General features: G+C 68.4%; 44 protein-coding genes (1 of these 44 only partly in view). 34 read left to right on the top strand and 10 right to left on the bottom strand.

All coding sequences use genetic code 11. The features are described from left to right. A protein-coding gene (locus G154_RS03255; RefSeq protein ID WP_019510975.1) for a glycosyltransferase family 4 protein crosses the window boundary here: on the top strand, positions 1–1105 show its 3' portion. Its footprint begins 35 nt before the window's first position; the window shows 1105 of its 1140 coding nt (coding positions 36–1140); its start codon lies beyond the left edge, outside the window; it ends in the stop codon at positions 1103–1105. Position 1106: 1 nt separating this feature from the next. Here G154_RS03255 and G154_RS03260 read toward each other — a convergent pair whose 3' ends face one another. Further along, a complete protein-coding gene (locus tag G154_RS03260) occupies positions 1107–2909 on the bottom strand; it encodes a long-chain fatty acid--CoA ligase (protein ID WP_023985977.1) in 1803 nt (600 codons plus the stop codon). A 100-nt stretch (positions 2910–3009) separates the two neighbouring features. Here G154_RS03260 and G154_RS03265 point away from each other — a divergent pair, with 100 nt between their 5' ends. The 5 genes from G154_RS03265 (at position 3010) to G154_RS03285 (ending at position 6326) form a co-directional block, all read left to right on the top strand. Continuing rightward, positions 3010–3399 carry an SRPBCC family protein gene (locus G154_RS03265; protein ID WP_019510973.1) on the top strand — a complete coding sequence of 130 codons (390 nt, stop codon included), beginning with the start codon at positions 3010–3012 and terminating at the stop codon, positions 3397–3399. A gap of 42 nt (positions 3400–3441) precedes the next feature. Further along, positions 3442–3885, top strand: a complete 444-nt coding sequence (locus G154_RS03270; RefSeq protein ID WP_019510972.1) for an SRPBCC family protein — start codon at positions 3442–3444, stop codon at positions 3883–3885. Continuing rightward, positions 3882–5153, top strand: coding sequence for an ArsA family ATPase (locus tag G154_RS03275; RefSeq protein ID WP_023985976.1), 1272 nt, complete (start codon positions 3882–3884; stop codon positions 5151–5153). Before G154_RS03270 ends, G154_RS03275 begins: the two co-directional genes overlap by 4 nt. Beyond that, on the top strand, positions 5150–5503 hold the full coding sequence (locus G154_RS03280) for a hypothetical protein (RefSeq protein ID WP_023985975.1): 354 nt from the start codon (positions 5150–5152) through the stop codon (positions 5501–5503). Before G154_RS03275 ends, G154_RS03280 begins: the two co-directional genes overlap by 4 nt. A gap of 100 nt (positions 5504–5603) precedes the next feature. Further along, positions 5604–6326 (top strand): 1-acyl-sn-glycerol-3-phosphate acyltransferase, encoded by a 723-nt coding sequence (locus tag G154_RS03285; protein ID WP_019510969.1) that lies wholly within the window; start codon positions 5604–5606, stop codon positions 6324–6326. Positions 6327–6333: 7 nt separating this feature from the next. Here G154_RS03285 and G154_RS03290 read toward each other — a convergent pair whose 3' ends face one another. Further along, entirely contained in the window at positions 6334–7635 is a 1302-nt protein-coding gene (locus tag G154_RS03290; protein WP_019510968.1) for a glycosyltransferase 87 family protein, read from the bottom strand. 96 nt (positions 7636–7731) lie between these two features. Here G154_RS03290 and G154_RS03295 point away from each other — a divergent pair, with 96 nt between their 5' ends. From G154_RS03295 to G154_RS03305, 3 genes are all read left to right on the top strand, one after another. Further along, positions 7732–8589 carry a hypothetical protein gene (locus tag G154_RS03295; RefSeq protein WP_019510967.1) on the top strand — a complete coding sequence of 286 codons (858 nt, stop codon included), beginning with the start codon at positions 7732–7734 and terminating at the stop codon, positions 8587–8589. Between the two features lies 1 nt (position 8590). Continuing rightward, positions 8591–9097: a polyadenylate-specific 3'-exoribonuclease AS gene (locus tag G154_RS03300; protein WP_019510966.1), complete on the top strand. Its 507-nt coding sequence runs from the start codon at positions 8591–8593 to the stop codon at positions 9095–9097. Between the two features lie 79 nt (positions 9098–9176). Next, a complete protein-coding gene (locus G154_RS03305; RefSeq protein ID WP_019510965.1) occupies positions 9177–10586 on the top strand; it encodes a class II 3-deoxy-7-phosphoheptulonate synthase in 1410 nt (469 codons plus the stop codon). A 4-nt stretch (positions 10587–10590) separates the two neighbouring features. Here the strand turns inward: G154_RS03305 and G154_RS03310 are convergent, their stop codons facing one another. Further along, entirely contained in the window at positions 10591–11874 is a 1284-nt protein-coding gene (locus tag G154_RS03310) for a protein kinase (protein WP_031601582.1), read from the bottom strand. A gap of 66 nt (positions 11875–11940) precedes the next feature. Between G154_RS03310 and G154_RS03315 the strand changes: the two genes are divergently transcribed. Continuing rightward, on the top strand, positions 11941–12342 hold the full coding sequence (locus G154_RS03315; protein ID WP_019510963.1) for an Rv2175c family DNA-binding protein: 402 nt from the start codon (positions 11941–11943) through the stop codon (positions 12340–12342). A gap of 3 nt (positions 12343–12345) precedes the next feature. Here the strand turns inward: G154_RS03315 and G154_RS03320 are convergent, their stop codons facing one another. The 4 genes from G154_RS03320 to G154_RS03335 form a co-directional block, all read right to left on the bottom strand. Further along, complete coding sequence (locus G154_RS03320; RefSeq protein ID WP_019510962.1) at positions 12346–13860, bottom strand: alpha-(1->6)-mannopyranosyltransferase A; 1515 nt, start codon at positions 13858–13860, stop codon at positions 12346–12348. Positions 13861–13864: 4 nt separating this feature from the next. Then, complete coding sequence (idsA2, locus tag G154_RS03325) at positions 13865–14926, bottom strand: bifunctional (2E,6E)-farnesyl/geranyl diphosphate synthase (RefSeq protein WP_019510961.1); 1062 nt, start codon at positions 14924–14926, stop codon at positions 13865–13867. Positions 14927–15124: 198 nt separating this feature from the next. Continuing rightward, positions 15125–15817 carry a DUF3153 domain-containing protein gene (locus tag G154_RS03330; RefSeq protein WP_019510960.1) on the bottom strand — a complete coding sequence of 231 codons (693 nt, stop codon included), beginning with the start codon at positions 15815–15817 and terminating at the stop codon, positions 15125–15127. 26 nt (positions 15818–15843) lie between these two features. Continuing rightward, a complete protein-coding gene (locus G154_RS03335; protein ID WP_023985974.1) occupies positions 15844–16458 on the bottom strand; it encodes an N-acetyltransferase in 615 nt (204 codons plus the stop codon). A gap of 285 nt (positions 16459–16743) precedes the next feature. Here G154_RS03335 and G154_RS03340 point away from each other — a divergent pair, with 285 nt between their 5' ends. The 20 genes from G154_RS03340 to G154_RS03435 all read left to right on the top strand — a co-directional run bounded on the left by G154_RS03340 (position 16744) and on the right by G154_RS03435 (position 38552). Next, positions 16744–17154: a DUF3040 domain-containing protein gene (locus G154_RS03340; RefSeq protein ID WP_023985973.1), complete on the top strand. Its 411-nt coding sequence runs from the start codon at positions 16744–16746 to the stop codon at positions 17152–17154. 423 nt (positions 17155–17577) lie between these two features. Further along, on the top strand, positions 17578–18009 hold the full coding sequence (gene mraZ / locus G154_RS03345; protein ID WP_019512748.1) for a division/cell wall cluster transcriptional repressor MraZ: 432 nt from the start codon (positions 17578–17580) through the stop codon (positions 18007–18009). After that, complete coding sequence (gene rsmH, locus G154_RS03350) at positions 17984–19159, top strand: 16S rRNA (cytosine(1402)-N(4))-methyltransferase RsmH (RefSeq protein ID WP_031601580.1); 1176 nt, start codon at positions 17984–17986, stop codon at positions 19157–19159. Before mraZ ends, rsmH begins: the two co-directional genes overlap by 26 nt. Further along, on the top strand, positions 19156–20280 hold the full coding sequence (locus G154_RS03355; RefSeq protein ID WP_023985971.1) for a hypothetical protein: 1125 nt from the start codon (positions 19156–19158) through the stop codon (positions 20278–20280). The genes rsmH and G154_RS03355 overlap by 4 nt, the downstream gene beginning before the upstream one ends. After that, positions 20277–22166: a penicillin-binding protein 2 gene (locus tag G154_RS03360; RefSeq protein WP_019513268.1), complete on the top strand. Its 1890-nt coding sequence runs from the start codon at positions 20277–20279 to the stop codon at positions 22164–22166. Before G154_RS03355 ends, G154_RS03360 begins: the two co-directional genes overlap by 4 nt. A 31-nt stretch (positions 22167–22197) precedes the next feature. After that, positions 22198–23712 (top strand): UDP-N-acetylmuramoyl-L-alanyl-D-glutamate--2,6-diaminopimelate ligase, encoded by a 1515-nt coding sequence (locus tag G154_RS03365; RefSeq protein ID WP_019513267.1) that lies wholly within the window; start codon positions 22198–22200, stop codon positions 23710–23712. Further along, a complete protein-coding gene (gene murF, locus G154_RS03370; protein WP_019513266.1) occupies positions 23709–25208 on the top strand; it encodes a UDP-N-acetylmuramoyl-tripeptide--D-alanyl-D-alanine ligase in 1500 nt (499 codons plus the stop codon). The genes G154_RS03365 and murF overlap by 4 nt, the downstream gene beginning before the upstream one ends. Next, the gene (gene mraY / locus G154_RS03375; RefSeq protein ID WP_019513265.1) at positions 25205–26284 is read left to right on the top strand and encodes a phospho-N-acetylmuramoyl-pentapeptide-transferase; all 1080 of its coding nucleotides are present in this window, start codon (positions 25205–25207) and stop codon (positions 26282–26284) included. The genes murF and mraY overlap by 4 nt, the downstream gene beginning before the upstream one ends. Before the next feature lie 352 nt (positions 26285–26636). Continuing rightward, the gene (gene ftsW, locus G154_RS03380) at positions 26637–28187 is read left to right on the top strand and encodes a putative lipid II flippase FtsW (RefSeq protein ID WP_045546619.1); all 1551 of its coding nucleotides are present in this window, start codon (positions 26637–26639) and stop codon (positions 28185–28187) included. Beyond that, positions 28163–29308, top strand: coding sequence for an undecaprenyldiphospho-muramoylpentapeptide beta-N-acetylglucosaminyltransferase (gene murG, locus G154_RS03385; RefSeq protein ID WP_031601579.1), 1146 nt, complete (start codon positions 28163–28165; stop codon positions 29306–29308). The genes ftsW and murG overlap by 25 nt, the downstream gene beginning before the upstream one ends. Positions 29309–29340: 32 nt before the next feature. Beyond that, positions 29341–30735 carry a UDP-N-acetylmuramate--L-alanine ligase gene (murC, locus tag G154_RS03390; protein WP_045546618.1) on the top strand — a complete coding sequence of 465 codons (1395 nt, stop codon included), beginning with the start codon at positions 29341–29343 and terminating at the stop codon, positions 30733–30735. Continuing rightward, the gene (locus G154_RS03395) at positions 30732–31694 is read left to right on the top strand and encodes a cell division protein FtsQ/DivIB (RefSeq protein WP_019513260.1); all 963 of its coding nucleotides are present in this window, start codon (positions 30732–30734) and stop codon (positions 31692–31694) included. The genes murC and G154_RS03395 overlap by 4 nt, the downstream gene beginning before the upstream one ends. A gap of 196 nt (positions 31695–31890) precedes the next feature. Continuing rightward, positions 31891–33042, top strand: coding sequence for a cell division protein FtsZ (ftsZ, locus tag G154_RS03400; protein WP_023985968.1), 1152 nt, complete (start codon positions 31891–31893; stop codon positions 33040–33042). A gap of 7 nt (positions 33043–33049) precedes the next feature. Next, positions 33050–33757, top strand: coding sequence for a peptidoglycan editing factor PgeF (gene pgeF, locus G154_RS03405; protein ID WP_019513258.1), 708 nt, complete (start codon positions 33050–33052; stop codon positions 33755–33757). Then, on the top strand, positions 33754–34494 hold the full coding sequence (locus G154_RS03410; RefSeq protein ID WP_019513257.1) for a YggS family pyridoxal phosphate-dependent enzyme: 741 nt from the start codon (positions 33754–33756) through the stop codon (positions 34492–34494). The genes pgeF and G154_RS03410 overlap by 4 nt, the downstream gene beginning before the upstream one ends. Before the next feature lie 64 nt (positions 34495–34558). Continuing rightward, a complete protein-coding gene (locus G154_RS03415) occupies positions 34559–35230 on the top strand; it encodes a cell division protein SepF (protein WP_019513256.1) in 672 nt (223 codons plus the stop codon). 142 nt (positions 35231–35372) lie between these two features. After that, entirely contained in the window at positions 35373–35672 is a 300-nt protein-coding gene (locus tag G154_RS03420) for a YggT family protein (RefSeq protein ID WP_023985967.1), read from the top strand. Between the two features lie 167 nt (positions 35673–35839). Then, complete coding sequence (locus tag G154_RS03425; RefSeq protein WP_019513254.1) at positions 35840–36661, top strand: DivIVA domain-containing protein; 822 nt, start codon at positions 35840–35842, stop codon at positions 36659–36661. Positions 36662–36689: 28 nt separating this feature from the next. Then, the gene (locus G154_RS03430) at positions 36690–37121 is read left to right on the top strand and encodes a hypothetical protein (protein WP_019513253.1); all 432 of its coding nucleotides are present in this window, start codon (positions 36690–36692) and stop codon (positions 37119–37121) included. Between the two features lie 81 nt (positions 37122–37202). Continuing rightward, a complete protein-coding gene (locus G154_RS03435; RefSeq protein ID WP_023985966.1) occupies positions 37203–38552 on the top strand; it encodes a TIGR01777 family oxidoreductase in 1350 nt (449 codons plus the stop codon). On the opposite strand, the gene G154_RS03440 is transcribed toward G154_RS03435, so the two are convergent. From G154_RS03440 to G154_RS03450, 3 genes are read right to left on the bottom strand one after another with little or no spacing between them, the layout of a single operon-like run. After that, positions 38531–39259, bottom strand: coding sequence for a type 1 glutamine amidotransferase (locus G154_RS03440; RefSeq protein WP_019513251.1), 729 nt, complete (start codon positions 39257–39259; stop codon positions 38531–38533). The two genes, G154_RS03435 and G154_RS03440, sit on opposite strands and share 22 nt — an antisense overlap. Positions 39260–39275: 16 nt before the next feature. Beyond that, positions 39276–39944, bottom strand: coding sequence for a response regulator (locus G154_RS03445; protein ID WP_019513250.1), 669 nt, complete (start codon positions 39942–39944; stop codon positions 39276–39278). Beyond that, on the bottom strand, positions 39937–41616 hold the full coding sequence (locus tag G154_RS03450; protein ID WP_045546612.1) for an ATP-binding protein: 1680 nt from the start codon (positions 41614–41616) through the stop codon (positions 39937–39939). Before G154_RS03450 ends, G154_RS03445 begins: the two co-directional genes overlap by 8 nt. A gap of 64 nt (positions 41617–41680) precedes the next feature. On the opposite strand from G154_RS03450, the gene G154_RS03455 reads away from it, so the two are divergent. From G154_RS03455 to G154_RS03470, 4 genes are read left to right on the top strand one after another with little or no spacing between them, the layout of a single operon-like run. Beyond that, positions 41681–42676 (top strand): tripartite tricarboxylate transporter substrate binding protein, encoded by a 996-nt coding sequence (locus tag G154_RS03455; RefSeq protein ID WP_019513248.1) that lies wholly within the window; start codon positions 41681–41683, stop codon positions 42674–42676. Continuing rightward, positions 42673–43185 (top strand): tripartite tricarboxylate transporter TctB family protein, encoded by a 513-nt coding sequence (locus G154_RS03460; protein WP_019513247.1) that lies wholly within the window; start codon positions 42673–42675, stop codon positions 43183–43185. The genes G154_RS03455 and G154_RS03460 overlap by 4 nt, the downstream gene beginning before the upstream one ends. Continuing rightward, positions 43186–44727 carry a tripartite tricarboxylate transporter permease gene (locus G154_RS03465; protein ID WP_019513246.1) on the top strand — a complete coding sequence of 514 codons (1542 nt, stop codon included), beginning with the start codon at positions 43186–43188 and terminating at the stop codon, positions 44725–44727. A gap of 28 nt (positions 44728–44755) precedes the next feature. Then, entirely contained in the window at positions 44756–45145 is a 390-nt protein-coding gene (locus tag G154_RS03470) for a universal stress protein (protein ID WP_019513245.1), read from the top strand. Positions 45146–45314 lie beyond the last annotated feature (169 nt).

The following is a 45314-nucleotide window of genomic DNA, read 5'->3' on the forward strand; positions in this document are numbered from 1 at the left end:
GCCGCGCCGCGGCGGGATCCAGTCCTACCTGGAGGCGTTCGTTGGCGAACTGCTGCACGCGGGCACCCATGACCTCACGGTGTATGCGCCGACATGGAAGGACTGCGACGAGTACGACCGGCGGGCGGCAGACGCCGGGTATCGCGTGGTGCGTCACCGCAGCACCCTGATGCTGCCCGAGCCGACGGTCGCCAACCGGATGCGCGACCTGATCGACGAACACGCCATCGACACGGTGTGGTTCGGTGCGGCGGCCCCGCTGGCACTGCTGGGACCGCTGGCCCGCCGGGCCGGCGCCGGGCGCATCGTGGCCAGCACACATGGCCACGAGGTGGGGTGGTCGATGCTCCCGGTGGCGCGTTCGGCGCTGCGCCGCATCGGGGAAGACGCCGACGTGATCACCTACGTCAGCGACTACACCCGTGGCCGGTTCGCCGCCGCGTTCGGTCGCGGTGCGTGTCTGGAGCGGTTGTCCCCAGGGGTGGACATCGACCGGTTCACCCCCGACAGCGTCGCCCGCGCCGAGCTTCGGGTGCGCTACGGATTGGGCGATCGACCGGTGGTGCTGTGCCTGTCGCGGCTGGTACCGCGCAAGGGCCAGGACATGCTGATCCGCGCGTTCGACCGGATCCGCCGCCGGGTGCCGGGTGCGGCGCTGGTGATCGTCGGCGGCGGGCCGTACCGGGCGGACCTGGAGAAGCTGGCGCACCGCACCGGCGTCGCCGAGGACGTCGTGTTCACCGGCGGTGTGCCCGCCGGCGAGCTGGCGGCCCATCACGCGATGGCCGATGTGTTCGCCATGCCGTGCCGCACCCGCGGGGCCGGGCTGGATGTCGAGGGTCTCGGCATCGTCTTCCTGGAGGCGTCGGCCAGCGGGGTGCCGGTGGTGGCGGGGCGGTCCGGCGGCGCACCCGAGACGGTGCGCGACGGGGAGACCGGCTGGGTGGTCGACGGCACCGATGTGGACGCCATCGCCACCGCGGTCGGCGACCTGCTGGCCGACCCGCGGACCGCGGCCCGGATGGGCGCGGCCGGGCGCGACTGGGTGGTGGCCAACTGGCAGTGGCGCACCCAGGGCGCCCGGCTCACTCGCTTCCTGGGCTGAACTACTGGCTGTAGATCGCCGCGATCTGCGCGGCGAACTTCTCGACGACCACCTTGCGCTTGACCTTCAGCGTGGGCGTCAGCTCACCGGTGTCCTCGGTGAAATCGACCGGAAGGATGCGGAAGGTCCGGATCGCCTCCGCCTTGGAGACCACCTGGTTGGCATCCTTGACGGCCGACTCCACCTCGGCGACCAGGTCCGGGTCCTCGACAAGGTCGGCGACGGTGACCGACCCGCCCTTGCCGTTGCGCTCCTTCCACCCCTCGAAGGCCTCGGGATCGATGGTGATCAGCGCGGCGATGAACGGTTGGGCATCGCCGACCGCCATGGCCTGGCTGATCAGCGGATGGGCCCGCAGCCGGTCCTCCAACACCGCGGGTGCCACGTTCTTGCCACCCGCGGTGACGATGATCTCCTTCTTGCGGCCGATGATCGTCAGGAACCCGTTGGCGTCGATGGCGCCCAGGTCGCCGGTGTGGAACCAGCCATCGGTGAAGGCGTCCGCGGTGGCCTGTTCGTTGTTCCAGTAACCGCTGAAGACGACCCCGCCCTTCAGCAGCAGCTCGTCATCGTCGGCCAGGCGCATGCTGTTGCCGGGCAACAGCTTTCCGACCGACCCGACCAACATGTCGCCCACCTGGTTGGCGGTGACGGCGGCGCTGCTCTCGGTGAGGCCGTATCCCTCGTAGATGGTCAATCCGACGCCGCGGTAGAAATGCCCGAGCCGGGCGCCAAGCGGTGCCCCGCCGGAGATGGCGGCATGGCAGTCGCCGCCGAGCGCGGCGCGCAGCTTGCCGTAGACCAGCTTGTCGAACACCGCGTGCTTGAGTCGCAACAGCAACCCGGGACCGCCGCTGCTGTCCTGGGCCTTGCTGAATTCGATGGCGGTGTCGGCGGCGATCTCGAAGATGCGGCCCTTGCCGTCGTTGCGCGCGTTCTGCTCGGCGGTGTTGTAGACCTTCTCGAACACCCGCGGGACCGACACCACCAGCGTCGGTTTGAACACCCCGAACATCGGCACCAGATTCTTGATATCGCTGGTGAAGCCGAGGGTCACCTTGTTGGCGAACGCGGCGATGGTGATGGCGCGGGCCAATACGTGCGCCAGCGGCAGGAACACCAACAGCCGTTCGCCCTTGCGCAGCAGCGTGGGAAAGGCGGCCTTGGCGCCGCGGATCTCGTAGAGCAGATTGGAATGCGTCAGCTGGCAACCCTTGGGCAGACCGGTGGTGCCCGAGGTGTAGATCAGGGTGGCGGGATCGCTGGACTTGATGGCGGCGACGCGGGCGTCCAGTAGACCGGGGTCGACATCCTTGCCCACCTCGGCGAGGACCTGCAGGGCAGGGGCAGCCGGATTGTCGATGCGCAGCACCGCGCGCACCCCGGGCAGTTCGTCGGCCTGGTGTTCCACGCGCTCGGCGTGCGCCGCCGTCTCGGCGATCACCAGCACCGCGCCCGAATCCTTGAGCACGTGCTTGATCTGTTCGGGTGAGGAGGTCTCATAGATCGGGACGGTGACCGCGCCAACGGACAGGATCGCGAAATCGATGATCGCCCACTCGTACCGGGTGGCGGACAGGATGGCCACCCGATCACCCGGGGCGACATCGTTGGCGAGCAGTCCCAGCGCTACCGACCGGATCTGCTGCGCGGCCTGGGCACAGGTGACGTCGGTCCAGACACCGTCGACCTGTCGTTGCAGGATGACGTGGTCGGGATCGTCGCGTTCATGGGTGTACACCGAGCTGACGACGCTGTCGTATTCGGCGATCTCGAACGAAGCCGGAACGGAGAACTCACGCACGATTCTGGGCACCTCGGGTCCTGGGAGGGGTGGTTACTAGCCGGTAAGCCTAGTCGCCTGTGTCACACCTGCGGCAGGGCGTATGTGAAGCTAGGTGGCCATGAACAGCGTGCAGATCGCCGATGAGACCTTTGTGTGTGCCGATCCCGCCGAGGTCGGCCGCGCCGTCGCCGACGTGTCCAGTTGGCGGCGGTGGTGGCCGGATCTGGCGCTCACCGTGGTCGAGGATCGCGGGCCCGCAGGTCAACGCTGGACGGTGGCGGGCGCACTGACCGGCACCATGGAGGTCTGGCTGGAGCCCATGATGGACGGCGTTCTGCTGCACTATTTCCTGCACGCCGAGCCGACCGGGGTCAGCGGCCATGAGCTGGCCGGGATGAATCTCGCTGCGCTCAACCATGCTCGCCGGGTGGCGGGAAAGAAGATGTCCTTCGAGGTCAAGGCTCGGCTGGAGGCCAACCGGCCGGTGGGAGTGTCGCGGCTGGCCTGAGGAGTGAGCCGCCCCTGTGTGGGTGAGGGTAGATTTCTGGTCGTGGCGGAGAAGACGGCGCAGACCATCCATATCGCGGCCGATCCCTCGACGGTGATGGACGTCATCGCAGATATCGGCTCCTACCCGGAGTGGGTTGCCGAGTACAAGGAAGCCGAGGTGCTCGAGCGCGACGACGCCGGCAACCCCAAGACGGCCCGGCTGGTGCTCGACGCCGCGGTGCTCAAGGACACCATGGTGCTCACCTATCAGTGGCCCGCCGATCGCACATCCGTCACCTGGACGCTGGTGTCGAGCTCGTTGTTGCGCGCGCTGGAAGGCGCATACCGACTGTCTCCCAAGGATTCTGGTACCGATGTGACCTATGAGTTGTCCGTCGACCTGATGATCCCGATGATCGGTCTGCTCAAGCGCAAGGCCGAGCGGCGCCTCACCGACACCGCGCTCAAGGACCTCAAGAAGCGAGTAGAGGTGGCAGTGAGCTGAGTGCAGATGGCACAGCCGAGCCCGCCCGGATCTGCCTTTTCGTCGGCAAGGGAGGGGTAGGCAAGTCGACGTTGGCCACGGCCACCGCGGTGCGTGCTGCCCGAAGCGGGGCGCGGGTGCTGATCGTGTCCACCGATCAGGCGCACTCCACCGGAGATGTGCTGGGTGTTGCCGTCGAACCGACCGGCTCGCGCACACCCACGCGCGTCCTGACCGATCTGGACGCCGGGCCCGCCGATGTGGGCGGCTCTCTCGACGCGCTGGCGTTGGACACCCTGTCGCTGCTGGAGACGCGGTGGCGGGAGATCGTCGGCGTGCTGGCCGGCAGATTCCCACATTCCGATCTGGGAAGCCTTGCCCCGGAAGAGCTTTCGGCTCTGCCGGGGATTCAGGAGGTGCTCGGCCTGCACGAGGTCGCCGAATTGGCCGACTCCGGGCAGTGGGACGAGGTGGTGGTCGACTGCGCCTCCACCGCCGATGCGTTGCGCATGCTGACCCTGCCCGCGACGTTCAATCTCTATCTGGAGCGCAGCTGGCCCCGGCACCGCAGGCTGTCGCTCTCGCCGGCGGACCTGGGCTCGGCGGCGACGCTGATGCTGGTGGAGCGGATCGCCGAGGGGACCGAGCGCCTGTCCACACTGCTCGCCGACAATGCCCGCGTCGGCGCACACCTGGTGCTGACCGCCGAGCGGGTGGTCGCCGCCGAGGCGGCCCGAACGCTCGGCTCGCTGGCGTTGATGGGGGTGAAGGTCACCGAACTGCTGGTGAATCAAGTTCTGCTGCAGGATGATTCCTACGAGTATCGGAATCTGCCCGCGCACCCGGCCTTCGACTGGTACACCGAGCGGATCGCCGAGCAACGTGGTGTGCTCGACGACCTGGAACGCTCGATCGGCGATGTCGCACTGGTGCTGGTCCCGCATCTGGCCGGTGAGCCGATCGGGCCCAAGGCACTCGGCGAGCTGCTCGACGCGGCGCGTCGCCGCGATGGCTCGGCACCGCCGGGACCGCTGCGGCCGGTGGTCGACCGCGAGTCGGGGTCCGGCCTGGAGGCCGTCTATCGAATGCGGTTAGAGTTGCCGCAGGTCGATCCCGGCGCGCTGCGGCTGGGCCGGGTCGATGATGACCTTGTGATCGGCTCCGGGGGTATGCGGCGTCGGGTGCGACTGGCTTCCGTGTTGCGGCGCTGCGTCGTGATCGATGCGAATCTGCGGGCCGGCGTGCTGACCGTGCGTTTTCGACCCAATCCGGAGGTGTGGCCGACGTGAGCCCCACCCATTCGGATATCCCGCCCGAACTGCGCCAGCTGGCCCAGGTGATCCTGGACAAGCTCGATCCCGCAGTGCGGATCATGGCCGCCAGGGCCGCCGCCGAGGGCGCCGGCGCGGGTGCCTGTCAGCAGGTGTGGTGTCCGGTGTGCGCGTTGGCGGCGCTGATCAACGGCGAGCAGCATCCGCTGCTGTCGGTGATCGCCGATCACAGCGTGGCCCTGCTGACGGTGATCCGCGCGATGGTCGCCGAAACCGGGCCGACCACCGATGTGCCCCCACCGCCGCCCGAGCCGGGGGACCGGCCGAGCGGGCGTTACGAGCAGATCCCGGTGACGCTCGACGACTGACGGGTGGCGCTGCGACTGTGGTGTGGTCGCACTCACTTCGGCTGGGTAGAGTTGGTCCGATCCGGCCCCGTCCTGGTGGGGCGCCGCTGCAGGAGGGCTCATGTGGTTCTGGTTGTACAAGTACATCTTGATGGGCCCGTTGCTGTCCTTTTTGGGACGTCCCAAAGTGCAAGGGCTGGAGTACGTTCCGGACTCCGGCGCGGTGATCCTGGCCAGTAACCACCTGGCCGTCGCAGACAGCTTCTATCTGCCGCTGGTGGTCAAGCGACGCATCACCTTCCTGGCGAAGGCCGAGTACTTCACCGGCACCGGGCTCAAGGGCAAGCTGACCAAATTCTTCTACTCCTCGACCGGCCAAGTACCCATCGACCGCACCGATGCCGACTCCGCGCAGGCCGCGCTGACGACCGCACAGCGAATCCTCGGTGAAGGCAAGCTGCTGGGCATGTATCCCGAGGGCACCCGCTCTCCGGACGGCCGGCTCTACAAGGGCAAGACCGGACTGGCCCGGGTCGCGCTCGAAAGCGGCATCCCCGTCATCCCGGTGGCCATGGTCGGCACCGATGTCGTCAACCCGCCCGGATCCAAGATGTGGCATTTCGGCCGCGTCGAGATCCGGTTCGGCAAGCCGATGGATTTCAGCCGATTCGAGGGATTGGCCGGTAATCGCTTCATCGAGCGGGCCGTCATCGACGAGGTGATGTACGAGCTCATGCGTCTCGGCGGTCAGGAGTACGTCGACCTCTACGCCGCGGATGTCAAGGAGCAGGCCGAGTCTGTCGACGTGCAGACCAAACCCGCGGTGACCGCGAAGGCCGGATAGCCGATCGTCAGCTCGCCGCGGCGATCTCGGTGTCGGCGGGTGCGGCGGACGTCTCGTCGCGCCGGGACAGCCGCGGGGCCACCGCGCCGACCACCACGATCACCGCCAGCGCCCACCACAGGTAGGACCCGCCGACGACCCGCAGCCAGGGCGAGACCGATGTCTCGTTGTGTGCCGGCATCAGCGTGATCGGGGTCCACACCGTCAGCGCGATGCCGATCGCCGCGACCACGAGCAGTGCGACGGTGCGGGTGCGATAGCCGACGACGGCGGTCACCAGCACCGTGGGCAACACCCAGACCCAGTGGTGCGACCAGGACACCGGCGAGACCGCCAGCCCGAACATCGCCACGCAGATGAGTCCCAGCACCGCGGCATCTCCGTGCGCGTCGGCCCGCACCGCGCGGTGGGTCGCCCAGACCGTCAGGCCCAGCACCACGAAGCACAGCCCGACCCACAGCAGGAAACGGGTGTCCTCGCCGACGCCGAACCGGGCCAGCATCCCGGAGATGTTCTGGTTGGTGTTCAGCGTCGCCGAGCCGATCCGGTCGGTATCGCCCAGCGTCTGGAACCAGTACACCCAGGAATCTCGCCAGGCCAGCGCGAATCCCAGCAGCGTCGCCCCCACCGCGGAGGCCGTCGTCACCAGCACCGCCCGCATATCGCGGCGTAACAGGAAGTACAGCAGGAAGACCGCCGGGGTGAGCTTCACCGCGATGGCGATCCCCAGCAGCAGCCCACGCGGCCACGGTGTGCGCCGCGGTACGCAATCGGCGATCACCAGCGTCATGAGCACCACGTTGATCTGACCGAATTCCAGATTTGCCCGCAACGGTTCGGCGAACACCACCGCGGGCGCCACCAGCGCACCGGCCAGCCAGGCCCGGCGATGCCAGCTGTCACCCACCCGCAGCCGGGTCAGCACGATCGTCGTGGAGACCACCAGCAACACCATGGTGGTCGCGGTGATGGCGGCGCTGGCCGCAGGCAGTGACAACCACGCGAACGGCGCGAAGGCGACAGCCGACAGCGGTGGGTAGGTGAACGGCAGGTCGATCCCGGCCTGGGTCTGGAATTCGGTGCTGTCGGCATAGAGCGGCACGCCGTCCAGCCAGGCCCGCCCGCCGAGGCGATAGACATCGATATCGATGCGGTAGCTGGATTCGCCGAGCAGGCGCCAGCCCACCCAGCCCAGCGCGGCCAGCGTCACCAGCTGGAACAGCCGCCACGCCCACACGCTGCCGAGGGCCCGAACGACCCCGGTCCGCCCGAGCACACTGCCCCCATCGGGCGACCGCTGAATCCTCATGTCGCCGTCAAGCCTATCGGTGCGCGGCGACGCGCTGGACGTGACAGGTCCGCCGATACCCCGCGAATTCGCTGGACCGGCGTAAATTCGAACGCCGTGTCCCCGAATCTGCAGCTGGACTTCGTCCCGGCTGACCGTCTTCCGCTGCTCTGCTGCCTGATCGCCTTCATCCTGACGTTCGTCGTGACCCGTCTGGTGGTGCGATACATCAGGAGTCATCCGAGCACCGACGGGCCGCGCAAATGGTGGCAACCGCGCAATCTTTCGGTCGGCGGGGGTGTGCATCTGCATCACGTGGTGATCGGCATCATCCTGGTGATGGTCTCCGGAGTGGCGATGGTGACCCTTGCCGTCAACGGGGGAGTGGTGGAGTTCACCGTCGCGGCAGTCTTTTTCGGTATCGGCGCGGCGCTGGTGCTCGACGAGTTCGCACTGATCCTGCACCTGCAGGACGTGTACTGGTCCGAGGACGGCCGGACCTCGGTGGACGCGGTGTTCGTGGCCATCGCGGTGGCCGGGCTGCTGGTGCTCGGGTTCAGCCCGCTGTCCTTCTTCGATATCGACATCTGGGAGTCCGACGACTCCATCGAGGCGCGAATCGCGGTGATCGTGTCCGCGGTGCTCACCCTGGCGCTGGCGGTGGTGGTGCTGCTCAAGGGCAAGGTGTGGACCGGTCTGGTCGGCATGTTCATCACCCCGCTGCTGTTCGTCGGGGCGATCCGGCTGTCGCGACCGCACGCGCCGTGGGCCCGGTGGCGCTACACGAGCAGGCCGCGCAAGATGCACAAGGCGCTGGAACGGGAGCGGCGCCTGCGCAGGCCCGTGGTGCAGGCCAAATTGTGGGTCCAGCACGTGGTGGCCGGGGAGCCGCATTTCCCCGACGACACGCTGGTCAACGAAGAATTGGACCGCGAGATCCACGCCGCTCCGGCGCCCAGCCAGGGAGCGGCCTGAGATGCGCTATTTCTACGACACCGAGTTCATCGACGACGGCCGCACCATCGAGTTGATCTCGATCGGGGTGGCCGCCGAGGACGGTCGCGAGTATTACGCCATATCAACCGAATTCGACCCCGATCGGGCCGGCAGCTGGGTGCGCAAGAACGTGCTGCCCAAGTTGCCGTCACCGTCGTCGAAGCTGTGGCGCTCGCGCCGCCAGATCCGTAGTGAGCTGGAGGACTTCTTCGATATCGATGGTGACGAACCCATCGAGCTGTGGGCATGGGTGGGGGCCTACGACCATGTGGTGCTGTGCCAGCTGTGGGGTCCGATGACCGACCTGCCGCCGGCGATCCCGCGATTCACCAGGGAGCTGCGCCAGTTCTGGGAGGAGCGGGGCTCACCGCGTATGCCACCGCGACCGCGCGATGCCCACGATGCGCTGGTCGATGCGCGGCACAACTTGCGGCGCTACGAGCTGATGACCGACGACGGGGCCTGGGCGGCACGCTCGGGCGGCTGATCACGCCCGCCGGTGGGGGCCGCCTGAGCTGCAGGTATGGCCGGTCCGAACGGATTTCGGTCACCGCTACCATGGAGCGGTGAACTGGACCGTCGACGTGCCCATCGATCAGCTGCCGGACCTCCCACCGCTGCCAGGGGACCTGCGGCAACGGCTCGACGCCGCGCTGGCCAAGCCGGCACTGCAGCAGCCGAGCTGGGATGCCGGTCAGGCCAAGGCCATGCGCACCGTGCTGGAGAGCGTGCCGCCGATCACGGTGCCCACCGAGGTCGAGAAGCTCAAGACCCAGCTGGCCGCGGTCGCCCGCGGTGAGGCCTTCCTGCTGCAGGGCGGGGACTGCGCCGAGACCTTCGTCGACAACACCGAACCGCATATCCGGGCCAACATCCGCACGCTGCTGCAGATGGCCGTGGTGCTGACCTACGGCGCCAGCATGCCGGTGGTCAAGGTGGCCCGCATCGCCGGACAGTACGCCAAACCGCGTTCCTCGGATACCGATGCGCTGGGGCTGAAGTCCTACCGCGGCGACATGATCAACGGATTCGCCCCCGACGACGCGGTGCGCCAGCACGATGCCTCCCGGCTGGTGCGCGCCTACGCCAACGCCAGCGCCGCGATGAATCTGGTGCGCGCGCTGACCTCCTCGGGGATGGCCTCGCTGCAGGCCGTGCACGACTGGAATCGCGAGTTCGTCCGTACCTCTCCGGCGGGTGCCCGCTACGAGGCGCTGGCCGGGGAGATCGACCGCGGTCTGCGGTTCATGAGCGCCTGCGGTGTCAACGACCGCAACCTGGACACCGCCGAGATCTACGCCAGCCATGAGGCGTTGGTGCTGGATTACGAACGGGCCATGCTGCGGATGGATACCGCCGACCCGGCCGAGCCGGTGGCCGAACCGTCGGCACCCAAGCTCTACGACCTGTCCGCGCACTACCTGTGGATCGGGGAGCGCACCCGGCAGATCGACGGTGCGCACGTCGCGCTGGCCGAGGTGATCGCCAACCCCATCGGCATCAAGATCGGACCGACGACCTCCCCGGAGCTGGCCGTCGAATACGTCGAACGCCTCGATCCGCGCAACGAGGCGGGCCGGCTGACCCTGATCAGCCGGATGGGCAACCAGAAGGTCCGCGATGTGTTGCCCGCCATCATCGAGAAGGTCCAGGCCGCCGGTCATCAGGTGATCTGGCAGTGCGATCCGATGCACGGCAACACCCATGAATCCTCCACCGGATACAAGACCCGCCATTTCGATCGCATCGTCGACGAGGTCCAGGGTTTCTTCGAGGTGCACCGCGCGCTCGGCACCCACCCCGGCGGCATCCACGTCGAGATCACCGGCGAGAACGTCACCGAATGTCTCGGTGGCGCGCAGGACATCTCCGACCATGATCTGGCGGGCCGGTACGAGACGGCGTGCGATCCGCGGCTGAACACCCAGCAGAGCCTGGAGCTGGCTTTCCTGGTCGCGGAGATGTTGCGCGGCTAGGGATTCAGATCAGGTTGGCGAGGTTGTTGCCCAGCGTCCAGGCGCCGGCGGCGAGCAGCCCGGCCAGTGTCAGGACGACCAGGAACCAGGCCAGCAGCACACGTTTGGCGCGCTGCCGGGCCCAGTGGAACTCCGCCAGTTCGACACCGGCGAATTGTCCTGTCACCGGCCGGTATTCGGCTTCGTCTTGATAATCGGCGTCCTGGTAATCGTCGTCCTGATGGTCGTCGTCCCGGAGTTCGGCGGGGTGGTGGGCGTTGGTCGGGTCCTCGGATCCGATGGCGGGCAGCTGGCGGGTCGGCCGGTAGGGCGCCGGTGGTCGGGCAGCGGCGCGGTCCCCGTGGCCGCCGAGGCGCTGTGCCGCGGTGGCGGCCCGGTGCTGGGCCGACTGGCGCGGCGCCGGAACCCGGAACGGCGGCAGACCCAGTTCGTCGACCACATCGGTCAGTGCCTCACCCAGTTCACCGGCGTCGGCGAAACGGGCGTGCGGGTCGCGCGCAGTCGCCCGCGCGACCAGCGCATCGAACTGGACGGGCACCCCGGCGATCGCCGCACTCGGCGGCGGCACGTCGTTGTCCATTCGCTGGTAGGCCACCGACAGCGCGGTGTCCCCGGTGAACGGGGCTCGGCCCGTGAGCAATTCGTAGGCGAGCACGCCGACGGCATACACGTCACTGCTCGGCGCGCTGTCGCCGGTGGCGACCTGTTCGGGGGACAGGTACGCCGCGGTGCCCAGGATGACGCTGGTGGAGGTGATACCCGCTTCGGCCACCGCCCGGACCAGGCCGAAGTCGGCGATCTTGACCTCGCCGTCATCGGAGATCAGCACGTTCTCGGGCTTGACGTCCCGGTGCACCAGCCCGGCCGCATGGGCCACCGCCAGTCCTCGACAGATCGGGGCGAGCACGGCGGCCGCGGCGTGCGGTGGCATCGGCCCGCGCTCACGCAACAACTCACGCAGCGTGCCACCGTCGACCAGTTCCATCACCAGATACGGCGCGAGCCCGTCGGGTCCGCCGCCGCCCTGGTCGTAGACGGCGACCAGCCCGTCGCCCTTGAGCCGTGCCACGGTCCGGGCCTCACGCTGGAACCGGACCAGGAACGCCTCGTCACGGGAGTACCGGGAATCCATCACCTTCACGGCGACGGGACGGTCCAACCGGGTATCCACACCGCGGTACACGGTCGACATCCCGCCGGCGGCGATGCTGGTCTCGATCAGATAGCGACCCTCCAGCAGGCTTCCGACGAGCGGGTCGGTGCGCTGGTAGGTGTCCACCGCAGACATGGTACGGATCAGGTTTGCATCGACCTTCCACCTCCGAGCTGGGCCCGGGCCCCTAGACTCTGTGCGGTGAGCATCCCGGCATCCGCTGACATCCTCGATCCCGACGAAGCCGTCCTCGACCTGTCCCAGGTGTCGAAGTTGCTCGGCGTCTCGGTCACCAAGGTCAACCAGCACCTGCGCGACGGTCATCTCGTCGGCGTACGCCGCGACGGTGCCGTTGTCGTGCCCAAGGTGTTCTTCGATGACAACGGCCGGGTCGTCAAACCGCTGCCCGGGCTGTTGGTGGTGCTGCGCGACGGTGGGTTCGACGTCACCGAGTCGATGCGCTGGTTGTTCACCCCGGACCCCTCGCTGACGCTCAGCCGCGACGGCAGCACCGAGAAGCAGGCCAATGCGCGGCCGGTCGACGCGCTGCGCTCACACCAGGCCCGTGAGGTCCTCCGCCGCGCGCAGGCCATGGCGTACTAGCTATTAGACGGCGCGGCCGTCGTGGCCTGCCGGTTCCTCCGGCGCCCGTGACAGCAGATACCAGGCCAGGGTCGCACATCCGGTCGCCAGTGCGACCTGCAGCAGCGAGTACATACCGTGCGAGCCGTCGGGCTTGAAGATCACCATGATCCAGGTGGAGAAGCCGGCGATCAGCGCGACCGCCGTCCGGCTCTGCCACAGCGTCGACAGCGTCGCCAGCGGCCAGGTGTAGTACCAGGGCAGCGCGGCCGGGACGAACAGCACCACGACGCCCATCGCCAGCGTGGTGCCCACCAGCGCCTCACGGTCGGTGTGGCGGAACCGCCACCACAACAGCGGAAGGGTGATGGCGATGATCGCGATGCCGATGATCCTGGTGATCTCCAGGACCGCGTAGAAGTTCACCTGCATGACCGTGCCGACGAGGGCATTGATCACGTTCGCGAATGCCGTCGGCAGCGTCAGCCAGTTGATGATCTTGACCGAACCGGCCAGTGCGGTCAGCCAGCCGAGCCCCACCCCGGCCAGCAGGGACAGCACCGCGAACACGGCGCCGAAGATCACCACCGACGCCGCGGTGGCGAAGGCGAACGCAGGCACCGGGCCGTAGCCCCGGGTGTCACGCAGTCGTCTCATCCACACCCAGACCATGAAGGGCAACGCGATTCCCGCGGTCGCCTTGACCGCGACCGCGGTGGCGATGAAACCGACCCCGAGGATCGGCCGGCCACCGAAGGTCAGCGCGATCGCCGCCATCATCAGGCCGACCATCAGCATCTCGTTGTGCACCCCGCCCATGAGGTGGATGATCACCAGCGGGTTCAGCACGCAGATCCACAGTGCGGCGGCCGGGTTGGCGCCCAGGTGGCGGGCCACCCGCGGGGTGGCCCAGATCAGCAGTGCCAGTCCCGGCAGCATGCACAGGCGCAGCAGCATGGTGCCGCCGACGACGTTGTTGCCGACGATCATGGTGACGAACTTGGCCACCAGGATGAATGCGGGACCGTAGGGCGCCGTGGTCGTCGTCCAGATCGGACTGACGTTGTCCAGCAACGAGTTCACGTTCTCGACCGGTCCGACCACATAGGGGTCGAAACCGTCGCGCAGCAGCGCGCCCTGAGCGAGGTAGGAGTAGGTGTCGCGGCTGAACACCGGCGCGCTCAGCAGCAGCGGCACCAACCAGAACCCGGTGGTGGCCAGCATCGTGTACTGCGTTGCGGTGCGATCGACCACGCGCCGACCCAGCCACAGCCAGGCCAGCAACATCACGGCCACCCCGCCCCACAGCAGGATCGAGGAGAGCACCAGTCCGTGGCCGAACCGCAGCCAGGACATGTGCAGTGATTCCAGCAGTGGATCGTGTAACCGGGTGCTACCTGCGCCGAGTCCACCCGCGGCGATCAGTACCGCCCCGAGGAACCCCAATCGGGCCGGCCGCGCCTCGGCCGAGATCGCGAACGCCCACAGCCGAGCGAGGTGTCCGCGCGTTTCCGGCGCGTCCGATACCGATGTGGTCATGTCCTCAGGCGGACCGGTTCGACGCCAGGCCGGCCAGTTCGGCGAGGCCGATCTTGGCCTGCGGATCGATATCGGCGGCGTTCAGGGCATCGAGGGCCCGCCGATGCAGTTGTTCGATGCGGTCTTCGACGGCGGCCAGCGCGCCGACCGACTCGATGGCCGAACACACCTCCTTGACCGCGACATCGGTCAGTTCGGTCCCGATCGACGCGCCGATCAGCTTGGCCGCGGCGGGATCGGTGCGCTGGGCCAGTTCGACCGCCTCGGCCAGCAGGACGGTCCGCTTGCCGGAGCGCAGGTCGTCACCGGACGGCTTGCCGGTGACCGCGGGATCACCGAACACGCCGAGCACATCGTCGCGCAGCTGGAAGGCCACCCCGAGGTCATTGCCGATCTGGTGGAAGATCTGTTGGATGTCGGGCCGATCGGCCGCGGCGGCAGCACCGAGCTGCAGCGGGCGCGAGACCGTGTAGGACGCGGTCTTGTAGGTGTTGACGTTCATCGCCGATGCCACCGAGTCCGCGCCGCTGGCTTCGGCGACGATGTCCAGGTACTGGCCGCCGAGCACCTCGGTGCGGATATCGGCCCACACCTTGTGCACCCGCAGGTGGGCGTCGGCGGGCAGATCGGCGGTCGCCACGATGTCATCGGCCCACACCAGTGACAGATCGCCGAGCAGGATCGCGGCCGACAGGCCGAACTGTTCGGGGGAACCGTGCCAGTTGTTGGCGCGATGCCGGTCCGCGAAGTGCCGGTGCACGGTGGGCAGCCCGCGACGGGTTGCCGACGCGTCGATCACATCGTCGTGGGCCAGCGCGCACGCGTGCAGCAGTTCCAGTGCGGAGAACAACCGCAGGGCCTGGGTGTCGGAGGACCGATTCTTCCCGGCGACCGCGCGCCAGCCCCAGTAGGCGAACGCGGGGCGCAGGCGTTTGCCACCGCGCAACACGAACTCCTCGAGCGCGGCGGTCAGCTCGGCGTACTCGGGACCGATGTAGGCGGACTCGCGGCGGCGTTCGTCGAGGTACTGACGCAGTTCCTCGACGACGGCATTGACCAGTTCCACGGCTGTCGGTGCCGCTGTATCGACGCTCAGCGGACGCCCCTTTCTGATGTCGGTTTCTCGACCCCCGACTTTCTCTAGCCTAGAGCGTCCCGCCCGGTGATCGGTGGGTAGGCGCGCTCGCGACCACGTCATTATGCTGTCCCGCCGCGGGATGGCGCGCGATGACGACCCGGCACGGTCTGGGCCACGACGGCTATCTCACGACAGCTGGGCCCCTTCGCCGACCTTCGGTGACCGGTCCCGACTCGCCCAGGCCAGCCAGCCGAGGAGGCCGGCGATCACGAAGGAGCCGACGGTCAGCCAGATCGCCGCGGTGGTGAACGATCGCGCGCTGGGGTCGGTGTAGCGCGCCTGGGCGTTCATGGTGGTGACGATGCCTGGCTTGAGCTTCCACTCGACGACCTCGCCGGACACCTGGTCACCGTTGGTGGAGGTGACCTCGCCGGGGAACGCGACGCTGAGTGTGACGTCGGCTTCGGGATCGTTGAGGGTGGTCAGGTCGACCCGGCCCTCCAGGATGACAAGGTCACCGGCGCGCCGCAGCGAGATGTCCACGCCGGCGGCATCGCTGTTCATGTTTGCCAGTTGCGGAAGTTCGGCGAAGGTCAGGTCGGAGAACACGGCCTGTGATCCGACGTAGTCGCCGCGTTCGTACCGCGAGACGGCGACCTTGTTACTGAACGGCAGCGAGTTCAGTAGTTGCGGCCCCTTGTCCTCGCCGTCGCGTGCCTTGCTGGCCGCCACGATCTGGCCGGAGACGCGGTCGTCGGGGGAGACCGTGATCGATGCGCGCACCCGCACGCAGCCCACGGCGAACGGAACCAGGATCAGCAGCAGCAGGACCAGCGCGGCGAGCCGACGGCGCCGTGGGCGGTGTGAGCGGGCGAACACCCGCTAATCGTGCCAGATCCGCACGCTCAGTCGGTGCCGGGCGCCTGGTCAAGGGGTAAACGTCGGCCCAGGATGGCGAAGGGGCGCGGGTCGCCGGCGAAATGGTAGTCCCGGATGACGTCGCCGAAGCCGAGTCTGCGGTACAGCCGCCAGGCACGGTTGGCCTCTTCGTTGATCTCCGGGGTGGAGAGCAAGACGTTGGCCTCGCCGCGGCCGGCCAGCAGCCGGCGCGCCAACGCCTCGCCGAGTCCCTGGCCCTGCGCCTGGGGATGGATGTGCAGTTCGGTCAGTTCGAAATAGTCCGCGAGCAGCGGTTCGGCGCGCGCTCCTTCGGCGCCGCGCCGGCGCAACCCGTGTACGACCTGTTGCTGCCACCATTGATCGGGAGCGCCGCGATAGCCGTAGGCGATGCCCAGCATCTGCGCCGAGTCGAGGACGGCAGGCGAATCCACGTCGGTGGCGTCGGTGCGCAGCGCGGCGACGGCCTTCCAGCCGGAGCGGCGGGTGTGCTCGAGCCACATCGAGGCACGCTGTTCCTCGGTGCCGCGCGGATAGTTCATCGCCTGGACGTACACCGTCAGCGCTTCGCGGAGCCGTTGGCGCATGAGCTCCGCCGACAGGTCCACCAGAAATGTCGCCAACGGGTGTCCTTCGGGGTCGGTCGCTGTGGACGGGTCCTCCCCATTATCGGTCTCGATCGCCGGGAAGCCGCGCCCGGTCTCGGGGTGGGGTGATACGGCGGTGGGTCGCTCCGGGGAGAGGGACGGACCGCTCCTGGTGGCAGACGTCATACAATCGTGTGTCAAGTAGGTGGTACGGGTCAGAATGACCTCGTATCATGGGAACAGTCACCCGTAAAACGCGGGCGGCGGCCCTATTTGAGAATTCGGCTCCCCGGAGCCCACGGCGCGTACCAGGAGGGACGGATGCCACTCTCCGATCACGAGCAGCGCATGCTCGACCAGATCGAAAGCGCGCTGTACGCGGAAGACCCCAAGTTCGCTTCGAGCGTGCGTGGTGGCAATCTGCGCGCACCCTCTGCCCGGCGCCGGTTGCAGGGCATCGCGCTCTTCGTGGCCGGCCTGGCGATGCTGGTGTGTGGTGTTGCCATCAAGGCCACCATGATCGGTAGCTTCCCGATTCTCTCGGTGATCGGCTTCATCGTGATGTTCGGTGGCGTGGTGTTCGCGATCACCGGCCCGCGCGTGGCGGGTGTGGCCGACAAGACCGTGTCCGGCGCCGGTCCCGCCCGTCCCGGTAAGCGCGGCAAGCCCGCGAGCGGTGGTTCGTTCACCAGCCGGATGGAGGATCGGTTCCGCCGTCGTTTCGACGAGTGACCCCTCCCCGTCTGCACTAGTCCCCACCTATCCCCACCCGAGGGGCGGCTCCACGCGGAGCCGCCCTTTTTCGTGTGGTTTTCCGGCCGCAGGGCCCTGTTCGGCCCCGCAAACACCTCGGCGTGTCGGGTGCGGCAGGGCACCCGCCCCACTTCTTCCCCACTGTCACCCACGTGACTTGCCGTGACCCCTCAATCGGCTTCTAGCTGCGGTTTTCCCTTCTTCGCGCCGGGTGCCCGGTCCGTCATGCGGGTTCCGATGCGCCACGAATGGCGGGGTAGTGGGGCGTGGGTGCAACTCGGTGGCAGCAAATGGAGCTAAGTGGGGGATTGTGGGGTAAAGTGGCGGACAGCGGAGGAACCGGAACTCCGCACAGCGGGCAGAAGCGACTCGGAATCCAACCGAGTGGTGGGAGGTGGCGGGATGTTTCTCGGCACCTACACGCCCAAGCTCGACGACAAAGGGCGGCTGACACTGCCCGCCAAATTCCGCGACGCACTGGCAGGAGGGTTGATGGTCACCAAGAGTCAAGATCACAGCCTGGCCGTGTACCCGCGGGCCGAGTTCGAGAAGCTGGCCGAGAAGGCGATGCAGGCCTCGCGCAGCGACCCGCAAGCTCGGGCCTATGTCCGCAACCTGGCCGCCGGTGCCGACGAACAGCATCCCGACGCGCAGGGCCGGATCACCTTGTCGGCCGAACACCGCCGCTACGCCAACCTGTCCAAGGAATGCGTGGTGACCGGTTCGCTGGGGCACCTGGAGATCTGGGACGCCCAAGCGTGGCAGCAATACCAGGAGACACACGAAGAGACCTTCTCCGCGGCCAGCGATGACACTCTTCGCGACATCATCTGACCAACATGCCCGTGCAACGAGGCCTCTGTCCGAACCGGCCCTGACGTACTTCCCCGACGCCAGGTCCGCCTCGGACAGGGACCTCGTTGCAGGGGCACCCCTTCTCGACAGGGGAGTCTCTGTGCCTCATTCCGACGATTCGCCACACTCTGTGAACTCACCTCAGTCCGGTCCTGCGCCCAAGTCCGGCGAGCACGGCCACGTTCCCGTTCTGCTCGACCGGTGCGTGGAACTCCTGACCCCCGCGCTCACCCGGCACCACGCCGACGGCTCCGGTGCCGTCCTCGTCGATGCCACCCTCGGAGCCGGTGGCCACACCGAGCGGTTCCTGACCGATCTGCCCGGACTCCGTGTCGTCGGCCTCGACCGTGACCCGAACGCATTGCGCATCGCCGGCGACCGACTGGCCCGGTTCGGTGACCGCGTCCGGTTCGAACGCACCCGCTACGACGGCTACTGGGATGACCGGCAGGAGCCCGTCGTCGACGGCGTCCTGTTCGACCTCGGGGTGTCCTCGATGCAGCTCGACCTCATCGACCGCGGCTTCTCCTACGCCCATGACGCGCCGCTGGACATGCGGATGGATCCCGACGCGCCACTCACCGCCGCCGAGATCCTCAACACCTATGACGAGCGGGCGTTGACGCGGGTGCTGCGCGAGTACGGCGACGAGCGATTCGCCAACCGGATCGCCGCCAGGGTGGTCCGTCGGCGGGCAACCACGCCGTTCGTCAGCACTGCTGAACTCGTCGAGGTGCTCTACGAGGCCATCCCGGCGGCAACCCGGCGCACCGGCGGACATCCGGCCAAGCGCACCTTCCAGGCGTTGCGCATCGCGGTCAACGGTGAGCTCGACTCACTGCGCGACGCGCTGCCCGCGGCCCTCGCCGCACTCTCCGGCGGCGGCCGCATCGTGGTGATGGCATATCAGTCGCTGGAGGACAAGATCGTCAAGAGTCTGTTCGCCTCGGCCACGGCGTCGCGCACCCCGCCCGGCCTACCCGTCGAATTACCCGGCTACGAAGCCGAATTCGTAGCACTGACCCGCGGTGCCGAGCAGGCCGACGCCGAGGAGATCGAACGTAACCCGCGCAGTGCCCCGGTGCGGTTGCGGGCGTTGGAGAAGATCGCCGGAAAGGAAGACTCATGAAGGGAAAGCGGTCCACACCGGAGCGCAGCACCGACGAGCGCCGGCGCAAAACTCCGCCGAAGGGCAGGCCGACGGCACGCCGGCAGTCCGAGGCGCCCGCCCGCAAACGCCGCAGCGCGCCCGAACAACGTCCGTCCCGTTCGGCGCCGCAGACCTCGCCGGTGCGCAGGCCGGTCGACACACCGGCACGGCCCAAGAACGCCAGCCAGGCCAAGGCGCGCGCCAAGGCGCGGAAGGCCAAGGCCCCCAAGATCGTTCGTCCACCGCTTCGGGAACGCCTGCTGAATCGGCTGGCGACCATCGACTTCAATCCGCGGACGCTGGCCGCCAGGGTGCCGTTCGTGGTGCTGGTCATCGCCGCACTCGGTGTCGGGTTGGGTGTCACTCTGTGGCTGTCCACCGATGCCGCCAGCCGCTCATATCAGCTGGGCCATGCCCGTCAGCTCAACCAGGCTCTGCTGCAACAGAAAGAGGCACTGGAGCGTGATGTGCTGGAGGCGCAGGCGCCGCCCGCGCTGGCCGAGGCCGCCCGCGGTCTGGGCATGATCCCGTCGCGGGATACCGCGCACCTGGTGCAGGACGCGACCGGAGCCTGGGTCGTGGTCGGCACCCCGAAGCCGGCCGAGGGCGCACCCCCGCCACCGCTGAACACACCGCTACCCGATGAGCGACCTGCCGCGCCCGCGCCGGCTCGTCCCGCCGCCGGGGGACCGCCCGCCCCGCGGGTCGTCGACCCGCGCGAGGTCGTGGTCCGCGTTCCACCGCGGGCCACCGCCGCACCGGCCGCGCCACTGACCGCACCGGCAGCCCCGCAGGCCGGACCGGCACCGTCGACCGCGCCACTGCCCGCCGCACCCGTCGACCCGGCGCAGCTACCGCCGGTCGCCGCACCGGCAGACCAGGTCCCGCCTGCCGCCGCGCCGCTGGTCGTCCCGCTCCCGGGCGTGCCCGCACCGGTGCCTGCCGAGGGGCTGCCGCATCTGGGAACCCCCGAGCTGCCCGCCCAGCCCGGCCCGGCAGCCAACCCTGAGCACCTTCCCGCGCCCCCGGCCGCAGGTCCCGCCCCCGAGGTGCCCGCCGAAGTCCCGGTCGAGATTCCCGCCCCGGGTGTGCCGGCATGACCCGCGGCCAACGCGGTCAGGAGCATTCGGCAACCGACCGCCGGATCCGGCGCCCCGCACAGGCCCCGGCGGCCGGGTTGCGCAGCTCCTCGTTCGTCTTCCGGCACCGGGCCGGCAACGTGGTCATCTTCCTGGTGTTGGTGGTCGCCGCAGCACAGCTGTTCAACCTGCAGATCTCCAACGCCGCCGGGCTGCGGGCCGAAGCGGCCAGCCAGCTGAAGGTGACCGACGTCCAGCAAGCGGTGCGCGGCAGCATCGTCGACCGCAACAACGACAAGCTCGCGTTCACCATCGAAGCCAGGGCGCTGACCTTCCAGCCGGTGCGCATCCGCAAGCAGCTGGAGGAGGAGCGGGCCAAGAATCCCGACTACGCACCCGATCCCGATGCACGGTTGCGGGAGATCGCCAAGGACATCGCCACCCGGCTCAACAACAAGCCCGATGCCAAGACCTTGCTGGCCAAACTCAGCAGCAAGGACACCTTCGCCTATCTGGCCAGGGCGGTCGACCCGGCGATCGCCGATGCGATCACCACGAAATTCCCCGAGGTCGGTTCCGAACGCCAGGACATCCGTCAGTACCCCGGTGGCTCGTTGGCGGCCAATATCGTCGGCGGTATCGACTGGGACGGCCACGGACTGCTCGGTCTCGAGGATTCCCTGGACGCCAAGCTCGCCGGCACCGACGGATCGGTCACCTACGACCGCGGGTCCGATGGCGTGATGATCCCCGGCAGCATGCGCAACCGGCACGAGGCCGTCGACGGCCAGACCGTGCAGCTGACCCTGGACGATGACATCCAGTTCTACGTGCAGCAGCAGGTGCAGCAGGCCAAGGACAAATCCGGTGCCGCCAACGTCTCCGCGGTCGTGCTGGACGCCAAAACCGGTGAGGTGCTGGCGATGTCGAACGACAACACCTTCGACCCCTCGCAGGACATCGGCAGGCAGGGCAGCAGGCAGATGGGCAACCCTGCGGTGTCCTCACCCTTCGAGCCGGGTTCGGTGAACAAGATCGTGACCGCCGCCACCGCCATCGAGCTGGGTCTGACCAACCCCGACGAGGTGCTCTCGGTACCCGGTTCCATCGATATGGGTGGGGTCACGGTCAAGGACGCCTGGAACCACGGTGTCGACCGGTACACCAGCACCGGCGTTTTCGGAAAGTCCTCCAACGTGGGCACCCTGATGCTGGCCCAGCGTTTCGGCCCGGAGAAATTCGCCGAGATGCTGGCGAAGTTCGGTCTCGGTGAGCGCACCGGGATCGAATTACCCGGTGAGAGCGCGGGCCTGGTGCCGCCGATGGACCAGTGGTCGGGCAGCTCCTTTGCCAACCTGCCCATCGGACAGGGCCTTTCGATGACGCTGCTGCAGATGACCGGGATGTACCAGGCCATCGCCAACGACGGTGTCCGGATTCCGCCCCGCATCATCAAGGCGATCATCGAGGCCGACGGCAAGGAGAACGTCGAACCCGCGGCGCAGGGCGTCCGGGTGGTGTCGCCGGAAACCGCTGCCACCGTGCGCAATATGCTGCGCGCCACCATCCAGCGCGACCCGCGCGGTGTGCAGCAGGGGACCGGCTGGCAGGCGGCGGTCGAGGGCTATCAGATCGCGGGCAAGACCGGCACGGCCCAGCAGATCAACCCGAACTGTGGCTGCTACTACGACGACCACTACTGGATCACCTTCGCTGGGATGGCGCCGGCGGACGATCCGCGCTATGTCGTCGGCATCATGGCCGACAACCCCGCCCGCACCGCCGACGGCCTGCCGGGCACCACGATGGCGCCGCTGTTCCACCACATCGCCTCGTGGTTGCTGCAACGCGAGAACGTGCCGCTGTCCGCCGACCCGGGACCGCCGCTGACGCTGCAGGCGGAGTGATCCCGACCCACCCCGGTACTGTGGCAAGGCCATGACACTGCGTCCCTCCGATCCCGCCGGTGCCCACCTGGGTGTGTTGGCGCAGCGCATCGGTGCTCCCGCGGTGTCCGATCCGGACGTCCGGGTCACCGGGGTGACGCTGCGCAGTCAGGATGTGCGCCGAGGTGACCTGTTTGCCGCCCTGCCGGGACAACGCGCGCACGGTGCCCGATTCGCCGCCGATGCCGTCGCCGCCGGCGCGGTCGCGGTGCTCACCGACCCGGCCGGTGTCGCCGAGTTCGCCACCGGCCAGGTGCCGGTGCTCGTCCACGACGACCCGCGCGCCGTGCTGGGCGGGCTGGCCGCCGAGGTCTACGGAAACCCGTCGGCGGCATTGCGTGTCATCGGCGTCACGGGCACATCGGGCAAGACGACCACCACCTACCTCGTCGAGGCGGGACTGCGGGCGGCCGGTCGCGTCGCCGGCCTGATCGGCACCGTCGGCATCCGCATCGACGGTCGCGACGAGCCCAGCTCGCTGACCACTCCCGAGGCGCCGGATCTGCAGGCACTGCTCGCGGTGATGGTGGAACGCGGTGTCGACACCGTCGTGATGGAGGTGTCCAGCCACGCGCTGACACTGGGCCGGGTGGACGGCACATCGTTCGCCGCCGGCGGTTTCACCAATCTGTCGCGCGATCACCTCGATTTCCACCCCACCATGGCCGACTATCTGAACGCCAAGGCGCGCCTGTTCGAACCCGATTCGCCCAACCGCGCCGATCGGGCCGTGGTGTGCGTCGACGACGAGGCCGGACGCGAGATCGCGTCGCGTGCCGCCGGAGCGGTTCGGGTCGCGACCACCGGCGTCGACGCCGATTGGCGCATCGAGTCGGTGTCCATCCTCGCCCGTGGCAGCCAGGAATTCGTCGCCGTCGACCCGGCCGGGGTGGCGCACCGACTTCGGATCGGCCTGCCGGGCCGGTACAACATCGCCAACGCGCTGCTGGCCATCGCGCTGCTCGACGCCGTGGGCGTGTCGCCTGAGCAGGCCGCGCCGGGGCTCGGTTCGGCCGCGGTGCCGGGGCGGCTGGAGTCGATCGACGCCGGGCAGGACTTCCTGGCACTGGTGGACTACGCGCACAAACCGGGCGCATTGCAGGCGGTGCTGGCGACCCTGCGCGAGCAGCACCCCGACGGCAGGCTGGCGGTGGTGTTCGGCGCCGGCGGCAACCGCGATGCGGGCAAGCGCGAACCGATGGGTCGGATCGCGGCCGAGCTGGCGGACCTGGTCGTCATCACCGACGACAATCCGCGCAACGAGGACCCGAAGCTGATCCGGGCGACGATCCGGGCCGGCACCGGGGGATCAGCCGCCGAGGTGGTCGAGATCGGTGATCGCCGCGCGGCCATCGATCACGCGGTCGGCTGGGCACGTGCCGGTGACGTGGTGCTCATCGCGGGCAAGGGCCACGAGTCCGGGCAGACCGCCGACGGGTCCACCCGCCCCTTCGATGACCGGGTCGAACTGACCGCCGCGCTGAATGCATTGAGGCAGAACCGATGATCGAGATGACCGTGGCTCAGGTGGCCGACATCGTCGGCGGCGAACTGACCGATATCAGCGCCGCGGACGCCGCGAACACCCGCATCACCGGAACCGTCGAGTTCGATTCGCGCGCCGTCACGCCGGGCGGGTTGTTCCTGGCGCTGCCGGGGGCACGTTCGGACGGGCATGATTTCGCCGCGGGCGCCGTCGCGGCCGGAGCGGTGGCGGTGCTGGCCGCCCGCCCGGTCGGGGTGCCTGCCATCGTCGTACCGCCCGCGGTGGCCGGCGACGCCGGTTCCGGTGCGGTGGAGCATGACGATGCCGCGGGCTCGGGTGCCGCGGTGCTGGCCGCGCTGGCCAAGCTGGCCGCGGCCGTCGCGACCGAGCTGAGCGCGGCCGGTCTGCGCATCATCGGCGTCACCGGTTCGTCGGGCAAGACCTCGACCAAGGATCTGCTGGCGGCGGTGCTGGCACCGCTGGGTGAGGTGGTGGCCCCGCCCGGGTCGTTCAACAACGAGCTCGGCCATCCATGGACGGTGCTGCGCGCCACCACCGACACCGACTTCCTGATCCTGGAGATGTCGGCGCGACATCCGGGCAACATCGCCGCACTGGCGGCCATCGCGACCCCGTCGATCGGGGTCGTGCTCAATGTCGGGACGGCCCATCTCGGTGAGTTCGGTTCACGCGAGGTGATCGCGGCCACCAAATCCGAACTGCCGCAATCGGTTCCCGCATCCGGTGTGGTGATCCTCAATGCCGACGACTCGGCGGTGTCGGCGATGGCCGACAAGACCGCGGCGCGGGTGGTGCGGGTATCGCGCGCACCGGGGGCCGATATCTGGTCGGCCGACGAGCATCTCGACGAACTGGCCCGCCCGCGTTTCACCCTGCACACCGCGGGCGGTGCGGTGCAGGTCGCCCTCGCGGTGCACGGGGAGCATCAGGTGTCCAACGCGCTGGCCGCCGCGGCGGTCGCGGTGGAGTGCGGTGCGAGCCTGGAGCAGGTGGCGACGGCACTGGCCGGCGCCGGTCCGGTCTCGGCGCGCCGGATGAATGTCAGCACCCGTGTCGACGGGGTCACCGTCGTCAACGATGCCTACAACGCCAACCCGGATTCGATGGCGGCGGGGCTGAAGGCGCTGGCCTGGATGGCGCGCTCCGGCGGACCGGGGGGGAGGCGACGCAGCTGGGCGGTGCTCGGTGAGATGGCCGAGCTCGGCGAGGACGCGATTGCCGAACACGATCGCATCGGCCGGTTGGCCGTGCGCTTAGATGTCTCTCGATTGATAGTCGTGGGAACCGGGAGAGCGATGAGCGCCATGCATCAGGGGGCGGTGATGGAAGGGTCGTGGGGCAGTGAATCCGTCCTGGTGCCCGACGCCGACGCCGCGCTGGCGTTGCTGGCGGCCGAACTGAGTCCCGGTGACGTGGTGCTGGTGAAGGCGTCCAACGCGGCCGGGCTCGGCACGCTTGCCGATCGTCTCGCCGAGCAGGGGAACGAGCAGGCATGAAGCAGATCCTGGTAGCGGTCGCGATCGCGCTCGCGGTGTCGATCGTGCTGACGCCGGTGCTGATCCGGCTGTTCACCAAGCAGGGGTTCGGGCAGGAGATCCGTGAGGACGGCCCGGCCAGCCATCAGAAGAAGCGCGGCACGCCGTCGATGGGCGGGGTGGCCATCATGGCCGGCATCTGGGCCGGCTATCTGGGCACGCACCTGTTCGGCCTGCCGTTCGGTGGCGAGGGCCCCTCGGCGTCGGGTCTGCTGGTGTTGGGGCTGGCGTCCGCGCTGGCCATCGTCGGGTTCATCGACGACCTGATCAAGATCCGGCGGTCCCGCAATCTGGGCCTGAACAAGCGGGCCAAGACCATCGGCCAGTTGACCGCGGCGGTGCTCTTCGGGGTGCTGGTGTTGCAGTTCAGCAATGCCGAGGGACTGACGCCGGGCAGTGCGCAGCTGTCCTATGTACGTGAGATCGCCACCGTCACGCTGGCACCGATGGTGTTCGTCGTGTTCGTGGTGGTGCTGGTCAGTGCCTGGTCGAACGCGGTGAACCTGACCGACGGGCTGGACGGGCTCGCCGCGGGGGCGATGGCCATGGTCAGCGCCGCCTACGTGTTGATCACGTTCTGGCAGTACCGCAACGACTGCGCGGCCAGCCCGAGCCTGGGGTGCTACAACGTCCGTGATCCGCTGGACCTCGCGCTGGTGGCGGCGGCGACGGCGGGGGCCTGTATCGGTTTCCTGTGGTGGAACGCCGCGCCGGCGAAGATCTTCATGGGTGATACGGGTTCGCTGGCGCTCGGCGGCATCATCGCCGGGCTGTCGGTGACCAGCCGCACCGAGATCCTGGCCGTGGTGCTCGGTGCGCTCTTCGTGGCCGAGGTGACCTCGGTGGTGGTGCAGATCCTGGCGTTCCGCACGACGGGCCGGCGGGTGTTCCGGATGGCGCCGTTCCATCATCACTTCGAGCTGGTCGGGTGGGCCGAGACGACGGTGATCATCCGGTTCTGGCTGTTGACGGCGATCGCCTGCGGTCTGGGTGTGGCGCTGTTCTACGGCGAATGGCTGTCGATCGTCGGCGCGTAGGCGCCGCGCATGGGCTCCGTCGGCGCATGGGCTCCGTCGGCGCGTAGCCGCCGCGCAGCCGCCGAGAGTGACGCAATGGCTGCTCGGCGGCCCGAACTGACGACCTTTTCGTCTCTCTCGACGCGCGGGAGCATTAGCTGAAATCGTCGGCCGCCGCGACACACCTGCCGGAGATCCGCGACTACCGGTCCGCGGCGGGGGAGGATTCTGGGGTGCAAGAGACTATTGAGGCTGGCGTTACGCCTGTGACTCTTGCGGGTGCCAGGTGAGGAATCCGCTCGCCGGGGTACGGGCGAGGTTCACCAGTGCGCGGTCCGCCGACGGCACGTCCGGGCAGACCGTCGGGAAGAGCCTGGCCACCAGCCCGGCGACCAAAGCGACGACCACCATGCCTCGGACCCGGTTCGGCCAGTGGCTCGGCCGGCCGATGACCTCGTTCCACCTGATCATCGCGGTCGCGGCCATCCTGGTGACGCTCGGCCTGATCATGGTGCTCTCGGCCTCCGGGGTGTACTCCTATGACTCCGGCGGCTCGCCGTGGACGGTCTTCGCCAAACAGTCGCTGTGGACCGGCGTCGGGCTGATCGCCTTCTACCTGGCGCTGCGCATGCCCGTCTCGCTCATGCGCAGGCTGGCGTTCCCGGCGTTCATCTTCACGATCATCTTGCTCGTGCTGGTGCTCATCCCCGGTATCGGCAAGGTGGCCAACGGTTCTCGCGGCTGGTTCGTCGTGGGTGGCTTCAGCATGCAGCCCTCCGAGCTCGCCAAGATCGCGTTCGCCATCTGGGGTGCGCACCTGCTGGCGGCGCGGCGCCTGGAGCAGGCGTCGATGCGGGAGATGCTGATCCCGCTGGTTCCCGCCGCCGGTCTGGCGCTGACGCTGATCGTGCTGCAGCCCGACCTCGGCCAGACCGTGACGTTGAGCATCATCCTGCTCGGTCTGCTCTGGTATGCAGGTCTGCCGCTGCGGGTGTTCGCCAGCTCGCTGGGGGCGATGGTGGTCGCCGGCGGCGTGCTCGCGGTCTCGGCCGGTTACCGCTCCGACCGCGTGCAGTCCTGGCTCAACCCGGGGGCCGACCCCGGCGGTGCGGGGTATCAGGCCAGGCAGGCCCGCTTCGCGCTGGCCAATGGTGGCGTGTTCGGCAACGGACTCGGCCAGGGCACGGCCAAGTACAACTATCTGCCCAACGCACACAACGACTTCATCTTCGCCATCATCGGTGAGGAACTCGGCTATGTCGGTGCCGCCGGTCTGCTGTGCCTGTTCGGTCTTTTCGCCTACACCGGGATGCGCATCGCGCGCCGCTCGGCCGATCCGTTCCTGCGCCTGCTGACGGCCACCGTCACGCTGTGGGTGATCGGGCAGGCGTTCATCAACGTCGGATACGTCGTGGGGCTGCTCCCGGTCACCGGTCTGCAGCTGCCGCTGATCTCCGCGGGCGGCACATCGACGGCCACGACGATGCTCATCCTCGGCGTCATCACCAATGCCGCCCGGCACGAACCCGAGGCCGTGGCCGCGCTGCGCGCCGGCCGCGACGACCGGGTCACCAGGTTGCTGCGGCTCCCGCTGCCCGAACCGTATGTGCCGAGCCGCCTCGAGGTCGCCCGCGACCGCCTGCGGACCAGGGGCAAGCCCGGTAAGCCGGGCAAGGCACCGGCCAAGCAGAAGCCGCCTGCCAAGAGCAAGGGCAAGGCGGTGGCCAGGAAGCCGCGCCAGACCCCCGCGGTCGATGCCCGGCGTGCGAGCCGTCGTGAGGGCCATCCGGCCGATCGAGCGGTCCGGAGCACAGGGCATCATGGTGAGGGCCGGCGCGCCTCCCAACGGGGCCGCGCCGAGCCGCGGCAGGCGCGAGGTCAACAGGGCCGAGCCCGCTCATTGGAAGGTCAGCGTTACGGGTGAGCACGTTATCGGTCGTCCTGGCCGGCGGGGGCACGGCAGGTCATGTGGAACCTGCGATGGCCGTGGCCGATGCGTTGACCGAGCTGGATCCCGGGGTCCGGATCACCGCGCTGGGCACACAGCGCGGTCTGGAGACCCGGTTGGTCCCCGAACGGGGGTATGACCTCGAGCTCATCACCCCGGTGCCGTTGCCGCGCAAACCCTCCGCAGACCTGGTGCGGCTTCCGTTGCGGGTGCGCACCGCGGTCCGCCAGACCCGCGCGGTGTTCGACGCCGTCGGGGTGGACGTGGTGATCGGCTTCGGTGGCTATGTCTCGGTGCCCGCGTATCTGGCCGCGCGGCGCGGTCTGCGCCGTCCGTCGGTCCCGGTGGTGATCCACGAGGCCAACGCCAGCGCGGGCTGGGCCAACAAGCTGGGTGCGCGGTCGGCCCGCCGGGTGCTCTCGGCGGTGCCCGATCCCGGCCTCGGCCCGGTGGAGGTGGTGGGCGTCCCGGTGCGGGCCAGCATCACCGCGCTGGATCGCGCGGCATTGCGTGCCCAGGCACGGGCCGCCTTCGGCTTCGCCGAGGACGCCAGGGTGCTGTTGGTGTTCGGCGGCTCCCAGGGCGCGCAGTCGATCAACCGCGCCGTCTCCGGTGCCGCGACCGAGCTTGCGGCCAAGGGCATTTCGGTGTTGCACGCGCACGGTCCGAAGAACACCCTCGACCTGCCGGCGCCGTCGGGGCCGCCCTATGTGGCCGTGCCCTATCTCGACCGTATGGACTTGGCCTATGCCGCTGCCGATCTGGCGATCTGCCGGTCCGGGGCGATGACGGTCGCCGAGGTCAGCGCCGTCGGGTTGCCCGCGGTGTACGTGCCGTTGCCGATCGGCAACGGTGAGCAGCGGCTCAACGCACTGCCGGTGGTCCAGGCCGGCGGTGGTCTGCTCGTCGATGATGCCGAGCTGTCCCCACAGCTGGTCGCCCAGAAGGTCGTCGGTGTGCTCAACGACGCACCACGCCTACAGCAGATGACCGCGGCGGCCGCGCTCGCCGGCCACCGCGATGCCGCGCGCCGGGTCGCCGAGATCGCGATCGAGGTGGCCCGTGCCCACCGCGCCGACCGGAAGTCGTTGCGGTGAAGGGTCTGCCACCGGAGCTCGCCCGGGTGCACATGGTGGGTATCGGCGGGGCCGGCATGTCGGGAATCGCTCGCATCCTGCTCGATCGCGGGGGACAGGTCTCCGGTTCCGATGCCAAGGAATCGCGCGGGATCGCGGCATTGCGGGCCAGGGGAGCGCAGATCCAGATCGGTCACGACGCCGCCGCGCTGGACATGCTGGACGGCGGTCCCACTGCGGTCGTCACCACCCATGCGGCCATTCCGAAGACCAACCCCGAACTCGTGGCGGCCCGGCAGCGGGGCATCCCTGTCATCCTGCGGCCGGTGGTGCTGGCCAAGTTGATGGCCGGTGACCGGACGCTGATGGTCACCGGAACCGCGGGCAAGACCACGACGACCTCGATGCTCATCGTCGCGTTGCAGCACAGCGGTTTCGATCCGTCGTTCGCCGTCGGCGGCGATCTCGGCGCGGCGGGCACCAACGCCCACCACGGCAGTGGCCCGTACTTCGTGGCCGAGGCCGACGAGAGCGACGGCTCACTGGTGCAGTACCGGCCCGATATCGCGGTCGTCACCAATATCGAGGCCGACCACCTGGATTTCTTCGGTACCGAGCAGGCCTATGTCGACGTGTTCGACGCGTTCATCGAGCGGCTGCAGCCGGGCGGGGCGTTGGTGGTCTGCGTCGACGATCCCGGTGCTGCGGCGTTGGCCGAGCGCACCGAAGCCCTCGGCATCCGGGTGCTGCGGTACGGCAGCTCCGGTGCGGATCTGGCGGGCGCACTGCTCGATTGGGAACAACGCGGCACCCGGGCGGTGGCCACGGTGCAGCTGGCGGGGGAGCCCGCCCCGCGCACGATGCGGCTGGCCGTGCCCGGCCGGCACATGGCGCTCAATGCTCTGGCGGCCCTGCTGGCCGCCGTCGAGGCGGGGGCGCCGCCGGATGCGGTGTTGGAGGCACTGGCCGATTTCGAGGGGGTGCGCCGCCGTTTCGAGCTGGTGGGCGTGCGCTCGGGTGTCCGCGTTTTCGACGACTATGCCCACCACCCGACTAAGGTGACCGCCGCGCTGACGGCGGTACGTACGCTGGCCGCCGAATCGCAGGGCCGCGCGATCGTCGTCTTCCAGCCCCATCTGTATTCGCGCACACAGACATTCGCCAAGGAGTTCGGTGCGGCCCTGAGCCTGGCCGACGAGGCGTTCGTGCTGGACGTCTATGCCGCCCGTGAGCAGCCGATCGCCGGGATCAGCGGGCGCAGCATCGTCGATCACGTCACGGTCCCGGTGCATTACGTGCCCGATTTCTCCGCGGTGGCCCGCCGGGTCGCCGAGATCACCCGCCCCGGTGATGTGGTGGTGACCATGGGCGCCGGTGATGTGACCCTGCTCGGCAACGAGATCCTGGATGCGGTGGGTGGGCGCGCCGATCGGGCGGCGGATCGATGACGGTCCCACCCGAGCCGGGGGCCGCCGGAGCCGACTCCGATCCCGATCCCGTCTCCGACCTGGCTGCCGAACCGGCCACCGAGCCGAGCGCGGCCGAGGCCCCCACCGCCGGCGAACCCGATGCCGATCCGGCCGAGCCGGATCTGGAGGGACCGCGGCGACGTGCCCGGCGCGAACGCGAGGAACGCCGTGCGGCGCAGGCCAGGGCGATGGCCATCGAGCAGGCCCGCCGGGAGGCCAAACGTCGTGTCCAGGGCCGGACCGAGGAGAAGCCGAAGCAGGCGCCGCGCGGGGTGATCCGCGGTCTGAAGGTGTTGATGTGGACGGCGGTCCTGGCGGTGCTGGTGGTCGGCGTGGGCTTGCTGCTGTATTTCACGCCGATCATGTCCGCGCGCGAGACGGTGGTGACCGGATTGACCGCGTTGAGCGAGGACGAGGTGCGGCAGGTGGCCGGGGTTCAGGAGGGCACGCCCCTGCTGCAGATCGACACCGACGCGGTGGCCGAGCGGGTGGCCTCGATCCGGCGGGTGGCCAGCGCCCGAGTCCAGCGCGAGTACCCCTCGACGCTGCGGATCACCGTGGAGGAACGCGTGCCGCTGGTGGTCAAGGACTATCCGGACGGGCCGCACCTGTTCGACCGCGACGGTGTGGATTTCGTGACCGCGCCGCCGCCACCGGGGCTGCCCTATATCGACACCGAGACGCCGGGACCGCGCGATCCGGCCACCCTCGCCGGTCTGCAGGTGCTGACATCGCTGCCGCCTGAGGTGTCCGGGCAGGTCAGCCGGGTGGAGGCGCCGTCGGTGGCGGCCATCACGCTGGTTCTGTTCGACGGCCGAAAAGTGGTGTGGGGCACCACCGATCGCACGCAGGAGAAGGCGCTGAAGCTGGCGGCGCTGCTGACCCAGCCCGGTCAGACCTATGACGTGTCGAGCCCGGACCTGCCGACCGTCAAGTAGTTCTGCGCCAAATTCGATCGTGTCGCTTCGGCGCGCCTGCGGCCCTACGGTGCCGCGTGACCCTACCGTTCTGTTTGCACGGAACTACTTGACATAACTATAAACCTATGGTTGAGGTTTAGGGTTTCGGGCAGATCGGCAACACCGAAGACACGTACTCCAACGGGCAGGCTCCAATGGGCAGGAAAGGCGACCGATGACCCCCCCGCATAACTACCTCGCCGTTATCAAGGTGGTCGGCATCGGCGGCGGCGGCGTCAACGCCGTCAACCGGATGATCGAGCACGGACTCAAGGGCGTTGAGTTCATCGCCATCAACACCGATGCGCAGGCATTGTTGATGAGCGATGCCGACGTCAAACTCGATGTCGGTCGCGACTCCACCCGCGGTCTCGGCGCAGGCGCCGACCCCGAGGTGGGCCGCAAGGCCGCCGAGGACGCCAAGGACGATATCGAGGAACTGCTGCGCGGCGCCGACATGGTGTTCGTGACCGCGGGTGAGGGCGGCGGTACCGGTACCGGCGGCGCCCCCGTCGTGGCGACCATCGCGCGCAAGCTCGGCGCGTTGACCGTCGGCGTGGTGACCCGCCCGTTCTCCTTCGAGGGAAAGCGCCGGTCCAACCAGGCCGAGAACGGCATCAACGCGCTGCGCGAGAGCTGTGACACGCTCATCGTCATCCCGAACGACCGGCTGCTGCAGATGGGCGATGCCGCCGTCTCGCTGATGGATGCCTTCCGCAGCGCTGACGAGGTGCTGCTTAACGGTGTCCAGGGCATCACCGACCTGATCACCACGCCAGGCCTGATCAACGTCGACTTTGCCGACGTCAAGGGCGTGATGAGCGGTGCCGGCACCGCCCTGATGGGTATCGGCTCGGCGCGCGGTGACGGACGGGCGCTCAAGGCCGCCGAGATCGCCATCAACTCCCCGCTGCTGGAAGCATCGATGGAGGGCGCCCAGGGCGTGCTGCTCTCGGTCGCCGGCGGCAGCGACCTCGGTCTGTTCGAGATCAACGAGGCCGCCTCGCTGGTGCAGGAGGCCGCCCATGCCGAGGCCAACATCATCTTCGGCACCGTCATCGACGATTCGCTCGGTGACGAGGTGCGTGTGACGGTCATCGCGGCCGGTTTCGACAGCACCGGACCGAGCCGTAAACCCGTTGTCGGCGAAGGCACCTCGGGTGTGGCATCCGGCACGGCGGGCAAGGTTCGCTCCAGCATCTTCGAGCCGGCCGACGCCATGTCGGTGCCGGCGCACACCAACGGCGCGACGGTGAAGATCGGTGGCCCCGACGACGGTGGCATCTCCGATGACGACGTCGACGTGCCGCCGTTCATGCGCCACTGACGCGGACGTGCCCGCCCGGGTCCGGCGCGTCACCACCACCCGCGCGGGTGGGGTGTCGAAGCCGCCATTCGACACGTTCAACCTCGGCGATCACGTCGGCGACGATCCGGCTGCGGTGGCGGCCAACCGGAAACGGCTGGCCTCCGCACTCGGTCTCGCCGCTGATGCGGTGGTGTGGATGAACCAGGTCCACTCCGACCGCGTCGCCGTGGTGGACGGTCCGCAGCGTGCCGCGCTGCCCGACACCGACGCGGTGGTGACCACCGCGCGGGGTCTGGCGTTGGCCGTGATCACCGCCGACTGCGTCCCGGTGCTGCTGGCCGACGCCCGTGCCGGCGTGATCGGTGCGGCCCATGCCGGCCGGGTCGGTGCGCAGCTCGGCATCGTGGAGCGCACCCTGGAGAAGATGGTCGAGGCGGGTGCACAGGTCGCCGATGTGTCGGTGCTGCTCGGACCGGCGGTCAGCGGCCGCCAGTACGAGGTACCCGAGCAGATGGCCGCCGAGGTGGAGAAGACGCTGCCGGGTAGCCGGTGCCGGACCGCCCGCGGCACACCGGGGCTCGATATCCGGGCCGGGCTGGTGGGCCAGCTGCAGCGCCTCGGCGTGACGTCGATCGATGTGGATCCCCGCTGCACGGTCTCCGACCGGGCGCTGTTCAGTCATAGGCGCGGCGCGCCGACCGGCCGCCTTGCCTCCCTGGTGTGGATGGAATGAGCGAGCACCGCGATTCGGAGTTGGCCGGCTCGCTGGCGGCGGTGCGGGCGCGGTTGGCCCGGGCGGCCGATGCGGCGGGCCGTAGGGTCCACGACATCGAGCTGCTGCCGGTCACCAAGTTCTTCCCGGCCACCGATGTGGCCATCCTGCATCGGTTGGGGTGTGCCGACTTCGGCGAGTCCCGCGAGCAGGAGGCCGCGCGCAAGGTCGCCGACGTGGCTGCGCAGTTCCCCGGTGACCAGATCCGCTGGCACATGATCGGCCACATCCAACGCAACAAGGCCCGCGCGATCGCCCGCTGGGCGCACACGGTGCACTCGGTGGACAGCGCCAGGGTGATCGCCGCGCTGGGGGGTGGTGCCGAACAGGCGTTGGCCGACGGTCAGCGCGCGACGCCGCTACGGGTCTATCTGCAGGTGAGTCTCGACGGTGATCCCGATCGCGGTGGGGTCGACATCGGCAACACCGATCTGGTCGACGAGCTGTGTGCCGCAATAGATGCCATCGATTCCCTCGAGTTCGCCGGGTTGATGGGCATCCCGCCGCTGGACTGGGACGCCGAGGACGCCTTCGTCAGATTGGCCGCCGAACACGACCGTGTGCAGCGGTCCTATCGGCACCCGTTGGGCCTGTCGGCGGGGATGTCCGGCGATATGGAGATTGCTGTGCGACACGGATCCACGTGTGTGCGTGTCGGAACCGCGTTGATGGGGCAACGTCCTCTAACGTCACCCTGAGTAGTCACTCCAGTCACATCTTCATCACAGACAACACAGACACAAGTCGTTAAAGGGGCAGGCGATGAGCACTCTGCACAAGGTCAAGGCCTACTTCGGTATGGCGCCGATGGACGATTACGACGACGAGTACTACGACGACGAGCGCCCCGCCCGCGGCGGGTACCCGCGCCGCGGCGCCGAGGACCGTTTCGATGAGGACGGCTACGGCCGGGAAGGCCGCGACCTGCGTGACGCCCGCGGCTTCGAGGACCGCGTCCCGTCCCGCGACTACGACGACATCCCCGGCGCCTACCGCGGCGGCTATGGTGACGCACCGCGCTTCGAGGGCCGCCTGCGCGCCCCGCGCCCCGAATTCGACCGTCCCGCACCGCGGTTCGCCGCACCGACCCGGGGCGCGAGCGCCCTGGCCATGGAGCCGCGCCGGATGGCCGCGCTCTTCGAGGAGGGCAGTCCGCTGGCCAAGATCACCACGCTGCGTCCCAAGGACTACAGCGAGGCCCGCACCATCGGTGAGCGCTTCCGCGACGGCACCCCGGTGATCATGGACCTGGTGTCGATGGACAACGCCGACGCCAAGCGGCTCGTCGACTTTGCCGCCGGGCTCGCCTTTGCCCTGCGGGGTTCGTTCGACAAGGTCGCGACGAAGGTCTTCCTGCTCTCGCCGGCCGATATCGACGTCAGTGCCGAAGAGCGTCGCCGGATCGCCGAGGCCGGCTTCTACGCCTACCAGTAGGGCGGGCACGAGCCCGTCCGCTGGGGGCCAGAACCCCGGCCGGAGCGGCAGGTAGGCTGACGTCGAGGGCATGAAGTCCGCTTCTGTGCCCGAATGTCGCTCTACCTGCCCTGCTCATCCGCCGTAGTGAGGTTCGGCTCCCTTGTCGATGGTCTTTCAAATACTTGGTTTCGCCCTGTTCGTCTTCTGGCTGTTGCTGATCGCACGGGTCGTGGTCGAGTTCATCCGGTCCTTCAGTCGGGATTGGCATCCGCGCGGCGCGACGGTGGTGATCCTGGAACTCATCCTGACGGTCACCGATCCGCCGGTGAAGCTGCTGCGCCGGCTCATCCCGCAGCTGACGATCGGCGCCGTGCGATTCGATCTGTCGATCATGGTGTTGCTGCTGGTCGCGTTCATCGGCATGCAGCTGGCATTCGGCGCGGCGGCCGGTACCGCCTGACCTGTACAGCGACGGTCGGCTGCGGCGTGGGAGATTGAAATTCGCTCTTAATTATGAGGCTCCTGTGCAACCGCCGGGTCAGCTGTGACAGGATGGACGCCAGTTACTTCTACCGACGCTTTACACTTTGAAACCGGTTGACGGTCCAGACTTCAAGGGGGCAGAGAATGCCGCTCACTCCAGCCGACGTTCACAACGTCGCGTTCAGTAAGCCGCCCATCGGCAAACGTGGTTATAACGAGGACGAGGTAGACGCCTTCCTCGACCTGGTCGAGAACGAGCTGACCAGGCTCATCGAGGAGAACGCCGACCTTCGTCAGCGCGTCTCCGAGCTCGACTCCGAGCTGGCCGGCGCGCGTGCCGGTGGTGGCGTGGCCGCCACCCAGACGCTGCCGCCCTACCAGGCGCCGCAGCCCGAGGCCGAGCCCGAGCCGGTGTACGAGGCGCCCGCCGCGCCGCAGCCGGTGGTCCAGGCAGCTCCGGTGTCGGAGGATCATCACGTCCGCGCGGCCAAGGTGCTGAGCCTGGCCCAGGACACGGCCGATCGCCTTACCAGCACCGCGAAGGCCGAGTCGGACAAGTTGCTCGCCGATGCGCGGGCCCAGGCCGACGCACTGGTCAGCGAGGCGCGCCAGACCGCGGAGACCACGGTTGCCGACGCGCGCGCCAAGGCCGACGCGTTGCTCTCCGACGCGCAGAACCGCTCCGAGACGCAGCTGCGTCAGGCTCAGGAGAAGGCGGATGCCCTGCAGGCCGATGCCGAGCGCAAGCACTCCGAGATCATGGGCACCATCAACCAGCAGCGCACGGTGCTGGAAGGCCGCCTCGAGCAGTTGCGCACCTTCGAGCGCGAGTACCGGACCCGGCTCAAGACCTACCTGGAATCGCAGCTCGAAGAGCTCGGCCAGCGCGGTTCTGCGGCACCGGTCGATTCCGCGGCCGGTAACGAGGGTGGCGGTTTCAACCAGTTCAATCGCGGCGCGAACTGACCGGGTCGGCACCCACTAGGCTTCGGCGATGCTGATCATTGCGCTGGTTCTGGCTCTTGTCGGACTCGCGGCCCTGGTGGCCGCGGTCGTCACGAGCAACGAGCTGATCGCGTGGGTGTGTATCGGTGCCAGCGTCATCGGTGTGTTGCTGCTGATCGCCGATGCGCTGCGCGCCCGGCGCGGCGGTACCGATGACGACACCGATCACACCGACGGCGCCGATGACCAGGACGCCGTCATCGCGGCCGAGCAGGTGACCGATCCCGTCGAGGACTACCCGGAAGACGAGGCCACCGTGACCCAGCCAGAGTCCGATTCGGCAGCCGACTCCGACCCCGAGATCGCCGGAGTCACCGACACCGACTCGAAGACCGAGACCGAGTCGAACACCGAGGACGACGGCGAGGCCGGCGGCGCGGTCGGCATCTCACCGGATCCGGACGCCCCGCCCAAGAGTTGATCGACGGCGGGCCCGGCGGGTTTGATCGCCGCCGTGCCCGGGTATCCCCGCGCCCGTGAATCCAACGGACCGGCGAAACCTGTGAGCATCGAGTTCGACAGTGTCGTCCCGCATCGGATCGACGATGTCTTCGCCTGGCACAGCCGTCCCGGCGCGATGCGGCGCCTCGTTCCACCATGGCAGCCGATGACCGTCGTCGCCGAAACCGAGTCGCTTGCCGATGGCAAAGCCGTACTCGGTCTGCCCGGTGGCTTGCGCTGGGTCGCCCAGCACCAGGCCGACGAGTACGACCCGCCACACCGGTTCGTCGATGTGTTGTCCAGCGACGGCCCGATCACCTGGCCGGTACGCGCAGTCGGAACATGGCGGCATACCCACGATTTCGCCGCGGAGGGATCCGGTACCAGGGTCTCCGATCACGTCGAGACGGTGGTTCCTGCCGCCGCGCTGCGTCCCATGTTCGTCTACCGGCACACGCAGCTGGCCGAAGATCTGGCCGCCCACCGGGATGCCGCCGCGGCCGGACTGACACCGCTGACCGTTGCCGTGACCGGTTCCTCCGGGCTGGTCGGCGCCGCGTTGAGTGCCTTTCTCAGCAGCGGTGGGCATCGGGTCATCCGGCTGGTCCGTGGAGCTGCCGCCAATGCCGATGAACGACAGTGGAATCCGGACCAACCTGCGGCGGATCTGCTGTCCGGTGTCGATGCGGTCATCCATCTGGCCGGCGCGTCGATCGCCGGCCGTTTCACCGATGCGCACCGCCGGGCCATCCGGGACAGCCGCATCGGCCCGACCCGCGCGCTGGCCGAGTTGGCCGCCGCGACCGAGAACGGACCGCGAATCCTGGTGAGCGCATCGGCCGTCGGTTTCTACGGCTACGAGCGCGGCGACTCGCTGCTGACCGAGGATGCCTCCCGCGGTGACGGTTTCCTCGCCGATGTGGTGGCCGACTGGGAGGCCGCGACGGCGCCGGCGGCCGACGCCGGCATCCGAGTCGTCAACGTCCGCACCGGCGTGGTGCAATCCGCCAACGGCGGGACGCTGCGGCTGATGCGGCCCTTGTTCGCGGCCGGCCTCGGCGGGCGGTTGGGCAGTGGTAGGCAGTGGTTGGCCTGGATCGGGCTCGACGACCTGCTCGACATCTACCACCGTGCGCTGTATGACACCGAACTCAGTGGCCCGGTGAACGCGGTGGCACCGGTTCCGGTGCGCAACACCGAATACACCGCCGCACTCGGCCGGGTGCTGCACCGGCCGACGCTGCTGCCGGTGCCCTCGTTCGGGCCGAAGCTACTGCTCGGTGCGCAAGGCGCCCGCGAACTCGCCGAGGCCGATCAACGGGTGGTGCCCGCCAAGCTGGAGGCGCGTGGACACCGGTTCCGCCGGCCCACCGTGGACGCCGCGCTGGCTCACGAACTGGGGCACGGCTGACGCGCGGTATAGGCCAGGAACCCGTTCACCAGCGCGTGGAGGCGTCGAGCCGCGTCCACGTGCATATCCCTGGTGCGCGCGCGTAACTCGTCGTGACTCACGCCGAGCGCTCCGGCCTCACCGGCATCGCGGTCATCATCGAGCCAGATCTCCAGCAGCTGCGGGTCCAGCTCGGGGTGGAACTGCAGCCCGACGGTGCGTCCCAGCGCGAATGCCTGCAGTGTCGTTGCCGTTCGGGCTATCTCGACCGCGCCGGGCGGCAATGTGAACCGGTCGAAATGCCATTCGAACCATGGGCCGGGCGGGATCAGTTCGGGTTGATCGGAAACGATGTCATACCAGCCGATCTCGGGCAGTGCCGAGCGCTCGACCGTGCCGCCGAAGGCCTGGGCGAGCAGCTGCCCGCCGAAGCAGACACCCAGCGTCGGGATTCCCGCCGCGGCCGCGTTTCGGACCAGCTCGGTCTGGGCGCCTACCCACGTGGCCTTGAGCGCCTCGTCGTACACCGGCCACCGCGCACCGAGGGGCACGATGACGTCGTAGTGGGTCGGGTCGGGGAAGGTGATGTCGATCGCGGGGGACTCGGCCTGGTCGGCGGGCACGACCGTGAAGGTCGACACATCGAAACCGGCGTCGGCGAAAGCGTTCCCCAGCATCGCCTCGGTGGCGATGGGATCGTTGTGGAGGAAGAGGACGGTGGGTGCCACACCGAGAATCTACTCGTCATCGTGGGACTCGGTAGCGCCGCTCGGGCCGCCCCGAACCGTACTGCAGGCGTAGCTCCACCACACCGGTGCTCAGATAGTGCTCCAGGTAACGCCGCGCACTCACCCGCGAGATCCCGACCAGGTCGGCACATTCGGCCGCGGACACCTCACCGGCACCACGCACGGCGTCGAGTACCAGCCGTCCCGTCTCGGCGCCCAGGCCCTTCGGCAGCACATCGGGTGTGTCCGCGGCGGCGGTGCCGCCGAACAGTGCGTCGACCATGCTCTGGTCCACGCCGCCCTCGGCGGCCAGCGCGTCGGCGCGGGTGGCGAAGGCCACCAGTTTGGCGCGCAGCTGATCGAACTCGAACGGTTTGATCAGGTAGTCGGCCGCGCCACCGTCGAGCGCGCCGCGCACGGTGTCCAGTTCCCTGGCGGCGGTGATCATGATGACCCCGACGTGATCACCGCCGGCCCGCAACCGGTGCAACACCTCCAGACCGGTCATATCCGGCAGGTAGACATCGAGCAGGATCAGCGCCGGGCGCAGCTCGGCCGCCTTCCTCAGCGCCTCGGTACCGCCGCTGGCCACGGCAACGGGTCGGTACCCGTCGATGCGTTCGACGAACCGGCGGTGGATGTCGGCGACCATGAAATCGTCGTCGACGATCAGCACGTCACGCACCGGGCACCACCGTCGCTTCGCTCGCCTGTGCTGTCTTTCCCGTCGCTTCGCTCGCCCGGGGCAGGCGCACCACGAATGACGCGCCACCACCCTCGGCATCGCCGATCTCGGCATGTCCACCGTGCTGGGCGGTCACCAGCCGCACCAGCGCCAGCCCGATACCGCGCTGCTCGGCAGGCCCGCCCGCGGTCTTTGACGTGACCCCGCGGGCGAAAATCTCCTCCCGAAGCGCCTGCGGCACACCGGGACCGGTGTCGCTGACGCTGATGATCAGCCCGTCCCGATCCTCGATCCGCACCGTGACCCTGGCAGGATCCGATCCCACCGACGCCTCGACGGCGTTGTCGATCAGGTTGCCGAGGACCGTGATGACATCGGTGGCCAACGCCGGTGTGAGCGCGCCGAGGCGGCTGCTGGGATCGAGGTGCAGCAGCACGCCGCTCTCGGCGGCCAAGGACGTCTTCGCGATCAGCAGGGCGGCCACCGCGGGATCGGAAACCCGTTGCGTGACGGCGTCATTGATCTCGGCTCGCCGGCGGGTGAGCGTGCCGACCAGATTGTGCACCGCATCGAACTCGCCCAGCTGGACCAGACCCGAGATGGTGTGGAGCTGGTTGGCGAATTCGTGGGTCTGGGCCCGCAGGGTGTCGGTGACGCTGCGGTGTGAGGACAACTGTGCCTGCAGGGCAGCCAGTTCGGTGCTGTCACGCATGGTGGTGACCGTACCCAGGCTGCGCCCTTGGCTCAGAGCGGTGCTGCGATTGAGGGCCAGGATGTGACTGCCGGTCGCGATCACCACGTCATGTTCGTCGGCGTGTTCGCCGGAGCCCGACAGCAGGAACTCCACCACCGCCGGTTCCAGCCCCACCTCATCGGCGCGCCGGCCCACCGCATCGGGGCCGATACCGAGCAGTCGCTGGGCGCTGTCGTTGACGACGGTGATGATGCCGTCGGTGTTGACCGCCACCACACCCTCACGAATGCTGTGCAGCAAGGCCTCCCGATGATCGGCCAGCCCGGCGATCTCGGCGATCTCCAAACCGCGGGTGTGCCGCTTGATCCGCCGGGACAGCAGCCAGGACGCGGCAAGGCCCAATGCGGCGCCCAGTCCGAGATAGATGAGCAGCCGCTCGCCCGCACCGCTGAGCAGTTCCCATGTCGACGGGTAACCTTCGCTGACCGATGCCACCGCCAGCACCTCGCCATCGGTGGACAGGATCGGCACCTGCCCGACCAGACTGTGTGAGCCCGCGACATCCTCGTCACCGAACCAGGCGCGGCCCTCGTCGGCGCGGCTCGGCCCCAGGTCGGTGGCGGCGCCGATCCGTGACGGGTCCGAGGACACCCGCACGGTGCCGTCCGGCCCGAGGATCTCGGCGAGGTCGGCACCCGACAGGGCCACCGCCCGGTCCACCTCCGGCGCCAGGGTGCGTCCGGCGAACGGGTCGTCATAACGTTCGCGGACGATCGGGGTCGATGCCATGTTCTCGGCCACCGCGATCATTCGCTGACCTCGTACCTCGCGGAACTCGCTGGTCGACTGCGCGACCGACACCGCGGCCACCGCGACGAGGACGACTGCCACGACGACAAGTTGAAACGCCAGGAACTGGCCGCCGAGGCTGCGTCCCCAACTCGTGTTCTTAATGACCACAACTTCCTTTGCGTTCATATGAGTGACCTGAGTCACCAGCAGGGTCCAGTATTGCTGAGCATCACAATTGATTGGGGTCGATATGTACGTAGGGCAGTCCGGCGGCCGGCGGATCACGGTCTCGTTGGTCATCGCACTGGTCGCCGCGCTTGTGCTCTCTGCCTGCGGGGTCACCCGCGGCGATGAGTCCGGATTGCACCGGTTGCGGATGATGGTGCCGAACAGTCCCGGTGGCGGTTACGACCTGACCGCGCGCACCGCGGTCAAGATCATGGAAGACGACAAGATCACCGGTCGGGTCGAGGTGTTCAACGTGATCGGCGCCGGTGGCACCGTCGCGATGGCGCGCTTGATGAACGAGCGCGGCAACGGCGACCTCATGATGATGATGGGCCTCGGCGTGGTCGGTGCGGTGTTCACCAACGGGTCCAGCGCCCGCGCCTCGGACGCCACCGCGCTGGCGAAGGTCGTGGAGGAGCAGGAGGGCATCCTGGTCCCGGCCGACTCCCCGTTCCGGACGGTGCAGGACTTCGTCAACGCCTGGAAGGCCGACCCGGCCAAGGTCACCGTCGGTGGTGGGTCCAACCCCGGTGGCCCCGACCACCTGTTCCCGATGGAGACCGCCAAGGCCGTCGGTGTCGACCCGACCAAGGTGAACTTCATCTCCTACGACGGTGGTGGTGATCTGCTGACTGCCTTGCTGGGCAACAAGATTGCAGCAGGTACCTCCGGTCTCGGCGAATACGTCGACCAGATCGAAGCCGGCCAGGTCCGGGTTCTCGCGGTGTCCGGCAGCGAGCGCGTCGAGGGTGTCGATGCCCCGACGCTGCAGGAGGCCGGTATCGATCTGACCTTCACCAACTGGCGCGGAATCCTTGCCCCGCCCGGCATCTCGGATTCCGATCGCGACGCGATGGTGAAGGTGCTCGAAGAGTTGCACGCAACCGATGCATGGAAGGAAGCGCTGGTGAAGAACGGATGGACGGATGCGTTCCTGACCGGTCCGGCATTCGAGGAGTTCCTGGCCGACCAGGACCGCCGGGTCGAGACGACGCTGACCGATCTGGGGCTGGTGTGAGTACCGAAGTGCAGGCCGAGAAGGTGCGGCCGGATTACGCGCAGTACATCGTCTGTGTGGTGATGGTCGCCGTCGGCGCATTCCTCATTTACGACGCCCTGTCGATGCCCGGCGGTTATGCCGAGGTGGATCCCATCGGACCGCGGTTCTTCCCGATCCTCATCGGGACCGGCCTGCTGGTGATGGCCGTCGTCCTTGCCATCGCGATTCCGCGAGGGTCGCGCGGTGAGGCCGATGCGGGTGAGGACATCGATCCGGACATGCCGAGCGACTGGCGCACCGTGGGGATGCTCATCGGACTGTTCGTCATGCTGATCGTTCTGGTGAACCCACTGGGCTGGGCGATCGCCAGCGCGCTGTTCTTCGCAGGCTGCGCCACCGTGCTGGGCAGCCGCCACTACGTCCGCAATATTGCGATCGGCGTCGTGCTGGCGCTGGTGAGCTTCTATGCGTTCTACTCCGGGCTCGGAATCCCGCTGCCCGCAGGCATATTGGATGGGATCCTGTAAATGGAGAATTTCAACTGGCTCCTGCAGGGGTTCGCCGAGGCGGCCACCCCGATGAATCTGCTGTACGCCGCGATCGGCGTGTTGCTGGGCACCGCGGTCGGCGTTCTGCCGGGTATCGGGCCGGCGATGACGGTGGCCCTGCTGCTGCCCATCACCTACAACGTCAGCCCCAGTGCGGCTTTCATCATGTTCGCCGGCATCTTCTACGGCGGTATGTATGGCGGGTCGACGACGTCGATCCTGCTGAACACCCCCGGTGAATCCTCGTCGGTGATCACCGCGATCGAGGGCAACAAGATGGCCAAGGCAGGCCGCGCCGCACAGGCGCTGGCCACCGCCGCCATCGGGTCGTTCGTCGCGGGCGCCATCGGCACCGTACTGCTGGCCGCCTTCGCGCCCGTGGTGTCCCGGTTCGCCGTCACCCTCGGTGCGCCCTCGTATCTGGCGATCATGTTGTTCGCACTCGTCGCGGTCACCGCGGTGCTGGGCTCCTCGAAACTGCGCGGACTGATCTCGCTGCTGCTCGGTCTCGCGATCGGCATCGTCGGTATCGACTCGCTGACCGGTCAGAACCGTGCCACCTTCGGAGTGCCGCTGCTGGCCGACGGTATCGACATCGTCGTCATCGCCGTCGCGGTCTTCGCCGTCGGCGAGGCGCTCTGGGTGTGCGCCCATCTGCGCCGCCGTCCGGCCGATGTCATCCCGGTCGGGCGGCCCTGGATGGGCAAGAGCGACTGGAAGCGGTCGTGGAAGCCCTGGCTGCGCGGTACCGCGTATGGTTTCCCCTTCGGTGCACTGCCCGCTGGTGGTGCGGAGTTGCCGACCTTCTTGAGCTACATCACCGAGAAGAAGTTGAGCAAGCATCCCGAGGAGTTCGGCAAGGGTGCCATCGAGGGTGTCGCCGGTCCGGAAGCGGCGAACAACGCCTCGGCCGCGGGCACTCTGGTGCCGATGCTGTCGCTGGGTCTGCCGACCAATGCCACCGCGGCCGTCATGCTGACCGCGTTTGTCTCCTACGGAATCCAGCCCGGTCCCACGCTGTTCGACAAGGAACCGCTGCTCATCTGGACGTTGATCGCCAGTCTGTTCATCGGCAACTTCATGTTGCTGGCACTGAACCTCCCGTTGGCGCCGCTGTGGGCCAAGCTGCTGCGCACCCCGCGGCCGTACCTGTACGCCGGAATCCTGTTCTTCGCCGCGCTCGGAGCCTTTGCGGTCAACCTGCAGCCGCTGGATCTGTTGCTGCTGCTCATCTTCGGGTTGATGGGTTTGATGATGCGCCGATTCGGACTTCCCGTGCTGCCGTTGATCATCGGTGTGATCCTCGGCCCGCGAATCGAGCGCCAGCTGCGACAGAGCCTGCAGCTCGGCGGCGGCGACTGGAGCAGCCTGTTCACCGAGCCGGTCGCGATCGTCACCTACGTCCTCATGGCGCTGCTGCTGCTGGCCCCGCTGGTGTTGCGTCTGTTCAACCGCAGCGAGGAGAGCCTGTTGATCGTCGAGGATGACAAGGACCAGAAGACGAAGGCGGGCCAGCTGTGACCGACCGACGCGTGTGTGAGGAGCAACAATGATTGTCATCGGTTACACCGCAGACCAGTTCGGGCACGCTGCGTTGGAGCACGGCATCGCCGAGGCGACACTGCGCAAGACCAGCCTGTTGGTGATCAACTCGACCTCCGGTGAGTCATACGTGGATTCGCGGTTCGCCGGCGGTGCCGAGGTGCGCGATGTCGAGGCACGGCTCGCCGAGTGTGGTGTCGAATACGAGCTGCGTCAGCCCGTCGGGGTGGACGCGGTCGACGAGCTGCTGACCGCGATGGATGCCCCGGACGCCGAGGTGCTGGTGGTCGGGATTCGCCATCGCAGCCCGGTGGGCAAGCTGCTGCTCGGCAGCGTTGCCCAGAAGCTCATCCTGGAGTGTCCGAAGCCCGTGCTGGCGGTCAAGCCCGCGGAGTGATGCGTCGTTCATCACGAATCATCCTGTCGCTCAGGATCATCCACCGCTTCTTCGGGGTGGCTGAGTAGTTCTTCTGGGTGGAAGTGGTGGTTGATGGTGTTTTGGCCGGTGTCCAGTAGTGGTGGTGGGTGCCAGTGGACGCGGCCGGTGGTGGGGTCGATGGTGGTGG

Source organism: Mycobacterium sp. VKM Ac-1816D (assembly GCF_000416385.1).
Lineage (GTDB): Bacteria > Actinomycetota > Actinomycetes > Mycobacteriales > Mycobacteriaceae > Mycobacterium > Mycobacterium neoaurum_A.

Bases quoted from the DNA above. Each gene is read 5' to 3' on its own strand.
- G154_RS03265 (WP_019510973.1), top strand. From the start codon at position 3,010: ATGAACAGCGTGCAGATCGCCGATGAGACCTTTGTGTGTGCCGATCCC.
- G154_RS03365 (WP_019513267.1), top strand. From the start codon at position 22,198: ATGACACTGCGTCCCTCCGATCCCGCCGGTGCCCACCTGGGTGTGTTG.
- G154_RS03455 (WP_019513248.1), top strand. From the start codon at position 41,681: ATGTACGTAGGGCAGTCCGGCGGCCGGCGGATCACGGTCTCGTTGGTC.
- G154_RS03340 (WP_023985973.1), top strand. From the start codon at position 16,744: ATGCCACTCTCCGATCACGAGCAGCGCATGCTCGACCAGATCGAAAGC.
- ftsZ (WP_023985968.1), top strand. From the start codon at position 31,891: ATGACCCCCCCGCATAACTACCTCGCCGTTATCAAGGTGGTCGGCATC.
- mraZ (WP_019512748.1), top strand. From the start codon at position 17,578: ATGTTTCTCGGCACCTACACGCCCAAGCTCGACGACAAAGGGCGGCTG.
- G154_RS03285 (WP_019510969.1), top strand. From the start codon at position 5,604: ATGTGGTTCTGGTTGTACAAGTACATCTTGATGGGCCCGTTGCTGTCC.
- G154_RS03410 (WP_019513257.1), top strand. From the start codon at position 33,754: ATGAGCGAGCACCGCGATTCGGAGTTGGCCGGCTCGCTGGCGGCGGTG.
- G154_RS03430 (WP_019513253.1), top strand. From the start codon at position 36,690: ATGCTGATCATTGCGCTGGTTCTGGCTCTTGTCGGACTCGCGGCCCTG.
- G154_RS03310 (WP_031601582.1), bottom strand. From the start codon at position 11,874: ATGTCTGCGGTGGACACCTACCAGCGCACCGACCCGCTCGTCGGAAGC.
- G154_RS03470 (WP_019513245.1), top strand. From the start codon at position 44,756: ATGATTGTCATCGGTTACACCGCAGACCAGTTCGGGCACGCTGCGTTG.
- G154_RS03465 (WP_019513246.1), top strand. From the start codon at position 43,186: ATGGAGAATTTCAACTGGCTCCTGCAGGGGTTCGCCGAGGCGGCCACC.
- G154_RS03415 (WP_019513256.1), top strand. From the start codon at position 34,559: ATGAGCACTCTGCACAAGGTCAAGGCCTACTTCGGTATGGCGCCGATG.
- G154_RS03425 (WP_019513254.1), top strand. From the start codon at position 35,840: ATGCCGCTCACTCCAGCCGACGTTCACAACGTCGCGTTCAGTAAGCCG.
- G154_RS03450 (WP_045546612.1), bottom strand. From the start codon at position 41,616: ATGAACGCAAAGGAAGTTGTGGTCATTAAGAACACGAGTTGGGGACGC.
- murC (WP_045546618.1), top strand. From the start codon at position 29,341: ATGGTGGGTATCGGCGGGGCCGGCATGTCGGGAATCGCTCGCATCCTG.
- mraY (WP_019513265.1), top strand. From the start codon at position 25,205: ATGAAGCAGATCCTGGTAGCGGTCGCGATCGCGCTCGCGGTGTCGATC.
- G154_RS03355 (WP_023985971.1), top strand. From the start codon at position 19,156: ATGAAGGGAAAGCGGTCCACACCGGAGCGCAGCACCGACGAGCGCCGG.
- murF (WP_019513266.1), top strand. From the start codon at position 23,709: ATGATCGAGATGACCGTGGCTCAGGTGGCCGACATCGTCGGCGGCGAA.
- G154_RS03360 (WP_019513268.1), top strand. From the start codon at position 20,277: ATGACCCGCGGCCAACGCGGTCAGGAGCATTCGGCAACCGACCGCCGG.
- G154_RS03395 (WP_019513260.1), top strand. From the start codon at position 30,732: ATGACGGTCCCACCCGAGCCGGGGGCCGCCGGAGCCGACTCCGATCCC.
- G154_RS03300 (WP_019510966.1), top strand. From the start codon at position 8,591: ATGCGCTATTTCTACGACACCGAGTTCATCGACGACGGCCGCACCATC.
- G154_RS03320 (WP_019510962.1), bottom strand. From the start codon at position 13,860: ATGACCACATCGGTATCGGACGCGCCGGAAACGCGCGGACACCTCGCT.
- G154_RS03290 (WP_019510968.1), bottom strand. From the start codon at position 7,635: ATGAGGATTCAGCGGTCGCCCGATGGGGGCAGTGTGCTCGGGCGGACC.
- rsmH (WP_031601580.1), top strand. From the start codon at position 17,984: ATGACACTCTTCGCGACATCATCTGACCAACATGCCCGTGCAACGAGG.